Source organism: Novosphingobium sp. TCA1, from assembly GCF_009811895.1.
In the GTDB taxonomy this organism is placed as follows: domain Bacteria; phylum Pseudomonadota; class Alphaproteobacteria; order Sphingomonadales; family Sphingomonadaceae; genus Novosphingobium; species Novosphingobium panipatense_A.
Genome location: NZ_BLJH01000012.1, coordinates 115,082 through 163,212 on the forward strand (window position 1 = coordinate 115,082; position 48,131 = coordinate 163,212).

Annotated in this window: 42 protein-coding genes (1 of these 42 cut by a window edge); 26 read left to right on the forward strand and 16 right to left on the reverse strand. The window is 64.6% G+C overall.

Annotated features, from left to right (window positions below; all coding sequences use genetic code 11):
- Nucleotides 1-933: the 3' portion of a fatty acyl-AMP ligase gene (locus tag NTCA1_RS14990; protein ID WP_159831088.1), read on the forward strand. It extends 828 nt beyond the left edge of the window; the window shows 933 of its 1,761 coding nt (coding positions 829-1,761); the start codon falls outside the window, past its left edge; it ends in the stop codon at nt 931-933.
- Between the two features lie 77 nt (nt 934-1,010).
- On the opposite strand, the gene NTCA1_RS14995 is transcribed toward NTCA1_RS14990, so the two are convergent.
- From NTCA1_RS14995 to NTCA1_RS15015, 5 genes are all read right to left on the reverse strand, one after another.
- Nucleotides 1,011-2,288: an MFS transporter gene (locus NTCA1_RS14995; protein ID WP_159831089.1), complete on the reverse strand. Its 1,278-nt coding sequence runs from the start codon at nt 2,286-2,288 to the stop codon at nt 1,011-1,013.
- A gap of 74 nt (nt 2,289-2,362) precedes the next feature.
- A complete protein-coding gene (locus NTCA1_RS15000) occupies nt 2,363-2,824 on the reverse strand; it encodes a DUF2721 domain-containing protein (RefSeq protein ID WP_236549342.1) in 462 nt (153 codons plus the stop codon).
- 3 nt (nt 2,825-2,827) lie between these two features.
- Nucleotides 2,828-3,643, reverse strand: coding sequence for a class I mannose-6-phosphate isomerase (locus NTCA1_RS15005; protein WP_159831090.1), 816 nt, complete (start codon nt 3,641-3,643; stop codon nt 2,828-2,830).
- Nucleotides 3,644-3,653: 10 nt separating this feature from the next.
- Complete coding sequence (locus NTCA1_RS15010) at nt 3,654-4,703, reverse strand: mannose-1-phosphate guanylyltransferase (protein ID WP_159831127.1); 1,050 nt, start codon at nt 4,701-4,703, stop codon at nt 3,654-3,656.
- Between the two features lie 297 nt (nt 4,704-5,000).
- A complete protein-coding gene (locus NTCA1_RS15015; protein WP_159831091.1) occupies nt 5,001-5,741 on the reverse strand; it encodes a TonB family protein in 741 nt (246 codons plus the stop codon).
- A 15-nt stretch (nt 5,742-5,756) separates the two neighbouring features.
- On the opposite strand from NTCA1_RS15015, the gene NTCA1_RS15020 reads away from it, so the two are divergent.
- Entirely contained in the window at nt 5,757-6,614 is an 858-nt protein-coding gene (locus tag NTCA1_RS15020; RefSeq protein ID WP_236549343.1) for a dienelactone hydrolase family protein, read from the forward strand.
- 2 nt (nt 6,615-6,616) lie between these two features.
- Here NTCA1_RS15020 and NTCA1_RS15025 read toward each other — a convergent pair whose 3' ends face one another.
- A complete protein-coding gene (locus NTCA1_RS15025; RefSeq protein ID WP_159831092.1) occupies nt 6,617-7,669 on the reverse strand; it encodes a phosphotransferase in 1,053 nt (350 codons plus the stop codon).
- A gap of 135 nt (nt 7,670-7,804) precedes the next feature.
- Between NTCA1_RS15025 and NTCA1_RS15030 the strand changes: the two genes are divergently transcribed.
- The 4 genes from NTCA1_RS15030 to NTCA1_RS15045 all read left to right on the forward strand — a co-directional run bounded on the left by NTCA1_RS15030 (nt 7,805) and on the right by NTCA1_RS15045 (nt 11,889).
- Complete coding sequence (locus NTCA1_RS15030) at nt 7,805-9,013, forward strand: CaiB/BaiF CoA-transferase family protein (protein ID WP_159831093.1); 1,209 nt, start codon at nt 7,805-7,807, stop codon at nt 9,011-9,013.
- A 2-nt stretch (nt 9,014-9,015) separates the two neighbouring features.
- Nucleotides 9,016-9,414 (forward strand): Zn-ribbon domain-containing OB-fold protein, encoded by a 399-nt coding sequence (locus NTCA1_RS15035; RefSeq protein ID WP_159831094.1) that lies wholly within the window; start codon nt 9,016-9,018, stop codon nt 9,412-9,414.
- Entirely contained in the window at nt 9,411-10,607 is a 1,197-nt protein-coding gene (locus NTCA1_RS15040) for a thiolase family protein (RefSeq protein ID WP_159831095.1), read from the forward strand. The genes NTCA1_RS15035 and NTCA1_RS15040 overlap by 4 nt, the downstream gene beginning before the upstream one ends.
- Before the next feature lie 82 nt (nt 10,608-10,689).
- On the forward strand, nt 10,690-11,889 hold the full coding sequence (locus NTCA1_RS15045) for an amidohydrolase family protein (RefSeq protein WP_159831096.1): 1,200 nt from the start codon (nt 10,690-10,692) through the stop codon (nt 11,887-11,889).
- A gap of 40 nt (nt 11,890-11,929) precedes the next feature.
- On the opposite strand, the gene NTCA1_RS15050 is transcribed toward NTCA1_RS15045, so the two are convergent.
- From NTCA1_RS15050 to NTCA1_RS15065, 4 genes are all read right to left on the reverse strand, one after another.
- Complete coding sequence (locus tag NTCA1_RS15050; protein WP_159831097.1) at nt 11,930-13,003, reverse strand: phosphotransferase family protein; 1,074 nt, start codon at nt 13,001-13,003, stop codon at nt 11,930-11,932.
- A 142-nt stretch (nt 13,004-13,145) separates the two neighbouring features.
- Complete coding sequence (locus tag NTCA1_RS15055; protein WP_159831098.1) at nt 13,146-13,982, reverse strand: IclR family transcriptional regulator; 837 nt, start codon at nt 13,980-13,982, stop codon at nt 13,146-13,148.
- 135 nt (nt 13,983-14,117) lie between these two features.
- Nucleotides 14,118-15,674, reverse strand: coding sequence for a class I adenylate-forming enzyme family protein (locus tag NTCA1_RS15060; protein ID WP_159831099.1), 1,557 nt, complete (start codon nt 15,672-15,674; stop codon nt 14,118-14,120).
- A 121-nt stretch (nt 15,675-15,795) separates the two neighbouring features.
- Complete coding sequence (locus NTCA1_RS15065; RefSeq protein ID WP_159831100.1) at nt 15,796-17,184, reverse strand: short-chain fatty acyl-CoA regulator family protein; 1,389 nt, start codon at nt 17,182-17,184, stop codon at nt 15,796-15,798.
- A 148-nt stretch (nt 17,185-17,332) separates the two neighbouring features.
- Between NTCA1_RS15065 and NTCA1_RS15070 the strand changes: the two genes are divergently transcribed.
- The 4 genes from NTCA1_RS15070 (at nt 17,333) to NTCA1_RS15080 (ending at nt 22,614) form a co-directional block, all read left to right on the forward strand.
- A complete protein-coding gene (locus NTCA1_RS15070) occupies nt 17,333-18,925 on the forward strand; it encodes an isocitrate lyase (protein WP_159831101.1) in 1,593 nt (530 codons plus the stop codon).
- Nucleotides 18,926-19,014: 89 nt separating this feature from the next.
- Nucleotides 19,015-19,185, forward strand: a complete 171-nt coding sequence (locus NTCA1_RS28500) for a hypothetical protein (protein ID WP_165921310.1) — start codon at nt 19,015-19,017, stop codon at nt 19,183-19,185.
- A 287-nt stretch (nt 19,186-19,472) separates the two neighbouring features.
- Complete coding sequence (locus NTCA1_RS15075; protein ID WP_159831102.1) at nt 19,473-21,542, forward strand: bifunctional diguanylate cyclase/phosphodiesterase; 2,070 nt, start codon at nt 19,473-19,475, stop codon at nt 21,540-21,542.
- Between the two features lie 142 nt (nt 21,543-21,684).
- Entirely contained in the window at nt 21,685-22,614 is a 930-nt protein-coding gene (locus NTCA1_RS15080; protein WP_086494051.1) for a 1-phosphofructokinase family hexose kinase, read from the forward strand.
- 2 nt (nt 22,615-22,616) lie between these two features.
- On the opposite strand, the gene NTCA1_RS15085 is transcribed toward NTCA1_RS15080, so the two are convergent.
- Nucleotides 22,617-23,297, reverse strand: coding sequence for a TetR/AcrR family transcriptional regulator (locus tag NTCA1_RS15085; protein ID WP_236549344.1), 681 nt, complete (start codon nt 23,295-23,297; stop codon nt 22,617-22,619).
- A gap of 150 nt (nt 23,298-23,447) precedes the next feature.
- Here NTCA1_RS15085 and NTCA1_RS15090 point away from each other — a divergent pair, with 150 nt between their 5' ends.
- The 3 genes from NTCA1_RS15090 (at nt 23,448) to NTCA1_RS15100 (ending at nt 26,975) form a co-directional block, all read left to right on the forward strand.
- Nucleotides 23,448-23,774 (forward strand): 2Fe-2S iron-sulfur cluster-binding protein, encoded by a 327-nt coding sequence (locus NTCA1_RS15090; protein WP_086494049.1) that lies wholly within the window; start codon nt 23,448-23,450, stop codon nt 23,772-23,774.
- A gap of 15 nt (nt 23,775-23,789) precedes the next feature.
- The gene (locus NTCA1_RS15095; RefSeq protein WP_159831103.1) at nt 23,790-25,067 is read left to right on the forward strand and encodes a cytochrome P450; all 1,278 of its coding nucleotides are present in this window, start codon (nt 23,790-23,792) and stop codon (nt 25,065-25,067) included.
- 567 nt (nt 25,068-25,634) lie between these two features.
- A complete protein-coding gene (locus NTCA1_RS15100; RefSeq protein WP_236549345.1) occupies nt 25,635-26,975 on the forward strand; it encodes an MATE family efflux transporter in 1,341 nt (446 codons plus the stop codon).
- Here the strand turns inward: NTCA1_RS15100 and NTCA1_RS15105 are convergent.
- From NTCA1_RS15105 to NTCA1_RS15120, 4 genes are all read right to left on the reverse strand, one after another.
- On the reverse strand, nt 26,962-27,564 hold the full coding sequence (locus NTCA1_RS15105) for a DUF938 domain-containing protein (RefSeq protein ID WP_159831104.1): 603 nt from the start codon (nt 27,562-27,564) through the stop codon (nt 26,962-26,964). The genes NTCA1_RS15100 and NTCA1_RS15105 overlap by 14 nt on opposite strands.
- Nucleotides 27,565-27,707: 143 nt before the next feature.
- On the reverse strand, nt 27,708-29,258 hold the full coding sequence (locus NTCA1_RS15110) for a DHA2 family efflux MFS transporter permease subunit (RefSeq protein WP_133083715.1): 1,551 nt from the start codon (nt 29,256-29,258) through the stop codon (nt 27,708-27,710).
- Complete coding sequence (locus tag NTCA1_RS15115; protein WP_086494045.1) at nt 29,258-30,397, reverse strand: HlyD family efflux transporter periplasmic adaptor subunit; 1,140 nt, start codon at nt 30,395-30,397, stop codon at nt 29,258-29,260. Before NTCA1_RS15115 ends, NTCA1_RS15110 begins: the two co-directional genes overlap by 1 nt.
- Nucleotides 30,397-31,863, reverse strand: a complete 1,467-nt coding sequence (locus NTCA1_RS15120; protein WP_159831105.1) for an efflux transporter outer membrane subunit — start codon at nt 31,861-31,863, stop codon at nt 30,397-30,399. The genes NTCA1_RS15115 and NTCA1_RS15120 overlap by 1 nt, the downstream gene beginning before the upstream one ends.
- Nucleotides 31,864-31,941: 78 nt before the next feature.
- Here NTCA1_RS15120 and NTCA1_RS15125 point away from each other — a divergent pair, with 78 nt between their 5' ends.
- The 7 genes from NTCA1_RS15125 (at nt 31,942) to NTCA1_RS15155 (ending at nt 38,951) form a co-directional block, all read left to right on the forward strand.
- The gene (locus NTCA1_RS15125; protein WP_133083713.1) at nt 31,942-32,547 is read left to right on the forward strand and encodes a TetR/AcrR family transcriptional regulator; all 606 of its coding nucleotides are present in this window, start codon (nt 31,942-31,944) and stop codon (nt 32,545-32,547) included.
- A 50-nt stretch (nt 32,548-32,597) separates the two neighbouring features.
- The gene (locus NTCA1_RS15130) at nt 32,598-33,107 is read left to right on the forward strand and encodes an asparaginase domain-containing protein (protein WP_133083712.1); all 510 of its coding nucleotides are present in this window, start codon (nt 32,598-32,600) and stop codon (nt 33,105-33,107) included.
- A gap of 247 nt (nt 33,108-33,354) precedes the next feature.
- Entirely contained in the window at nt 33,355-34,827 is a 1,473-nt protein-coding gene (locus NTCA1_RS15135; protein WP_236549346.1) for a PAS domain S-box protein, read from the forward strand.
- Nucleotides 34,820-35,290, forward strand: a complete 471-nt coding sequence (locus NTCA1_RS15140; RefSeq protein WP_159831106.1) for a response regulator — start codon at nt 34,820-34,822, stop codon at nt 35,288-35,290. Before NTCA1_RS15135 ends, NTCA1_RS15140 begins: the two co-directional genes overlap by 8 nt.
- A 44-nt stretch (nt 35,291-35,334) precedes the next feature.
- Nucleotides 35,335-37,101 (forward strand): bifunctional diguanylate cyclase/phosphodiesterase, encoded by a 1,767-nt coding sequence (locus NTCA1_RS15145; RefSeq protein ID WP_159831107.1) that lies wholly within the window; start codon nt 35,335-35,337, stop codon nt 37,099-37,101.
- Between the two features lie 132 nt (nt 37,102-37,233).
- Nucleotides 37,234-37,749 (forward strand): nitroreductase/quinone reductase family protein, encoded by a 516-nt coding sequence (locus tag NTCA1_RS15150; RefSeq protein ID WP_159831108.1) that lies wholly within the window; start codon nt 37,234-37,236, stop codon nt 37,747-37,749.
- A gap of 35 nt (nt 37,750-37,784) precedes the next feature.
- Nucleotides 37,785-38,951 carry a MaoC family dehydratase N-terminal domain-containing protein gene (locus NTCA1_RS15155; protein WP_159831109.1) on the forward strand — a complete coding sequence of 389 codons (1,167 nt, stop codon included), beginning with the start codon at nt 37,785-37,787 and terminating at the stop codon, nt 38,949-38,951.
- 31 nt (nt 38,952-38,982) lie between these two features.
- Here the strand turns inward: NTCA1_RS15155 and NTCA1_RS15160 are convergent, their stop codons facing one another.
- Complete coding sequence (locus NTCA1_RS15160) at nt 38,983-39,627, reverse strand: PhzF family phenazine biosynthesis protein (RefSeq protein WP_236549347.1); 645 nt, start codon at nt 39,625-39,627, stop codon at nt 38,983-38,985.
- A gap of 62 nt (nt 39,628-39,689) precedes the next feature.
- On the opposite strand from NTCA1_RS15160, the gene NTCA1_RS15165 reads away from it, so the two are divergent.
- The 6 genes from NTCA1_RS15165 (at nt 39,690) to NTCA1_RS15190 (ending at nt 47,680) form a co-directional block, all read left to right on the forward strand.
- Entirely contained in the window at nt 39,690-40,475 is a 786-nt protein-coding gene (locus tag NTCA1_RS15165) for a sulfotransferase family 2 domain-containing protein (RefSeq protein WP_159831111.1), read from the forward strand.
- 215 nt (nt 40,476-40,690) lie between these two features.
- Entirely contained in the window at nt 40,691-41,461 is a 771-nt protein-coding gene (locus NTCA1_RS15170; protein ID WP_236549348.1) for an SDR family oxidoreductase, read from the forward strand.
- Nucleotides 41,462-41,560: 99 nt separating this feature from the next.
- On the forward strand, nt 41,561-42,811 hold the full coding sequence (locus tag NTCA1_RS15175) for a cyclopropane-fatty-acyl-phospholipid synthase family protein (protein ID WP_159831112.1): 1,251 nt from the start codon (nt 41,561-41,563) through the stop codon (nt 42,809-42,811).
- 89 nt (nt 42,812-42,900) lie between these two features.
- Nucleotides 42,901-44,121 (forward strand): argininosuccinate synthase, encoded by a 1,221-nt coding sequence (locus tag NTCA1_RS15180; protein ID WP_159831113.1) that lies wholly within the window; start codon nt 42,901-42,903, stop codon nt 44,119-44,121.
- 128 nt (nt 44,122-44,249) lie between these two features.
- On the forward strand, nt 44,250-44,801 hold the full coding sequence (locus tag NTCA1_RS15185; protein ID WP_236549349.1) for a septal ring lytic transglycosylase RlpA family protein: 552 nt from the start codon (nt 44,250-44,252) through the stop codon (nt 44,799-44,801).
- 1,409 nt (nt 44,802-46,210) lie between these two features.
- Nucleotides 46,211-47,680: a P-loop ATPase, Sll1717 family gene (locus tag NTCA1_RS15190; RefSeq protein ID WP_159831114.1), complete on the forward strand. Its 1,470-nt coding sequence runs from the start codon at nt 46,211-46,213 to the stop codon at nt 47,678-47,680.
- Nucleotides 47,681-48,131 lie beyond the last annotated feature (451 nt).

The following is a 48,131-nucleotide window of genomic DNA, read 5'->3' on the forward strand; positions in this document are numbered from 1 at the left end:
CGCAACGAAGGCACCTCGATCTCGTACTCGCCGACGTTCGGCTACGACATCTGCGCCCGCCGCATTTCCAGCCAGAGCCCGGTTTCCGACCGCTTCGACCTGTCGCGCTGGCGCCTTGCCGGCAACGGCGCCGACATGATCCGCCCGGACGTGATGCAGAGCTTCGTCAACGCCTTCGCCGATGCAGGCTTCAAGGCTACGGCCTTCCTGCCCAGCTACGGCCTTGCCGAAGCGACCCTGGCAGTCACCATCATGCCGCCGGGCGAAGGCATCCGCGTCGAACTGGTCGAGGAAGAGCGCCTCTCCGGCAGCCCGCGCGATCTCAGCCGCCCCGCCCGCTACCGCGCCATTGTCAATTGCGGCAAGCCCGTGCGCGACATGGAAGTGGTGATCCGCGGCGAGAACGGCGACAGCCTGACAGACCACCAGATCGGCAAGGTCTGGTGCCGCGGCACCAGCGTCATGCATTCCTATTTCCGCGATCCCGAAGCGACCGAGGCCTGCCTCGTCGATGGTTGGCTCGATACCGGCGACATGGGTTACATGGCCGACGGCTACCTGTTCATCGTCGGCCGCGCGAAGGACATGATCATCATCAACGGCAAGAACCACTGGCCCCAGGATATCGAATGGGCCGTGGAACAGCTGCCGGGCTTCAACCATGGCGACATCGCCGCCTTCTCCGTCGAGATGGACAATGGCGAGGAAGCGCCCGCCGTGCTGGTCCACTGCCGCGTCTCCGATCCGGTGAAGCGCGTGGAACTGCGCGACCTGATCCGCGACAAGGTCCGTTCGATCACCGGGATGAACTGCGTGGTCGAACTGGTGCCGCCCAAGAGCCTGCCGCGCACCAGCTCGGGCAAGCTCAGCCGCGCCAAGGCGAAGAAGCTCTACCTTTCGGGCGAGATCGAACCGTTCAAGCTCGCCGCCTGATCGGGGCTTTCGGATAAGGGGACGGGCCGGGAAGCAATGCGCTTTCCGGCCCGTTTTCTGTTCGGGAGCGGTGAGACTTACGCCCTGGCTTCGGATTGCTCGGGATAGCGCGGCAAGGTTACCAGCAACGCGCCGCTCACTATGCAGCCGACTACGCCTGCCCATAGGAACGGGCCATAATCGCCCGACGTGTCGTAGACCACGCCGGCAAGCCAAGGCCCCAGGCCCGAGGCGAAAGCCACCAGCGCCGACATGGCGCCATAGATCGCGCCGAAATGCCGCATTCCCGCATGAGCGGCCGTCAGAAAGGCGCAGATCTGCATCTTGGTTCCGGCCGCATAGCCGTTCACCAGCAGCCCGAAGATCAGCGCAGCGCTGGAATCGATCCACCAGATCAGTACGAGGAAAGTGACGGCGGTAATGCCCATCGTCACGCCCCCGATCCAGTTGGATCTGTAGCGATCCATCAACAGGCCTGTGACGAGCTTCCCGACGATTCCCGCGAGCCCTGACAGGCCTGTCAGCCAGGCAGCGCTGGCACGGCTAACCCCGGCTTCGGTCAGGATGGGAAAGAGGTGGATTCCCAGCCCCACCGTCAATCCCATGACGACGAAAGTGGAAGCGGCAAGCTGCCAGATCGCCCGGCTGCGCAGCGCTTCGCGCAGAGAAAGGCCGGGAAGTTGCAGCCCCTGGTCGGCAGCCTCGGCTTTCCCCGCTTTCAGTGCCGCGCGGCGGGCATTGTCATGGGCGTCGTAGAGGAAAAGCGTGCAGAGCAGCAGCGTAAGGCCGCCCCAGCCCAGGGCGAACCAGATGAAGGCGCCCCTCCAGCCGCTATGCTCGATCAGGAAATTGCCGAGCGGCGGCACTACGGCCTGGGCGACCGCCGTGCCTGCAACCGTCATGCCCAGCGCAAGCCCGCGCCCCTTGTCGAACATGCCCGCTACCGCCGTGGTCCAGACGGTCGATTTGATCGTGGTGAGCAGAATGCCGAAGATCACCCAGAGCACGATCCACTGGACCCTGGATCCACTGGCGAAGGCAAAGGCACTCATCGAGGCCATGACCATCACGATACCCGGCAAGGCGAGGCGTCGTGACCCCACCCGATCGATCAGGGCGCCGTAGAAAGGCGAGAGCAAGGCGGTCACCAAAGTCGCGATCGCGGGGCCTGCCGAAAGCAGAGACCGGTTCCAGCCGAACTCCTTGCGCAGCGGCTCGAAGAACAGCCCGGTTCCCGCCAGCAGTACCGAGAAGAACGAGAAGCCGACCGCAGAGGCCAGGACCAGCTTCCAGCCCCGCCGCCATTCCGCCCATGAACCGGCGGGTTTTTCACCCACCTCCTTAAGTGCTTCCATCGCTCTCTCCCTCGCGAGAGAGCCTAGGCGTTATCGCCGAAACGCCAAACGCTCCGGCGATACCGAACCGGCGATCAGATCGTGCGGTGCAGTTCCAGATAATCGCGCGGGATGCTCAGCGCTTCCTTGGCCACCTGCGTCTCGCGCAGGAATAGCACGAGTGCCACCAGCAGCAGAACGATCGAGGCGAGGAAGATCACCGCCGCGACGCCGTGCAGGTTCAGGCCGGCCAGCCCCTGAAGGAACAGCACGGCCACGGTCGTACCGATGCACAGGGCCGAGAGCACCATGAAGCGGATGGCCTTGGTGATGATGTTGATGCGCTTGTCGACCAGACGGATTTCCAGGACGACCATGTCGTGCTCCGGCCCTTCCGTATGGTTATGGCGCTGTTGCAATTCGCGCGCGCGATCGACCACGCGGCCGAGACGGCTCGACAGGATGTTCAGGATATTGCCGATGGCGACGAGCACGAAAACGGGCGTCAGGGCCAGTTGGATGGTCTGGACGATCATGGCGTCGGTTATTTCAGACACGCGTCAGTCTGCACAGGCGCGGGCAAGCAGACAGACGCCGTTTTCCGCAAATTCCACTTCGTCCAGCGACGTCGCCAGGCCGCAGCCGCCGGGCGCCACGGTTTCTCCGCCGATCGCTACCGTGCCCTCACGCGGGATGATCAGCAGCGCCTGCGGATAGCGCGCCGCGATATCCGGCGAAGGCACGCCTTCCACCTGGTCGAGCAGGAACAGCGGGCCATCCACCAGCACGGCATTGCCCTCTGCCGGCACGCGCTTGTGCCAGCGGGCAAGATCGTAGACTTCGCCCCTGGCAACGGCCATGCCCTCGTCGAGGTGGAGTTCGCGCGGGCGGCCGTAGTCGTAGAGCCGATAGGTGATGTCGCTGTTCTGCTGAACCTCGATCAAGCTGACGCCCACGCCGATGGCATGGACGGTATTGGCCGGGATGTAGAAGAAATCGCCGGGCACGACCTCGTGCCAGGTCATCAGCCCCTCGATCGAACCGTCGCGCGCGGCCTTGCGCATCTCTTCCTCGCCGATCGGAGCATCGAAACCGATGCCGAGCGTCGCGCCGGGTTCCGCCGCGACGATCAGCCAGCATTCTTCCTTGCCTTGACGTCCCAGGCCCTTGGCAGTGGTCTGGGCATCGCTGGGATGAACCTGCACAGAGAGCTTCTCGCTGGTGAAGATGTACTTCACCAACAGATCCGGCAGAGCGGCGGGCGGCTCGAACCAGATCTCTCCGATACGCTCGCCTTCCGGGGCCACGAACGGCGCGGGCAGCACATCCTTGCCCCAGGGCTTTTCGACCTGGCGGATCGGCAGTGCAGCAGTCATCGATCTATCCTTACTGGTTGACGGCCCCGGAGAGCTTTCCGACCTTTTGCACACCGTCAACGGTCGTGACCAGTACATCGTTTCCGTCAATGACGACAATCACGTTTTCAAGCCCGATAACCGAAACCCTCGGCCCATCGCTGTCCACCAGGACATTGCGGCAATCGACCATCTCGACCTCGCCGGTGCCACGCACCGAATTGCCCTGCCCATCCCGCGCGAGCGCATCGTGCAGGGCCTGCCAGTTGCCGATGTCCGACCATTCCATGTCGGCCGGAACCAGCGCCGCGCGGCGGGTGTTTTCCATGACCGCGTAGTCCACCGAATCGCTTTCGACTGCGGCAAATGCAGCGGCATCGGGGTGGAAACGGTGGCCCTGTTCGGATCCCTTCTCGACCGCCTCGCGCACTTTGGCAGCGATCTGCGGACGGTGGGCGGATAGCTCGGCCATGAAGTCACCGACACGGAAAGCGAAGATGCCTCCATTCCAGGCGTAACTACCTTCGGCAAGGAACGACTTCGCGCGATCGAGGTCCGGCTTCTCCACGAATTGCGCCGTGCGGAAGGCCTTTTCGTGCCCCTCGATCGGTTCACCGCGCTTCAAGTAGCCGAAACCGGTTTCGGGCGCGGTCGCCTCGATGCCGAAGGAAACCAGCCAGCCCTCCTTTGCCAGTTCCGCCGCGGCGCAGGCCGCTTGGGCGAAGACTTCCGGCCGCCCGATATGGTGATCGCTCGGGCAGACCAGCATGATCGCATCCTCGGGAAGGCGGCAGGCGGCCAGCGCGATGGCGGCAGCGGTATTGCGCGCGGCGGGCTCGACGATGATCGAAGCGCCCTCGACGCCGCTGAGCTGCGCCTCGACATGTTCGAGATGCTTGGTGCCGGTAACGACGATCGGGGCGGCGAAACCGCCTGAAATCGGACAGCGCGCTACGGTTGCCTCGAACAACGTCGAATCGCCGACCAACGGCAGGAACGGCTTGGGCATGGCCACGCGGCTGCGCGGCCAGAGACGGGTGCCGCTGCCACCACAGAGAATGACGGGTACGATTTCGGGCATGGCGCTCGCAACATGAAGGGAAAGGGAGTTTTCCGGCGCGCTATTAGCCGCGCCTTCCACCAATGCAACAGGATCGATCCATTCAGACTTCATCATTCACTCCTGCTAGGCCCGCTGCGGGGCCTGGCTGCAAGCACGCTGTCTAAACAGGGGACGGACATCGCTCCGGATAGTCTCGTCACATTACAGTGCTCTAGTAGCCTTTATTCTAGCGGCAACTTCACAAGGCGTCTTGGCGGAACGGGACCAAATGACGGATCCCTGCGCCGCCCGGAAAAAGTCATCGATTGAAGCCGCTCACGCACCACCCTTGAGGAACCACCTCTGCCGCCAGCCATATTCGGCCTCCACCGGATTACCGCCCGCATCCCGCGCCGGTCTGAAACGGAAACGCTCCGTCGCGAGACGACAGGTGATCCGGTCGGCCTCGGCATCGGGGCTTGGACGGACAACCCGGCAGCTTTTCACTTGCCCTTCGGTGCCGATCCGCAGGGCGATGACGACTTGCGATCCGAGCCGCAGATCCCGGCTTTCACGGGGATAGTCACGCGCCGAATTGATGTCGCCCGCGATCTTCACCGGTTTGGCGGCAATTCCTCCGCCGCCACCCGATCCCGATCCGCCCCGGCCCGAACCTGTGCCTTCTCCGGCACCGGATTGGCCCGTGCCAGTTCCTTCACTGCGGGCACCGGAAGCGTCGTCGGCGCCGCTACCGGCAATCGGCGGGGCCTGCGTTGAGGCCAACGGCACGGGCGCCTGCGGAGCGGGAACCGGACGCGGAGAGGCCCGCTTGCCCGGCGCTCCGGCCGCGCCTTCGGGTTCCGGCTCAGCGGGCCTTGCCGCAGGGGTGGATTCCGGCGTTGGTGGTGGATCGAGCGGAACGTCGAAACTCTGCGTCAGCGAACCAGCGATGTTCGCCGCAAATTCGGGCGTGAAGGCACGCACCAGGATGACCACAACGGCAATATGAAGCGCCGCAACCAGCAATATCACGCCCAGCCGCGTCCGCCGCGCCGGTTTAAGATCGGCTCTGCCCATCAAGAGTGGAATGCCATGGCCTCCACCGACCTGACAAGCCGCCCAGCCAGTTTACAGGTGCGCGCAGCGAAGACATTCTCCTTGGAGAACCATAATTCACAACTGCAAACTCGGGAGAGATGGGAAATGCCTTTTGGAGCGAACCTATTCGAAGCGGTGGATTGCGAACACGAAGGCGCCATGCTCCGGGGCCGGTTGCTGCGGCCCTCTCATCGCGATGTCCGTCACCAACAGGGCGGCAGTGTACTGATGTTTCCGGGCGCGACCGGCCCGTCGAAATCCTACGAGTTGGCGATGCGGGAACTGGCCGATGCGGGCTATCTTGTCCTTGACGCGAACATGTACGGCGAGGAGGTCGATCTCACCTCCGTATCGACCGCCGGCCAGGGATTCGCGGACCTCATGGCTGATCCGGTCCGGCTGCGCGGCCGCGCGATTGCATGGTTCGAGCGGCTGCGCGACATGGCGGAGGTAGATCCCGAGAGGATCGCGGCGATAGGCTACTGCTTCGGTGGGAAATGCGTGCTCGAACTGGCCCGCAGCGGGGCCGCCTTACAGATGGTGACCTCCTTCCACGGTCTGCTGACCACCCATGCGCCGGCCCTCCCCGGATCGATCCGTGCCCGCGTCGCCATCTGGACCGGCGGCGAGGATCCTTATGCACCGCGGAGTGATACGGAAGCCGTGCAAGCCGAACTCGACGCCGCCGGAGCCGATTACCAGTTGACCCTTTTCGCGAAGGCCCGCCACGCTTTCATGGACCCCGACCATGACGGCTTCGCCCCCGGCATCGTCTATGATCGCGTGGCCCATCGCATCGCCTGGGCGGCGACACGCGCGCTTCTTTCCGAGACAATAGACGCCACGCCGTGACCTCAAACCTCCAGCAGGCCGTGACTTTCGTGCCGCGCGGCTGCCTTGCCCAGCCTGCCGACAAACTCGACGATAATGGGCGGATCCACACGCCGCGTGATCGACCATAGATAGAAGCCGTAGATCACCGCTTCACGGTATTGTTTCCAGGCCTCCTCGTCTCCGGGCATCGCGAAGCCGCGTCCCTGCATCATGGCGAGATATTCCCGAAGCAGTCGCCGCTCCTCCCGTTCGGCGGTTTCTGGGGGCAGCACGGCGTTGACATGATAGGCCACGTCCAGCGCCCACCCGCCGCGCTGAAGCAATTGCCAGTCGATCAGTCCCATCCCCTGGTTCCAGCGGAAAACGTTTCCGGCGTGGGCATCGCCATGGACCAGAAACTGAGGACGCAGCCGGTCACGTTCGGCCAGAGCCCTGAGCCCCGCGATCAGCCTGGGAGCGCTGCGGATAGGAGCGGGCAAACCTTCGCCGCGCGGGCCATCCAGCATTTCCTGCAGGGCGTCCGCCGTGACGTAATTCATCTCCGCCAGTTGCGAGAGCCGGGGGCGGATCCAGTCGAACCGCGCCAGCGTGTCGCTTCGTGCATGGAGCCGTGCGATCTGTTCCAGGCTCGCCAGTGCATCGTCGGCCGTGAACGCGTCCAGCGCCGAGCAGAACGAGGCTCCCTGTGCGACGAGATCCCGCATCACCGTGACGGCCTGTTGCCTGGAACGATCGGTAACGGTGACGACGCACGCGGGCACGGTGCATTCCACGATCGGCGCCAGTTCGCCGTAGAAATCCGATTCCAGCACGCAGGTCGATCCGCCGCGTGCCGTGATTTCGTCCACATCGAGCAAGCCCTTCAGGCAGAAAGCCTCTCTTGCGCCGTCCTCGAAGGTAACGGCGAAGCGAACCTTGGTCGCCACCGTCCGTATCACCTCAACCGTTTCGACCGCTTCCACCCGGCGCCCGAGAACGATGCCCAGCCATGCGGGATCCAGTGCCTGCATCAGCGTTTGCGGCACGGTCGCTGCGGCAGTGCGCGGCCTTTCCCGTATGATGTTGTCCGACATTCCGCACTCTCCCAGCATATCACCTTGGCTTGCCTAATTCTCCATTTCGTTACATTATTCGCAATAGAGAATTTCAATCGTCAAAATCCAGTCCGAAACATCGGATCGTCGGGCAAGAAAGGGAGAACGGCTCGAATGGGCACGCCACTCGAAGGCATAAAGGTCGTGGAAGTGGCCATGTGGGCTTTCGTCCCAGCCTGCGGCGGGATGCTTGCGGATCTCGGCGCGGACGTCATCAAGATCGAGCCGCCCAGCGGAGACCCGCTTCGGGGCTTGCACATCGGCCATCTCGGGCAAGGCGCCTTCGACTATTCCTGGGAGAGCTATAACCGCGGCAAGCGTTCGGTCACGCTTGACCTCAAGCAACCGGCGGGACGCGCGGTACTGGACCGGCTACTCGCCGAAGCGGACGTATTTCTCACCAACCTGCTGCCGCCCGCGCGTCGCGCCATGCGCATAGATGCCGAGACGCTGCGCCATGATTTCCCGCGCCTGATCTACGCCAGCGGCAGCGCGCTCGGCCCCAACGGGCCGGAAAGCGACAAGGGCGGCTACGACGCGATCACGTTCTGGGCACGCGGCGGCATCGCGTCCGCATTGACCGAGGAAGGCGCTCTTCATCCCGTCGCGCCGCCCGGGCCCGCCTTTGGCGACACTCTGTCCGGCGCCATGCTGGCGGGCGGCATATGCGCCGCCATCGCCCGACGCGCGCTGACCGGCGAGGCGGGCGAAGTCGACGTCTCCCTGCTCGCTACCGCCATGTGGTCTCAGCAACGGCTTATCTGTCAGGCCGCCGCCGACGGGGTGCGCAAATATCCCCGCCCGAAGGTCGATCGGCCGAACAATGTGCTGGTCGCCAATTACCGCACTTCCGACGGACGTTTCATCGCCCTCTGCATGCTTCAGGCCGACCGTTACTGGGCCCCTTTCTGCCGGGCGGCGGGCCGCCCCGACCTTGCCGGCGACCCGCGATTTGCGGACGAAGCCGCGCGCCGAGAGCATCTTGCCGTCTGCCATCAGGCAGTTTCCGCGCTTTTTGCATCCAAGCCGCTGGCCGAATGGAAAGAGATACTCGCCCGGCAGGACGGCCAGTGGGACGTCGTGCAGGATGTCGGCGAAATCGCGCAGGATGTGCAAGTCCGCGCGAACGGCTATCTCAAGCAAGTTCCCGCAGGCAATGGCGCCAGCCTGCCCATGGTCTCCGTGCCCATCCTGTTCGACGGCGCGGCACTGCCTTCCACGCGATCGCCCGAACTCGGCGCGGACAGCGACGCCGTGCTTTCCGAACTAGGCTATAGCGAGGACGAAGTGATCGATCTCAAGGTCCAGGGCATCGTGTTCTGAGCATGATCCGCAAGCTTCCCCGGTTGGAGCCGGACACCGCCTTCTTCTGGACTTCCGGCGCCGATGGGCGGCTGCGCATCCAGCGCTGCGCCGATTGCGGCACTTGGCAGCACCCTCCCTTGCCCCGCTGCGCCCAGTGCCATGGCGAGGCGGTCGGCCCTGAACCGGTCTCCGGCAAGGGCCGTATCGCCAGCTATACGGTGAACCATGAGGCATGGCTGCCGGGTCTGGCAGTGCCCTACATCCTGGCCATGGTCGAACTGGCCGAGCAGGCGCAGCTCTACGTCTTTACCACGCTCGTCGCCACCGAAGCGGAAGCACGGACAGGCTTGCCGGTGCGCGTCTCATTCGAAAGGCACGAAGACATCTGGCTCCCCCTGTTCCGGCCCGAAACGCCATGACCCCGCTGCCCGAAAAGCTGCCCGAAAAGCTCGTCTGCGTGACCGGCGCGGCGCAGTCCGAGGTCGCCCGCCCCTCGCCGCGCAGCGCGCTGCAACTGACCGCCGACGCCTGCCTCGCGGCGATCGCGGACGCCGGACTGGACGTCTCGGAGATCGACGGGATCGCGACTTACCCCGGAAAGTCATCGGAAGGCGGCGGCATCGCCCCCGTCAGTCCATCCGAAGCCGCAGCCATGCTGGGGCTGAACCCGCGCTGGATACTGGCCTCTTCCGAAGGCTTCAGCCACATGGCCCCGATATTCAATGCCGTCACCGCCATTGCCTGCGGCCTGGCGCGCCATGTAGTGGTGTTCCGAACGGTCGCACAGGCAAGTGCCCGCAGACAGGCCCGCGCCTCCACGCTCATGGCCGGCGGGGGCGATCGGGTAGACGGCAACAATGCCTGGACCGTACCGTTCGGGGCGCTCTCGCCGGTCAATACCTTCGCGCTCTATGCCCAGGCCTATTGCGACCGTTACCGCGCCACCGCCGAGCAACTGGGCGCCTTGGCCGTCAGCAGCCGCGCCCATGCCGCCCGCAATCCTGCAGCGATCTATCGCGATCCGATCACGCTGGACGACTACCTTGCCGCCCGCACGATCTCTTCTCCCCTGCGTCTCTACGATTGCGATGTCCACGTCGACGGCGCCACCGCGCTGGTGCTTTCCCATCGCGATGCCTCGCGGGATCTGCGCAGGCCGCCGATCCACCTGGAAGCCATGGGCATGGCCGTCGGCGGCCTCTGGACCGGGCAGCACGAGGGCGACTTCACGAGCTTGCCCGGTGCCGCCCGCGCTGGCGAGATGCTCTGGTCTCGCACCGACCTGACGCCCGGACAGATCGATTGCGCGCAGATCTATGACGGTTTCTCGATCTTCGTCTGGCTCTGGCTGGAAGCCCTGCGTCTGGTCGAGCCGGGCGAAGCCTGCCGGTTCACCGAGGGCGGCCATCGTATCGGCCTGACCGGCGAACTGCCGCTGAACACCGGCGGGGGCCAGCTTTCGGCAGGGAGACTGCACGGTTACGGGCATATCCATGAGGCCTGCATCCAGCTCTGGGGGCTTGGCGGTGACAGGCAGGTAGCGGGCGCCCGCACCGCGATCGTTTCCAACGGCGGCTACGGATATGGCGCGATGCTCTTGCGGCGGGAGTGAAGCACGATACCGGCGCTTGACTCGAATATTCTATATATCGATAATGAATTCGAAATAACGAATACACGAGAGGAGTCGAAAGATGAGCGAAGCCGATCCGGCCGTTCGTGCAAATGCGGCCTCTGCCTGGACTTACGGCCCGATTTTCGATGCGGACGCGCATATCGATCCGCCACACGACATGTGGAAGGATTACCTCCCCGCCCGTCTCCGAGACCGCGCCCCTTTCATCGAGCATGCCGAGGACGGCGATTACATCTGCTTCGAAGGCAATCGCCGCCCCTTCATGATGATCAACAATCAGGCGGGGCGCGAAGGCCGGAACTTCAAGATGAAGGGGCGTCTGGCGGACCAGCGCAAGGTATGGGAACCGGCAACGCGCCTTGCCGATATGGATGCGGACGGCATGGACGCCGCCCTGCTGTTCGGCGGCGGTCCATTGGGCTCGTTCGACAACGAACTCTACATCGCCAGCTATGAAGCCTATCAGAACTGGGTGCTGGATTTCTGCTCGGCCGCGCCGGAGCGGCTCTATCCGGTGGGCTATGTGCCGATGCGCGACGTGGACGAAACCGTCGAACATGTCCGGCGTCTGGCCGGAAAGGGCTTTCGCGCCATCAACCTGCCGGCCTTCCCGCAGAATGCCGAGGCCTGGAATACGAGTTCCGGTGTGGCCGCGCTCAAGCCGGGGCAAGTCTCCGCACTGACCGGCGATGCCAAGGGCGCGCTGCAATATTACCAGCCGGAGTTCAACCGGCTCTGGGCCGCGCTCTGCGACCACGATCTCGTCGTCACTTTCCACCTCGGCGCCCGCGTCCCGCGCTTCGGGGAAAAGCAGTTCTTCCTGCCTGACATGCCGATGAGCAAACTGGCCATGGCCGAGCCGCTGGGCATCCTGATCTACAACGGCGTCTTCGACCGCTTCCCTGCCTTGCGCGTCGGCTCGATGGAAAGCGGCGTGGGCTGGTTCGCCTGGTATGCGGAATACAACGACCGGACCTGGGAAAAGCAGCGCTACTGGACCGAGTCCACCCTGCAGAATCCACCAAGCTGGTACATGGACCGCAACGTCTTCGGCTCTTTCATTCAGGACCGCGCGGGGATCCTGAACCGCGATCTGCCCGGCAGCCGCAACATCATGTGGTCATCGGACTATCCGCATTCGGAAACCACCTTCCCGCGTTCCCGCGAGATCATCCTGCGCGACTTCGCCGGTGTTCCCGAAGCCGATGTCAGGGCCATCATCCACGACAATTGCCGCCGGATGCTGGGATTATCGTAAAGCCTGCAATAGCCCGATCGGGATTTCCCGATCGGGCCCTTCACGCGACCTTCAGTCGCCGCGCCATGGACGCCGCGTCCATCATCCGCGTACCCCGCAAGTGGCCGAGGCGGATGCCGGTGCAGGTCATCTTGAAATTCGCGAAATCCTCGTACCATTCCAGGTCGGCGGCGGATTTGCCCGTCAGTTCTTCCCAAAGCGCCACGGTTTCCTCACGGCTGCCCATCCCCTCGAGCGGTGCGCCATAAGTGGAATCCGGCCCGTGCATGGTCCCGGCCAATACGCAGAACCACGCTAGATCATGCAGGGCACCGCCCAGTGAGGGCTGCTCCCAGTCCATCACCGCGACCACGTCGAAGTCTTCGTCGAACATCATGTTGCCGATCCGGGCATCCCCCCAGACGAGACCTTCCGGCCGGTTCCGGGGCCAGAGGCCTTGCAACCGCTCCAGCGCGGCCGTCAGCACCGGCAGCGGTTCCACTTCCTGCAACCAACCGGCGAACCGGCAGTACTTGGCCCATTCCTGCTCCAGCCCCCGCTCACCGTTCGGACCGGCCAGAAATTCGAGCTTCTCCAACGGCGCACCCTGCACCGCGGCCAATTGCCGAACGGCATTGCGCCACAGCAGATTGCGCTGATCGGGGGCGGCATCCTTGAGCCACCCTTCCCGGGCATAAGGCGGGATCGATACCGGAACGCGGCCCCATTTGCGCTCCATGACGAAGAATGGATTGCCGAGCACGCCCGGGTCTTCCTCGAACCAGAGCGGGCGGGCCACGCGCACTGCGTCAGGCTTTGCCTTGCCATGTGGCTGACCGATATCCGCCAGAACCTTCATGACGCGGTACTGCTGCTCGAACAGATCGTCGGGAAAGACCGTGAAGCCGCGGGGCTTGATGCGGACCACGCAGCCCAGCTGCCGCGCCGTGCCCGCCTCGCGCCAATGCGCCTCGAACAGGATCGTCTCGTGGCTCTGACCGGCCCCGCGCGGATAAGTGAGATCCCGGATTTCCACCGCTTCGGCCTGCGGCAGACGCGTCTTGAACCAGCCCCCCAGAATGCCAGCCAATTCGCCGAGGTCGCGGGTTTCCGGCGCGACAATCACGTCAGACATGCGGCTCTCCCATTGCCATTTTTCCAAATAGCGAATTTTTATTCGCCTATTTGATAAGTCGCAGAGAGCCTCGCGGTCAAGCCTCGCATAACGAAGCCGACACGAATATCCGTGCGGACGAAAGATCTCCGGGAGTAGCGGCTCAGGCCGTCTCAGGGTCGCCGATCAGGAAGCGGGAAATACGAGTGCAGGCCTCGGCAAGCGCCTTGCCGGCCGTGCGGATTTCGGCGCCTGTCGTCGCGCCGTTGAAGCCCGCCAGTACCAGCGAAATCGAAACCCGGTCACGCGCATCGTAGATCGGCGCCATGATGGCCATGAGCGGATAGACGCCGTCGTCATCCAGATCGGTGCGCGGCACCACGGGCGGATCCTCCAGGCCGGAAGGAGAAATGGCCTCGCCGGCGACGCTCTCCGGCCGCCGCGTCAGGGCGATGAAGCCGTTTTTGCGCACGAAAGCCATGCCCGCATAGAGCTGTTCAAGCTGTTCGGCGCTGGGCGAAGGATTGATCCGCACTTGCGCGGCATCGGCCTCTCTGGGCGAACGCGCGAAGAAGGACGTGGCCTGGACCCAGCGCAGCGGCATGCGTGTGCCCAGCGGCACGGGATAGCCGACATGGCTGGCGGAAGCCGCGCGCTCACGCAGGTGAATGGTGTCACCCTCGAGAAAATAGGCACCGCAAACCAGATCGAAATCGTCCGCCAGCTTGCGCATTTCCGGCTGCGCCACCTGAAGCGGCGAAAAATGTTCCGCCGCCGTGCGCCCGATCGCCGCCAGTGCCGGACCGAGCACGTAAGTCTTGTCGCTGGTACGATAGAGATAGCCGACATCGACGAGGCCGGTCAGCAGCGCATGACACGTCGCGCGGCTGAGCTTGAGCGCGCGCACCAGATCTGTCAGCGCGAAAGACTGTCGCGGATGGTCGGCAATGAAATTGAGAATGGCGGCCATGCGGGCGACGCCGGGAGAGGAACGCGACATGGAGGCTTTCGCTATTTCGAATTGCCTGTCGGGTTATGGGGCGTTGAGAGCTTCGTCAATGGTGCGCTGAGACAGGGAGTGGCCTGCCGGGCTTGAAACACCCTGCCCAAAGCCCGGTTTCGAACGCCGGAAACGCTAATCGCTGACGACCTGTCGCGCTTCCAGCCGCTCCGAAACGATCCGCGCGATTTCGCGTCGGGCAACCTTGTTGGAATGCAGCAGCGGCACCTCGTCGCGGGCAAGTTCCACCCAGGCGCGCGGCACCTTGTAGGACGAGAGACCGGCCTTCATCCGCGCCTCGATGGCAGGCAGATCGAGCACAATACCGTCCCGTGCAACCAGCGCCGCCACCAGCAAGGCACCCCGCTCGCGATCCGGCAGGCCCACGACATAGGCGCTGTGGACCCCGTCCAATGCCTGCAATTCCATCTCGACCTCGGCGGGCGAGACGTTCGAGCCAGACACTTTGATCATGTCCCCGCCCCGGCCGACGAAATGGATGCGGCGGCCATCCGCGCGATCTTCGACAAGGCAGAGGTCGCCGGTGCGCAAATAGCCATCCGGCGTGTAATGCTCGACACGGTCGATCTTGTGGAGCGCCGGGGCGACGGCGGGGCCGCGCACCTGCATTTCACCCACTTCACCGTTGCCGACCGGGCGGCCGTCCTGATCGGCGATGCGGACCTCGTAACCCGGAGCGAAGTGGTCCATCGGCGCGCAGACTGGGCGACCGGGGACGCGAAACTCGTCGCCCCATCCGTAAGGGCCCAATGTCTCGCTCATGCCAAGACCCCACCAGGGCTGCGGGCCCTTGATGCGTTCGAGGTCTTCCTCGGCCAGTACCGATCCCATGGCGAAGCGGCTGTTGCTCAGCGTTCGTTCGGAGCAAACCGTAACCGCGCCCTGCTCCCAATCCGGCAGCAGCGAGAGCATCAGCCCGCCCACCCAGAACATCGGCAATTGCGCGGGGCGCTCTTCGCCCTGTTTCACGCCCAGGATCTGGGCCAACCAGTGGCTGCGCGCCAGAACCGCGCCGTGGAGATGGCGCACACCCTTGGGCAGCGCCATCGAACCGGAAGTGTAGATCTCGATCATCTGGTCGGTCGGATGAACCTCGGACTCGACCTCGCGCAGCACCTCTTCGCCCACATCGACATCAGTAAGCCACGCCGTCGACGCGACGGCGGCGGGCAAGTCCGCTCCGCTGGAGATGATCCAACGCAAGTACGGCACACGCGGCAGGCGCAGCGCGCCGCAAGTCTGGGCGGCAAGTTCGGGCAGCGCCTCGATGAGCCGGGTCACAAGATCCTTGCCCAGCATGGTCCGCTGAACGATCAGCCCCTGCACGTCGCTCTGACGCAGCACACGGACCAGTTCATTGGCGCGGATCATCGTGCTGATCGGCACCGCGACCGCGCCGATGCGGGCAATGGCGGCCAAGACCATGGCAAAGCCCGGACCGTTGCCGAAGATGAACCCGACCCGCGCGCCCTTGCCCACACCGCGCGCCAGCAGTCCGCGCGCAATTTCTGCGGATTGGCGGTCAAGATCGGTGAAACTGGCGCTTTCGCTGCCGGTTTCGGTCTCCAGCGTGATCGCCACGGCATCGCCGTAAGCAGCGGCGGCAGAGCGGATCAGTTCGGGAAAGGTCCGGGCCGCGCCCGGCGTGCTTTCGCTTCTCAATGCACTCATCCTCTCGCCCGCTCCAGGACGCGATCCTGCGTCGCGACGGCTGCTATCGCAAGCATTTGCACCGCGCCATCGCCACGGCGGAATCGTCACATTAGAGAATTAATATTCGGAATAGGGAATATCAGCTTTCGGAGAAGGTATAGGGCTGCGCCGCGCGGCGATAGTCGTCGGCCAGCACGTCGCGGCCGATCGGCGGCACCGAGCGGGCTGCGCAATCCGCGCGCTGGCAGAGGCGGCAGGTCACGCCGATGGGCGTTGCCTTGGCCTCAGCTTCACCGCCATAGACCAGCTTTCCCGCCTCTTCCGCCGCGCAGGCGAGCGCCACGGCGCGGGTGACTTTCATCCGCCCATGCCGCCCCTCGCCCGAGGTGACGGTGCGCGCGATCGAGAAGAAGCGCTGACCGTCCGGCAGTTCCAGCCACTGGGTCCGCACTTCGCCCGGCCAGCGGAACACCTGATGTACCGACCACAAGGGACAGCCGCCGCCATGCGCCGCAAAGGGGAAGCCCGCGCCGTCCAGCCGCTTCGAGACGTTTCCGGCCTCATCCACGCGCAGGAAGAAGAACGGCACCCGCTCCTCCTCCGGACGGTGCAACGTGGTGAGCCGGTGCGCGACTTGCTCGAAACTGGTGCCGAACAACCCGCAAAGCGCCTCTATATCGTAGCGCCGCGCCTCCGCCGCGCGGGCGAACTTGGCATAGGGCATCAGGATCGCCGCCGCCGCGTAACCCGCCAGCGCCCGGCGCACGAGCGTTGCCGTGGTGGTCTGCACAAAGGCGGCAGCGCGCACGACCGCCACGATGTCGCCGCGCATCGCGGTATGGGCGATGTGAGTGGCGATCTGGAAGGCCCGGCTTGAAGGGCCGAGCGTATCGTCGATCAGCAGCTGCTGGTTGTGCCTGTCGAACCGCCGCAGGGAATCGACCATGACGTCGGGCGGCAAGAAGCGCACGCGCACGCCCTTGGCGGCCAGCCATGCGGTGGCGCCGCCGGCCTGCTCGATTTCGCCGGCAAGTTCCTCCGCCCGCACATCGATAGCGTGGAAGTAGTTGCGCGATTGGCCAAGGAACCGCTGCGCCTCACGCACCGGCTCGTTCTCTTCCGCCGCCGGGCCGGAAGCGCGCTGCTCGGCCAGAGCCTGACTCTCGCGGGTGTAAGCGCCGTGAAGCCGCAACAGCGCTTCCGAAATGCCCGGAAAGCTCATCGCCAGGTCGGCAATTTCCAGAGAGGGCAAGTCGATATCGGCGAACAGCGGATCGCGCAGCACATCCCCCACGCGGCGGGCATAGTCCTCGCCATCGTCCCCGGCGATATCGGCAATGTCCAGCCGGTAGGTCCGCGCAAGGCGCAGCAACATGTCCGCCGTGACCGGGCGCTGGTTGCGTTCCAGCAGCGCGACGTAGCTGGGCGAGATCTCAAGATCGTCCGCCATCGCCTGCTGCGTCAGGCCCAGTTCGCGGCGCAGGCGGCGCAGCCTTGGGCCAAGGTATAGAGGTCGTGATTCCGCCATGGCTCAGCAGTTTGTCATGGCTGCACATCTTTACAAGGAATATCTGTAAAGTTTGACAACCGGACTTCGCGAGCCGTTCCGCGCCGCAAAAATGGGGCCTAACTCAAGGTCATCGCCCAAACACATTTTTCGACGGGGACTTTTGGCAGTGACCTACCAGAGCAAGATCACCGAAGCCGGTCAGACCATCGGCACCGAGCCCAATTGGAACGGCATCGAGCCGGAATCGGTCGCGCGCATGCGCCTGCAGAACCGCTTCCGCACCGGCCTCGACATCGCCCGCCATACCGCGCGCATCATGCGTGAGGACATGGCAGCCTATGATCGCGACCCTGCCAACTACACCCAGTCGCTGGGCTGCTGGCACGGTTTCATCGGCCAGCAGAAGATGATCTCCATCAAGAAGCATTTCGGCACGACCAAGGGCCGCTACCTCTACCTCTCGGGCTGGATGGTCGCAGCGCTGCGCAGCGAGTTCGGCCCCCTGCCCGACCAGTCGATGCATGAGAAGACTTCGGTTCCCGCGCTGGTGGAAGAACTCTACACCTTCCTGCGTCAGGCCGATGCCCGCGAACTGGGCATGATGTTCCGCGATCTGGACAAGGCGCGAGAGGCCGGTGACGAAGTCGAGGCCAAGCGCTTTGAACACGCCATCGACAATCACGAGACGCACGTGGTGCCGATCGTCGCCGATATCGACGCGGGCTTCGGCAATGCCGAGGCGACCTACCTGCTCGCGAAGAAGTTCATCGAGGCCGGCGCCTGCTGCATCCAGATCGAGAACCAGGTCTCTGACGAGAAGCAGTGCGGCCATCAGGACGGCAAGGTCACCGTTCCGCATGAGGACTTCATCGCGAAGATCCGCGCGGTCCGCTACGCCTTCATGGAACTGGGCGTGGACGAGGGCCTGATCGTGGCGCGCACCGACTCGCTGGGCGCGGGGCTAACCAAGCAGATCGCCTTCACCCGCGAGCCGGGCGACATCGGCGACCGCTACAACAGCTTCCTCGACTGCGACGAGATCGCGGCGGGCGAGGTTGGCCACGGTGAGGTTCTCATCACCCGCGACGGCAAGCTGATGCGGCCGAAGCGGCTGCCCTCGAACCTCTACCAGTTCCGCAGTGGAACCGGCGAGGATCGCTGCGTGCTCGATTGCATCCATGCGCTGGAGAACGGCGCGGACCTGCTGTGGATCGAAACCGAAAAGCCGCACATCGGCCAGATCGGCGGAATGGTCAGCCGCATCCGCGAAGTGATCCCGAACGCCAAGCTGGTCTACAACAACTCGCCCAGCTTCAACTGGACGCTGAACTTCCGCCAGCAAGTTTTCGATGCGTGGGAAGCGGAAGGCCGCGACACCGGCGCCTATGACCGAGCCAAGCTGATGAGCGTGGACTACGACGGCACTGAACTGGGTAACGAGGCCGACGAGCGCATCCGCACCTTCCAGAAGGACGCGGCGCGCGAGGCGGGGATCTTCCACCACCTCATCACCCTGCCGACCTACCACACCGCCGCCTTGTCGACCGACAATCTGGCCAAGGAATACTTCGGAGAGGCGGGCATGCTCGGCTACGTCAAGGGCGTACAGCGTCAGGAAATCCGCCAGGGCATCGCCTGCGTGAAGCACCAGAACATGGCCGGATCGGACATCGGCGACGACCACAAGGAATACTTCGCCGGCGAGGCCGCCCTGAAGGCGGGCGGCACGCACAACACGATGAACCAATTCGCTGCCTGAGGCAGCAGGGGAACCAGTTCGCAGCATAGCCGATTTTCGAAGGTCACCGGGGACCGCCCCGGGGCCGCCAAGCAAGGAAAGGAAGGTAGATGACCACCATGACCGCCGAACCGGCCCGCGCCCGCGCGGTGCTTTCGAACCAGGACTTCAAGCTGCTGCAGGAAGCCGTCCTCTATTACATGCGTGCGCATGAGGACGATCCGGTCAGCTCGACATACTCGAACCTCTACCACAGGCTCGGCAGCGCCACGCGCCGCTAATCTGGAACACCCGGATCGGCGGCACCGATAAAGCCGCCGACCGGAACACCGGCCTTCGAAAGCCGGACAACCTTTCAGGCGTTTTCCTGGGGAGGAAAACCAGGCCCGTCGCGCTCCGGTGCGGCGGGCATTTTCCCGTCTGTTAACCCTTGCGCGCCGTGCCCAGCCAAATCCGCAAGAAGCGCCCCTGATCGACTGGGTGAAAAAATTAACGTATTGTGTCATACTCTTATACCAGAACAAGGGATCGCCAATTGGTTCTGGAAACGTCGGAAGAGTAAGAAGGCTTGGAAGGTTCAGCGCCGGAATCGCTCGATACTGCGCTCGCGGCTGCGTCGCGCGCGGAAAGACGGCTGCGCGAAGCGATCGATGCACTGCCGCAGGGCGTCGTGTTCCTCGACGACGAAGGCCGCTACATCCTCTGGAACCGCAAGTACGAGGAAATCTACTGCCGCTCCGCCGACCTGCTGGAGCCCGGCGCGCGGCTGGCCGACACCTTGCGCGTAGGCGTCGAGCGGGGCGACTATCCCGAGGCCGCGGGCCGCGAGGAAGCGTGGCTGGCCGACCGGCTTCGGCTGATGCAGGAACCGGCTTCCCGTCACGAACAGCGCCTTTCCAACGGCCGCTGCATCCTTATCGAGGAAACCCGTACCGAGGACGGCGGATCGATCGGGCTGCGGGTGGACATCACCGATCTCAAGCAGAAGGAAGAGAGCTTCCGGCTGCTCTTCGAACAGAACCCTCTGGCGATGTTCGTCCACGATCCCGTGACCGGCCTCATCCTCAATGCCAATGCCTCGGCCTGCCGCCTGTTCGGCTATGACCCGCAGGAAATGGAAGGCCTGCACGCCCGCCGCCTGTTCGGCCCCGAGGCCTGGAGCGCCGCCGCCCGCATGCTGGGATCCGCGAAGCCCGCCTGCATTTCCAACTGGCGAATGCTCCGCCGCGACGGCGAGCTGGTGGAAGCGCATATCTCCACGCAAGTCTCGACCCTGGACGACCGGCAGGTCACGATCGCCTCGATCTTCGACATTACCGAGCGCCGCCGGATCGAACGGCGCATGGAGCACATGGCCCGGCACGACGACCTGACCGGGCTGGCCAATCGCTCCCATTGCCGCGACATGCTGCGCGAGATGCTGGAAGAAGTATCTCCGAACGATACCGTTACGCTGGCGCTGATCGACCTCGATCACTTCAAGACGGTGAACGACACCTACGGCCACCATTTCGGCGATGCCCTGCTGACCGACGCCGCGCGACGCATGCGCGAGCTGATCCCGCCCAGCGCCCTGCTCTGCCGCATCGGCGGCGACGAATTCGCCATCATCTTCCGCAAGTCCAGCCTCACCCAGGCCGAACTTGTCAGCAAGGCGATCATCGCCACGCTTTCCGAACCCTTCCATGTCCACGGCAACACGCTGCATATCGGCGCCACGGTGGGCATGGCGGCCGCGCCTTTCGACAGCAGCGACCACGAAACGCTGATGCGGTTCGCCGATCTTGCGCTCTACGCCGCCAAGGCCGACCAGCGCGGCACCTGCCGCAGCTTCGAGCCTGCGATGGACGAAGCGGCACAGGCCAAGAGCCGTCTGGAAAAGGACTTGCGCAAGGCCGTCCGCGACGGCGAACTGGAAGTCCACTACCAGCCCCTGCTGAACCTCGAGACGGGCGCGGTGGAATGCTGCGAGGCGCTGCTGCGCTGGAACCACCAGGAACGCGGGCAGGTCTCCCCCGAGATCTTCGTGCCCATCGCCGAGGAACTCGGCCTGATCGACAAGCTCGGCCGGTTCGTCCTGCAAACCGCCTGCCGGGAAGCGGTGAACTGGCCGGAGGAGGTACGCGTCTCGGTCAACGTCTCCCCCGTCCAGTTCCGCAACGGCAACCTGCTCAGCACGGTGATCAACGCCCTGTCCAGTTCCGGCCTTTGCGCCGAACGCCTGGAGCTGGAGATTACCGAGGCCGTGCTGATGGAACGCGGCCCGCGTCCCGCCGCGATCATCCGCAACTTGCGGGCATTCGGCATCGGCATCTCGCTCGACGACTTCGGCACCGGCTATTCCTCGCTCAGCTACCTGCTCAACTACCCCTTCACGAAGATCAAGATCGACAAGTCCTTCATCATCAACCTGCACGAGGCCGCCACCTCACGCGCAGTGATCCGCGCCGTGATCGGCCTGGGCCGCAGCCTGGGCCTGATCGTCGCGGCAGAGGGGGTGGAGAGCGAGGTGGAACGCGAATATCTCCGCTCGGAAGGCTGCACGCAGGGACAGGGCTACCTGTTCGGCAGGCCGCAGCCTGCGGCAATGCTGCGGTTTCCCGAAACGTCTCCTCCCAGCAGCCAGGACGTGGCCTGAGCGACACTCCCCAGTCCTCTCCCAGCCCTCTTCACACCGCCAAGCGCCGAAAAAACCGTCCGAATGTTTTGCGCCCGCAAGCGTTAGCGGGCATGAAGGCGGTCCTGCGGCCTCAGGGCCGGCCAATTGGGGAACCGCCCGGATGAAGAGCATCGCCACCCTGACGATGAACCCTACGATCGACGTGTCCTACGATGTCGGCAAAGTCCAGCACACCCACAAGATGCGCACGGACAACGAGCACTACGCACCGGGCGGCGGCGGGATCAACGTGGCGCGCGTCTTCGTGCGGCTTGGCGGCAATGCGCGCTCCTTCTATCTATCCGGCGGCGCGACCGGCCCCGCGCTCGACGGGTTGATCGACCTCCACCAGTTGGTCCGCACGCGCATTCCCATTACCGGCCCCACCCGCATCGCCGCCGACATTCTCGAACACGACACCGGCAAGGAATACCGCTTCACGCCTGCCGGGCCGCATGTCAGCGAAGCCGAATGGCAGGACTGCTTGGACCATCTGGCCGAGGCTGACTGCGACATCCTCGTCATGAGCGGCTCGCTGCCGCCCGGCGTGCCCGACGATTACTACGCCCGCGTCTCGCGCCTCATGCGGGAACGCGGGATCGAGGTGGTCCTCGACAGTTCGGGAAAAGCGCTGGCCGCGGGAATCGCGGAAGGCGGGCTGCTGCTCATCAAGCCCAGCCACGGCGAACTCCAGAACTATGCCGGGCGCAAGCTCGAAGACGTCGAGGCGATCGGCAAGGCGGCGATGGAGATCGTCGAGGCCGGCAAGGCGCGCCTCGTCGCCGTCACCATGGGCCACGAGGGCGCGGTCCTGGCACGCGCCGAAGGGCCGTGCTTCCTGCCCGCGCTCAAGATCGACGCGGCTTCCGCAGTGGGCGCCGGGGACAGCTTCGTGGCGGCGATGGTTCATGCGCTGTGCCGGGGCGACAGCGAACTGGAAGCCTTCCGGCGCGGCATGGCCGCAGGCTCTGCCGCCGTGCTGCGCGCCGGAACCGATCTCGCCCGCCCGGCCGATATCGAGCGCCTGCTGGAACGCATCCAGCCGCTCTAAATTCAGGCCACGATAGCCCGTCTGCAAAAGTCCCAGATCGCGGCGGCCAGCACTTCACGCTCGGCCAGATCGGGACCGCCCCCTTCTTCCTGAAGCAGGAGGGTGTGAACGGTTGTGGAGACGAGGTTGTAGATCAGCCGCGCCTGCAGATGCGGTTCCGCCGGACGGAACTCACCCGTCTCGATCCCCGCCCCCAGGTGCTCGGCCATGAGGTCCAGCAAGGGCTGGAGCGCGGCCTGAAGCTCGGCCGGTCGGGACTGGGCCAGGCGCAAGTGCTCCCGGCTCAACGCCGCGCTGCGCAAGTGCGCCCCGCTCCGCCCCCCGTCGAGTCCCGGTCCAAGCTGGCCCACCACGATGCTGGACACGATCAGATGAAGCGCCTCCGTGGGGCTGGCGATACGGCGCGTCATCTCACCGAACTGCATGGCCGCAGAGCGGAGCGAGGAATCGAAGACGGCCAGGACAAGGTCGTCCTTGCCCTGGAAACGTTCGTAGAATGCGCGGCGGGCCAGGCCGGTCCGCGCCAGGACGGCCCGGATCGTCAGGCCCTCCAATCCCGCCTCGTCGAGCAGGTCGTAGGCCGCATCGATGAGCAGACGGGTGCGGTCCTGCTCGCCGCCCTCGAAAACGGACATCGTTGCGGGCTGGTCGGCATGGGCGGGGGTCGGACGCGATAGGGCCATTCGCGCAGGACTAGGCGCTGTTTCGATCCCGGTCCAGTGCCCTCCCCGTGACGCCGCCTCGTCGATTGACTTGCCGAGGGAACCCACGCTAGACAACATGAGAACAGCGTTCTCAGAAACGCGTCACCAGTTGAAGGACAGGAGAGTTCGATGCCCAAGGTCACTTATGTCGATCACGAGGGCCGCCGGGCCGACGTGGAAGTGGAAGTCGGCGACAACGTGATGCACGGCGCGGTCTACAACGGCGTGGAAGGCATTACCGGGGAATGCGGCGGAGGCCTCTCCTGCGCCACCTGCCATTGCTACATCGATGCCGACTGGATGGACACCGTGGGCGGTCCGTCCTCCCAGGCCGAGGCAGAACTGCTGGAATCCGCAGCCGCCGAGATCAGGGACAGCAGCCGCCTGTGCTGCCAGATCGAGATGACCCAGGCACTGGACGGCCTTGTCGTCCACATGCCCGAACATCAGTTCTGAGCGGAGGGAACGACCATGCCGATAGACGCCGCAAACCCCGTCCCGCCCAGCTTTCCCCGCCATGTCGGCATGGATCAGGTGCCGGATCATGTGCCGGCCGAGCTGATCCGCCAGTCCGGCCTGACCATCGGCCCGGAATTCCTTGCCGGTCCGCACGACTTCATGGCCGCGATGCATCACAGGCAACCGCCGATCTATTACGACGTGAGCCCGATGGGAAACATGTGGCATCTCACCAAGCATGAGGATGCGCTGTTCGGCCTGCGCCACCCGGATATCTTTTCGAACGAGGGCGCCACGCCTTTCCCGCGTGATCCGAACGACTATTTCTACTTCATTCCGATCGAGATCGATCCGCCGCATCATCGCAAGTATCGCAATATCGTCGACCCGGTGTTCAGCCCCAAGGGCGTGCTGAAGCTGGAGGAACTGATCCGCAGGCGCTCCAACGATCTGATCGACGCGATAGAGGCGAAAGTGGCCGCAGGGGGCACTTGCGAGTTCACCGAGGACTTCGGCCGCCCTCTGCCCGTCTCGGTCTTTCTCGACATCATGGGCCTGCCCCAGGCGATGCGCGACACTTTCGTGGAATGGGCGATGGAGCTGCTCCATTCCAACGACCGCGCGATCATGGGCCAGGCCATGGCCAAGATCACCGCCTATCTCAAGGAAGCCATCGCGGAGAAAAAGGCGCACCCCGACGAAGGCGTGGTCAGCCTGATCGCCCATGCGGAGCCGGACGGGGTTCCGCTCTCCGACAAGGAGATCTTCGGCTTCGTCTGCTTTCTGTTCATCGGCGGGCTCGACACCGTCTTCGCCACGCTCAACAACATCTGGCTTTGGCTGGCACAGAACCCGGAAAAGCGGCAGGAGATCATCGACCGGCCGCAGGACATCGATCGCATCGTCGAGGAACTCCTGCGTCGCTGGTCCGTGACTTTCTCCGGCCGCGTGCTCGATCGGGACCATGAGATGCGCGGCGTGACGATGAAAAAGGGCGACCGTGTCACGTTCGTCCTGCCCGCCTGCAACTTCGACCCCGAAGTCTTTCCCGATCCGCTGACAGTGGACTTCGACCGCCCACGCAAGACCATCCTCGCCTTCACGGTGGGCGTGCATAGCTGCATGGGCGGTCACTTGGCCCGACTGGAAGTGAAGATCGCGCTTCAGGAATGGCTGAAGCGCATCCCCCGGTTCGAACTTCAGCCCGGCACACATATCGAATACCGGCCGGGCGGGGTGATCGGGCCGGAAGCAGTGCCGCTGGTCTGGCAGGCGAAAGAAGCCTCCTGAGAGTCTGTTTGAAAATTCGCCGCAGGCGAATTTGGCGGCACCGGCCCACGCCCCCACCCTACCACCCAACGGTAGTATCCTGCGGGTGGTAGGGTGGGGGCGTGGGCCGGTGCCGCACAAAAATGCCCTCTTGGGCAATTTTCAAACGGGCTCTAAGAATTCATCGCCGCCGATAATTCGGCCTCCGCGTCTGCAATTCCGCTTTGAGATCGCGAGAAATTGTTGCAGAGTGCTTGGTGAAAGGCCGCTAGCGGCTTTACCGGCGTTGGGAGAGAGCGCGCCGGGTAGGAAGTTTACTTTCTGTCCGGCGCGCCGAATCTTCGCAGATGCAGCATCTTCTACATAAACGGTTTTAGCGCGCTTGTCCTCCTCAAGGAGGGCAGGCAGCGCGCCGTTTGCTGCACTCGGCCATGTTTATTTCGCACATGCAGCAACTGCGAATCCGCCTCTTCGCAGGAGACCGGACGCATCGAATCGCTGCACCGATTCGCCTCCCCCCATCGGGCCGATTGCCCGCCGCGGACACCGGATGCTAGGGACGGCGCTCCACTCCAGCGCGGACCCGACTTGACCGACAGCCCTGCCCCTTCCCGTTCCAGCCAGGCGCGCCTGCTCTGGTCCATCGCCCTGCCGGCCATGCTCACCAACGTGGCCACGGCGCTGTTCGGCCTGGCCGACATGTGGGCGATCGGCCGCCTCGGCGACGCCCCCGCGCAAGGGGCGGTGGAGCTTGGCGCCAAGTACATGATGGGCCTGCTCAACGTCTTCAACTTCCTGCGCACCAGCACCGTCGCGCTGACCGCGCAGGGCAGCGGACGCGGCGACCGGGGCGCGCAGGCCGAGACGCTGGCGCGGGCCAGCGCCGTGGCCATGGGCATCGGCGCGATCCTGCTCTGCCTGATGCCGATGGCGATCCCCCTTGGGCTTGACCTGCTCGAAGCCGAAGGGGCGCTGCGCGAGAATGCCGGGCACTACATCGCCATCCGCTACTGGGCCGCCCCGCTTTGGCTGGGGAACTGCGTGCTGGTAGGCTGGCTGATCGGACAGCGGCTCGTCCGCCATGTGCTGGTGGTCGAGATCGCCGCCAATGCGGTTCACATCGCGCTCGACCTGTTTCTCGTGCTCGTGGTGGAATGGGGCGTGACCGGCGTGGCGACGGCGACGTTCTGCTCCGAACTGTTCAAGTTCGCCGTGCTTGCCGCCCTGGTCCTGCGCCGCCCCGAAGCGCGCGACGCCTTTGCCGCCGCCCGGCAGCGCGCCACCTGGCGCCGCGCCGAACTGGCCCGCCTCTTCGCGCTCAACCGCGACCTGTTCCTGCGCACGCTCCTGCTCACCGCCGCCCTGCTGGCCTTCGCGCGGACGGGCGCGCAGGCCGGGCCGGTGACGCTGGCGGCGAACGGCATCCTCTTCCAGCTCTTCATGCTGGCGACGCTTTTGCTCGACGGTTTCGAAAGCGCCGCGCAAGTGCTCTGCGGCGAAGCTGTGGGCGCGCGCCGCCGCGAGCACTTCCGCATGACCGTCCGCTCGGCCCTGTTCTGGGGCGGCGTGATGGGGCTCGCCCTGACGCTCGCCTATGCCCTGGCTGGCCGCCGCCTCGCCGCCGCCTTCAACACCGACCCTCAGGTCATCGCCGCCACCGCGACTTATGCACCCTGGCTGACCATGCTGCCGCTGCTCGGCGTATCGGCCTATGTCCTCGACGGCGTGTTCGTCGGCGCCGGATGGACGCGGGCGATGATGGCGACGATGCTGGCGGCAATGGCCGCCTATGCCCTGCTGCTCTGGCTGCTCCACCCCATGGGCAACCACGGGCTCTGGGCTGCCTTCACGCTGTTCTTCGTGGTCCGCGCGGCGGGGCAGATGATCGTACTACCCGGTCTGGAGCGGCGCAGCTTCAGCGCTTCGTGAACACCACGCAGAGGTTGTTGGCAGGCATCGCCGTCACCTGTTCGAGATCGAGGCCCTGCGCCGCGGCCGCTTGCACGACATCCTCCAGCAGCCGCAGTCCCCAGTCGGGATTGCGGCGCCTGAGATCCTCGTCGAAAGCCGCATTGCTTGGCGCGATGACATGGTCGCTGCGGCGATAGGGGCCGTAGAGCACGAGCGGCGCACCGGCGGGCAGCAGGCGCCCTGCCCCCGCCATCAGTCCGAGCGTCGAGGCCCATGGGCTGATGTGGATCATGTTGATGCAGACCACGGCCTCGGCACTTTCGACGGGCCAGCTCTCTTCGGCGGCATCGAGGCGCAGCGGCGCCAGCAGGTTCGGCGTTCCTTCCGCCTCGCGCCATGCCGCGATCGAGGCCAGCGCCTCCTCGTCGGGGTCGCTCGGCTGCCATTGCAGGTCGGGCAGTGCCCGCGCGAAGTGGACGGCATGTTCGCCGGTGCCCGAGGCGATCTCCAGCACGAGGCCCGCAGGCGGCAGGACCTCGCGCAGGACGGCCAGGATCGGATCGCGATTGCGGGCGGCGGCAGGTGCCTGGCGGCGGGCGTCGGTCATGCGGCAGGACTAGGCCGCAAACGTGCAAACCGCAAAGGCCTGATACGCGAAAGCCGCCGACGCTGGAGGAGGGGATAGCGTCGGCGGCTCGCTTGGTCTTCAGGCGGGACGTTCGGGAACTCCTGGGCAGGAACTCCTGGGGATCAGTGCCCGCCCGAAGCCGGCTTCGCGCCGCGCGGGGGACGCGGGGCGATCCAGATAGTGCATGCCGCCACGAACAGCAGCACGGCACAGAGCGCGAAGACATGGACCGTGCCCAGCGCCGTGCCCTGCCCCGCGACCAGGTTGGCCAGGGTCTGGCGTGCCTGCTCGGCGGAGAAACCGGCGTTCTGGAGCTGGGTCATGGTCTGCTGCGCATTGTTCATCGACGCGGCCATGTCCGCCCCGTTGGCGCGGCTCATGTCGTCCCAGGTCGTCGTCACCAGCGCGGTGGCGATGGCGCTGGCAAGGGTACGGCCGAAGTTGGCGATACCCGCCGCGCCCGCCGTCTCCTCGGGGCGGACCGAAGCCAGGCTGATCGTGGTGAGCGGCACCATGAACAGCGAGACGCCCACGCCCTGCACCAGCTGCGGCCAGGCCACCGTCCAGAACGGCACGTCGGTCGACCAGCTGGTGCGGAAGATCGCGCAGATGGCGATCCACGAAATGCCAAGGAACACCAGCAGGCGCGGGTCGAAGCGCTGCATCAGCTTGGGCACGAAAGGCGATGTCACCACCGCCAGCACACCGGCAAAGGCCATCGCTTCGCCCGCGCTCGTCGCAGTGTAGCCCATCGAGGTCTGGAGCCACTGCGGGATGATCACGACGGACGAGAAGTAGGTGCCGAAGGCGATGGTCAGCGAGAACGTCGCCGCCGAGAAGCCGCGGTGGCGGAACACCTTGAGGTCCACCACCGGATGGTCCTCGGTCAGTTCCCATATGACGAAGGCGATGAAGAAGATCACCGCGATCACCGCCAGCGCGACGATGAAGGGCGAACCGAACCAGTCATGCTCGCGGCCGAGGTCGAGCATCATCTGGAACGCGGCGACCCAGGTGATCAGCAGGCCCAGCCCGACGACGTCGATCGGCAGCTTGCGGGTCGGCGTTTCCACCCCGCGCAGCATCACCAGCGTTCCGAAGAAGACCAGCGCCACGATCGGCACGTTGATGAAGAAGATCCACTCCCACGACCAGTTGTCGGAGATATAGCCGCCGACGATCGGCCCCGCGATCGGCGCGGTCACCACCGTCATTGCCCACATCGCCATGGCGCGGGGATGCATGTGCTTGGGGAAGATCCGCAGCAGCAGGGTCTGGGTCAGCGGCATCAGCGGGCCGCCGCAGAAGCCCTGTCCCAGGCGGAACAGCACCAGCAGCGGGAAGGTATGAGCGATGCCGCAGAGCGCGGAGAACACCCCGAACCCGATCAGCGAGAGCAGGAACACGCGCAGGCTGCCGAAGCGCCCCGCGAGCCAGCCGGTAAGCGGCACGCAGATCGCCTCGGCCACGGCGTAGGACGTGATCGCCCAGGTGCCGTTGGACACCGAGACGCCCAGGCCGCCCGAGATATGCGGGATCGAGACGTTGGCGATCGTCAGGTCGAGCACGACCACGAAGTTGGCCATCGCCAGCAGGAAGCCGGCGATGAGCAACTTGGCGCCCGAGAACGTGGTGTCGCCTTCAGTTCCCGGCGCAGTGGCTGCGCCTGCCATCAGTCGGCGTCCGTCAGTTCGATCTCGGCATCCATCGACAGGCCAATTCGCAGCGGGTGTTCCTGAAGTTCCTTAGGATCAAGCTCGATGCGAACCGGCAGGCGCTGCACCACCTTGATCCAGTTGCCGGTCGCGTTCTGCGCCGGGATCAGCGAGAAAGCCGCACCCGTACCGCCCGCAAAGCCGATCACCTTGCCGTGATAAACCACGTCGCCGCCGTAGAAGTCCGACTTGATCGTCGCCTTCTGGCCGGGACGGACCTTGCCGAGCTGCGTTTCCTTGAAGTTGGCATCGACATAGAGATGGCCCACCGGAACCACCGTCATCGCCACGCCGCCCGCCTGGACCTTTTGGCCGACCTGGATCGCGCGCTTGGCGATCACGCCGTCGATCGGCGCGCGCACCACGGTGCGTTCGAGATCGAGCTTCGCCTGATCGAGCTTGGCCTGGGCCTGGCGGATTTCCGGCGCCGTGGTGTCCGTGGTGCCCTTGGTGAGCGCAACGGCAGCGTCTTCCTGGCGCCGCGCGCTGACGGCGGCGGCCTGCATCTGGGCCAGCATGGCGCGCGCCTCGCCCGCGGTGGCCTGCGCTGCGGCAAGCTGCTGGCGGGCGGTGGTCAGTTCGTCACCCGAAACCGCGCCGCTGCCGACGAGGGCCTGACGGCGGGCGAAATCGGTCTTCGCCTTGGTGAGCGTCGCTTCCGCCGAGGCCATGCTGGCCTTGGCCGAGTTGATCTGCGCATCGCTGGCATCCGCAGACGCGCCGAGCGCGCGGTTCTGCGCCAGCGACTGGCCATAGCGACGCTGCGCGGCGGCAAGTTCGGCTTCCGCCTGCGCCAGCGCGATGCGCTGGTCCGAATCCTCGATGCGGAACAGCAGCTGGCCCTTGCGGACGGGCTGGGTGTCGGTGACGAGCACTTCGACGACCCGGCCCGAAGTCAGCGGGGTCACTTGCGCATTGTCGCCGCCGACATAGGCATTGTCGGTCGAGACCGAGCGGCTGCCGATGAAGGCGTCATAGGCGAAGTAGAGCACCCCCACCACGGCCACGCCGATGGCGAGCCCGACGAGAAGCGGCTTGCGCTTGTTCTTGTTGAGCACGCTCCCGGAGCCTTGCTCGTTGGTCTGTTCGTCACGCATTACTCGGGAGCCTTCTTGCTTGAATTGTCTTCGTAACCGCCGCCCAGCGCGCGCTTGAGCGCGACTTCGCTGGCGAGGGTTCGGAAATGGGCATCGACGGCGGCCTGGCGCGCATCGAGCGCGGTGGTTTCGGCACTGAGCGCGTCGAGGTAATTGCCGAGGCCGCCCTTGTAGCGCTTCATGGCGATGTCATAGGCGCGCGACGACTTGGCCTGCGCGTCCGACGTGGCCTGTTCCTGCTCGGCCGCCGCATTGCGGGTCGCCAGCGCATCGGCAACGTCCTGGAGCGCGCCGATCACGGCGGCGTTGTAGTCCGCCACTGCCAGATCGTAGGCGCCGCGCACTTTGGTATATTCGCCCTTGAGACGGCCGCCCTGGAAGATCGGCAGGCTGATCGCCCCGCCCGCATTGCCGTAAGTGGAACCGTCCTTGAACAGGTTCGAAAGGCCCAGGGACTGGAGGCCGAACAGTCCGCTGATCGAGATGTCCGGCAGGAACGCCGCCTTCGCGGCATCGATCCGCTTGCCCGCGCCTTCCGCGCGCAGGCGTGCCGCGACGATATCGGGACGGCGACCGACGAGGCCGATACCGGCATCGGCCGGAACCGGCGTCACCGGCAGGCTGGCGATGGACGTGGGCGCGATCGAAAGGCCGCGATCCGGCCCTGCGCCCAGCAGCGCGGCCAGGGCGTGGCGGCGCAGCAGGATCTCTTCGCTATTGGCCGAAAGCTGCGCACGCGCCGAGGCGGCCAGCGATTCCGACTGGCGCAGCGGCAATTCGCTGTCGAGCCCCTGCTGGTTGCGCTGGTCGCTGAGCGTGACCATCGCCTCGCGCGCCTTCACCGCTTCCTTCAGCGCCTCGCCGCGCGCCACCAGGCGGGCCAGGTCGAAGTAGGAGGAGACCACGTTCGAGGAGATCATCAGCTCGGCCTGGCGGGCATCGGCCTCGGCAGCCTTCTGCTCGGATGTCGCAGCGGCCAGCATCTTGCGATACTTGCCCCAGAGGTCGAGATCGAAATTGCCCGAAAGCGCGAGATCGCCGGTGCTTTTCCAGCCCTTGGGAACGAATTCCGCCGGAATGCCGTTGTTGTAGCTCTGCTTGGTGCCGCCCGCGGAACCCTGCCCGTTGATCGTCGGCAGGGTCGATGCGCCGGCCACTTGCGCGGCGCCGCGCGCCTGCAGGATGCGGGCCTGGGCCTGCGCCACGTCGGGCGAACCGGCCAGCGCCTCGGCCACGAGCCCGTCGAGCTGCGGATCGCCGTAAGCGGTCCACCACTGCTGCTGCGGCCAGGCGGCATCGGTCGTGGAAGCGAGCGAGCCCGATGACAGAGACTGGGCGCTGTCCAGGGTTGCGGGAGCCCGCATCTGCGGCTTCGGCCCGAGGTCGGGCACCGCGCAGGCGGACAGCGAAAGGCCTGCGGCCAGCAGGGAGGCTGCCGCGACTCGGGGGATAGTGATCGTACTCATCAGTACAGTTTTTATCGGAGTCCGGCTTGCGCCTGTCAACGGAAAAGTGTACTAGCCAGTACCACTATGACAAACTGTATGGGCAAGAGAGAACTCAACAAGGCGAAGAAGCGCGCCGCGATCGTGGAGGTCGCAACCAAGTCCTTCTTCGAACGCGGCTATGCCGCCACCACCATGTCTTCCATCGCGGACGAACTCGGCGGCTCGAAGGCGACGCTCTGGGCGCATTTCGCCTCGAAGGAGGAACTCTTCGCGGCAGTGGTGGACAACAAGGTGGACAGCTTCGCGCAGGACGTGAACGAAGTGCTGGTCGGGCAGACTTTCTCGTTCCCCGCGCTGCGGCGCGCATGCCTGCGCTTCCTGGAATGCCTGCTGCGCGAGAACTCGGTGCAGCTGTTCCGCCTGGTCGTGAGCGAGGGCGAGCGCTTCCCCGAGATCAATGAGATGTTCTACGAACGCGGCCCGTGGCGTTTCCGGCGCTGCGTGACCGAATTCTACGCCACGGAATTCACACAGGCCGAAGCCGAAAGGCTGACGCAAGTGACGGTGGCGGCGATGGTCGGCTATCGCTCCGACATTCTCATGCAGCCGAAACGCCCCACCCTGAAGGAGCGCGAGGCTTTCGTGGACAATCTGATCGGCCTGATCGACTGGCCGCGCCGCCCCTGCCCGCAAGCGGCGTGAGGATTGAGGAAGAGCTTGACCCGAAGCGGCCGGAATAGGAAACGGCGGCCATGGACAAGCCTTCCCCGCCAGCTTTGGCCCCGATCCTCGTCGTCACCACCGGCGGCACTTTCGACAAGCAGTATTTCGACGCTCTCAGCGAATACCAGATCGCCGAGAGCGTGATCGAGAAACTGCTCAAGGTCGCGCGCGTCGCCCATCCGGTGCGCGTGGTGGAACTCATGCGCAAGGACAGCCTGGAACTGACGGATGAGGATCGCGCGGCGATCCGCGCCATCGTCGCCTCGGCGCCGGAAGCCCATGTGGTCATCACCCACGGCACCGATACGATGACCGACACGGCCAAGGTCCTCGCGGACGTGTCCGGCAAGACCACGGTGCTGACCGGCGCCCTCGCCCCGGCCCGCTTCGCCGAAAGCGACGCCACCTTCAACCTGGGCATGGCCTTCGCCTGCTGCCAGTCCGCGCCCGAGGGCGTGTGGATCACGATGAACGGCTCGGTGTTCAACGGCCTCAAGGTGCGCAAGGACCGCGAGGCGGGCAAGTTCGTCAGCATCTGAGGATAAGGGGGGCGGGCTGAGGATAAGGGGGCCTGCCCCACCTCCGCCCGGCCCGGCGCCCCCGTCCTTCCCAAAACTAAGGGCAAAACCGGAAAGCCTCTTTCGTCACCTGCAAACGGCCTGTCCCTAGACCATCACGCGGAAGGCCGATCGCCGCGTCGCTCATGAATGCGCACGACCTCCCGGTCGCACGGTAGATGCCGCCCCCGTTTCGGGGCCATCGTTGGCATTCTCGGGGGAACGGTTCGTGACGGTAGCGCTTCAGAATCAAGCCGATGTCCATCTGGCGCTGACCCATGCGCCGATCGGCGCGATGATCATCGACCGGGCGGGCGTGATTTCCTGGGCCAACCAGCCGCTGGCGGCGCTGCTGGGCGAACCCGACCCTGCCGCCCTGCGCCTTACCCTGGCTTTCGTCTGGCTGCCGCAGGACGAGGCGGAAATCCTCCAGCAGATGCTGGACCTGTTCTTCGCCGCCCCGGTGGAGGCCAGCCCGGCCTGGTCGCGCGTGGTCACGATCAAGGCGCTGGAGGGCATCGAACAGACGGTCGAACTGACACTGACCTCCGCGCCCGGAGACTTCGACAAGCGGGCGATCCTGTGGTTCCAGAGCCTGACCCGCCAGACCATTGCCGAGCGGCGCTTCACCCAGATCTTCGAGAACCTGCCGCTCGGCGCGCTCGTGGTCGACAGCCGCCAGCGCGTGGTCCAGGTCAATTCCGCGCTCGCCGCCGAGTTCGGCTACCCCCGCGAGGAACTGGTCGGCCAGCCGCTGGAGATGCTGCTGCCCCCGCGCTACCGCGCGCCGCATGGCGAGCACGTCGCGGGCTACATCGCCGCGCCCAGTTCGCGGATGATGGGTTCGGGGCGCGACCTCACCGGCCTGCACCGCTCCGGGCAGGAAATCCCCGTAGAGATCGCGCTGACCCGGCTGGAAAACGGCGCGCAGCCGATGTTCATGGCGATCGTCAGCGACATTTCCTCGCGCAAGCGCGGCGAGACCGCGCTCCAGCAGACCAATGCGCAGCTTGAGGAATTCACCTATGTCGCCAGCCACGACTTGCGCTCGCCGCTGCGGGGCATAGCCGACCTCGTCACCTGGATCCGCGAGGATCTGGCCGGAACCGCGCTGCCGGAAGACGTCGAGCACAATTTCGAGCGCATCGCCCTGCGCATCGACCGCGCCGAGCAGATGATCGACGACCTGCTGAGCTATGCCCGCGCGGGCGTGCAGGACCGGCACCGGGAGACGATCTCCCCCGCCGATCTCGTGGACGAGGCGCTCGGCCTTGCCCTCGTGCCCCAGGGCTTCACGGTCGAGATCGACCTCCAGGGCGGCGACATCGTCGCACCGCGCGCGCCGCTTGCCACCTCGCTGCGCAACCTGATCGGCAATGCCGTGAAGCATCATGGCGGCAATGAGAATGGAAGCGGGACGGGCCACATCCGCATCGCCATGCGCGAGGAAGGCCGCTTCTCGGTCTTCACCGTCGACGACGACGGCCAGGGCATCGCCCCCGGCAACGAGGAGCGGATATTCAAGCTGTTCCACCGGGCCTCCCCCGGCACCAGCGGCGACGGCGTTGGCCTCGCCTTCACCCGGCGCATGATCAATGCCCATGGCGGCATGGTGACGGTCAGGTCCCCCGGATCGCTCGGCGGCGCCTCCTTCGAAATCCACTGGCCCCGGATCCTGCTGAAGGAAAACGAGGATGACTGAGCCGGACGGGAAGACCACGCCCCCCATGCCTCCGTTGGACTGCACGGTGCTGGTGGTCGACGATGACGACGTCGCGCTGGAAGGCGTGCTGCGCAGCTTCCGGCGTCACGAGGTGCCCTGCCGCGCCGAAACCGCAGGGGACGGCCGCGAGGCGCTGGAGATCCTGCGCGGGCACCACCCCCGCAAGCACGTCTCGACGCCGGTGATCGTCCTGCTGGATCTCAACATGCCGAACATGGACGGTTTCCAGTTCCTGGAGGAACTGCGCGCCGATGCCGAGCTGAAGCGCACGGTCGTGTTCATCCTCAGCACCAGTTCGCGCGATCAGGACCGCTCGCGCGCCTACGACGAGCAGGTCGCCGGATACATGGTGAAATCGGCGGTAGGCCCGCAGTTCGCCCGGCTCGCCCAGTTCATCACCAAGTACGCCACCACGCAGAACCTGCCCGCACCCGCGCATTGAACAGCATCCCCTGTCGGGGCCACATTTCGGAGGGATCCAGAACGATGGACTACAATTACAACGGCAAGACCGAAATCCACGCCCTCGTCGTGGACGACGACGATGTAGACCGGGAACGCCTGATCCGCATGCTCCAGCGCGGCCCCCGCACCATCAATGTGATCGAGGCCTGCTCCCAGGCGGAAGCGCTGCAGATCATCCGTCACGCCGAGCCTTCTCTGGACATCGTCTTCCTCGACTTCGGACTGTCCGACGGCGACGGGCGGGATCTGGTGCCGACGATCCGCGCCGAAGTGGATCAGGACTGCCCCATCGTGGCCGTCACCGGCAATGCGGACGAACAGATCGCGGCGGATTCGATCAAGGCCGGCATGACCGAATACCTCACCAAGCGCGCTCTCTCTCCCGAACGCGTGGCCGCCTCGGTCGAGGAAGGCATCGCCTGGCGCAAGTACCGGCAGGACCTGCGCCGTACCGAGGAGGAACTGACCCATCGCAGCCTGCACGACCCGCTGACCGACCTGCCCAATCGCACCCTGCTGTTCGACCGCCTGGGGCAGGCCTGCGCCCGGGCACGCCGCAACGGCAGCTCTTTCGCGGTGATGATGATCGACCTCGATCGCTTCAAGGAAATCAACGACAGCTTCGGCCATGCGGCGGGCGATGTCGTGCTCACCACCATCGGCCGCCGCCTGCGCGGCCATTTGCGCGAGGTCGATACGGTAGCGCGCCTCGGCGGTGACGAGTTCGCGCTGCTGCTGCAGGACGTGCCGGACTATGAAACCGCCACCGGGCTCGCGGGAAAGCTGGCGCGGGTGATCGAGCAGCCGATCGTCCACGAGAACCGCATCCTGCACGTCGGCGCCTCCATCGGCATCGCCATGTGCCCGCAGCGCGGCTATGCGCCGACCGGCCTGCTCTCCGCCGCCGACGATGCCATGTATGCCGCCAAGCGCGGGCTCGACAAGCTGGTGACCAGCCGGGAGAGCCTGCCCGCCGCCCCGGCCTTCGATCCCAAGGACATGCTGGAGGAAATCGACCAGGCCATTTCCCACGATGCGCTGGAATGGCACTGGCAGCCCAAGGTGGACCTGCGCGACGGACGCGTGCTCGGCTTCGAGGCGCTGGTGCGCTGGCGCCATCCGCGCAGCGGCAATATCCCCGCAGACCAGCTCATCCGCACCGTCGAGCAATCTCCCTTGCTGGAGACCTTCACTAACCAGTGCCTCGATACGGTGCTCGCGCAGTTCGCGCGGATCCAGGACAAGGTGGACGGCGCCTCCATCGCCATCAACGTCTCCGCCCGGATGCTCGAACGCCCGACTTTCGTGGACAGCGTGGTGGAACTGATCGAATGCCACCGCATCGCGCCCGAACGCGTGACGCTGGAACTGACCGAGACCGCGCTGATCACCAACCCTTCCCAGGCCAAGCGGGTGATCGAGCGCCTGCACGAACACCGCATCCCGCTTTCGATCGACGATTTCGGCGCCGGTTTCACCTCGTTCGGCTACTTGCGCGAATTCGCGATCAGCGAGATCAAGATCGACCGTTCGTTCATCTCCCGCTTTACCGAAAACCGCTTCGACCAGTCGCTGGTCAACAGCCTCGTGGTGCTCTGCGAAAGCCTGGGCATTCCGCTGGTGGCCGAAGGCGTGGAAACGCCGGAAACGCAGGAACTGCTGGTATCGCTCGGCTGCAACGCCGGGCAAGGCTACGGGATCTGCAAGCCGATGCCTTACGACGACGTGCTCGACTGGATGGACAACTGGCGGGGTCAGGCGCCGATGATCCGGCAGGTCAACGCCTGAGCCGCTCGCCCGTTCTTGTCACCGGGGCGCGAACTACGCCCCGGTGATACCTGCCGGCTCCCCGGCCATCATCGCTGGACCCCGACGGCGTCATTCGCGATCCTTCGCCCATAGTTTGGAGAGGAACGCGTCATGAGCGACGAAACGGCAGCGGCGATCAGTGCCGTGCGGCGCGATTGGGTTACGGAGCACCGCGACATGTACCTTGGCTCCGGCGGAGCCCAGGGGCACATCATGGACATTACCCCCGTCGGCGGGCGCAAGTTCGCGACGCACTGCCTGGTCAAATATACCGGTCGCAAGAGCGGCAAGACCTTCATCACGCCGCTCTGCTACGCCGATATCGGCGGCGAAGTGGTGATCTGCGGTTCGAAGGGCGGCGCGGATAACCATCCCCAATGGTATCTCAACCTCGTGGACCGGCCCGAGGTGGAATTCCAGATCGCCACCCAGGCTTTCAGGGGCACCTGGCGCGAACCGGAAGGCGCGGAACGGCAAAAAGTCTGGGACTTCTTCGTCGATTGCCACCCCTTCTACGCGACATACCAGACCTCGACGGAACGCGTGCTGCCGCTGGTCCTGATGACCGCCGAGGAACCGATCCCGGTGTTCCGGGCCGAAGACGCCACCGGCATCCGCACCACCTGACTTTCCCGGACACATTCTCAGGACCTTGCACCAAGATGAGCACCGCCACGATCGACTTCACCGATATCGACCAGTACCTCGGCAAGCCCATGGACTTCTCGCCCATGCGCGAACCCGTTGCCAACAACGACATCCGGCGCTGGGTCCATGCCATGCATTACGCCAACCTGTTGCACTTCGACCCGGCCACTTTCCAGAACAGCCGCTGGGGCCGCCTCGTCGCGCCGCAGAGCTTCGCCATCGCCACCGATGACGGCCACGGCGCCGCTCCGGCCTGCGTCGGCTGCATCCCGAATTCGCACCTGCTGTTCGGCGGCGACGAATGGTGGTTCTACGGCCCCCGCATCGAGGCGGGTGACGTGGTGACCAACACCCGCATCCCCTTCGACTACAAGATCAAGGATACCGGCTTCGGCCCCACCTGCTTCCAGCGGGGCGACAACAACTATTCCAACCAGAAGGGCGAAAATATCGCCAGGCAGCGCTCCACGGCGATCCGCTATCTCGCCCACGCCGGCGGCGATTCCGTGAAGGCCGAGGAGTTCGACGAACCGGAAAGGTCGGACGAGGCGATCGCGGCACTGGAAGACCGCAAGTTCGCCTGGGTGAAGATGCTGCACGACCTTGGCCACAAGGAACGCTGGTGGGACGACGTCGCCGTGGGCGATCAGCTTCCCGAGCGCGTTTTCGGCCCGCACTCCATCGCCAGCTTCGCCACCGAATGGCGCGCCTATATCGTCAATACCTGGGGCACGATGGACTTGCGCAAGAACGACCTCGAAGCCCTGGGCTTCACGAGGGAGATGGCCGGGTACGAGAACGATCCCGACATGATGCTGGTGAACCCGGCCCTCACCGACGGCGCCTATTACGGGCCGTCGCGCGGGCATCTGTTCCCGAAATATGCGCGCCGGATCGGCATGCCGCGCGGCTATGGCTACGGGGCCTCGATGGGATCATGGGTCACCGATTTCCTTTCGGGCTGGGCCGGCGAGCACGGCATGGCCGTTCATTCCGTCGCCAACTATCGCGGCCCGGCCCTGACCGGCGACGTGACCATCCAGACCGCCGAAGTGACCGAGAAGTCGGTGGACGAGGAAGGCCGCCACCTCGTTCACGTCAAGCACCTCATGACCAACCAGAACGGCAAGACCATGTGTACCGGCACCGCAGAAATCGCGCTGCCGAAACGGTCGCAATAAGGGCACGGCTCAATGCTAGGATGGCCGGGACTCAGAACGGTCCCGGCACCGTCCCACCCGCAGATACTGTCGCGACCTTGCCCGCCACCCAGACCGAACGGTCCGCTTCGCGGCGGCAATGGACCAGGCCGTCCGCGCCGACCTTGCGCCCCTGTGCGGCGATGTAGGCCGTTTCGGCCTGTCCGCTGGCGAAGAGATATTGCGCCACGGCGGCGTTGAGGCTGCCGGTCACCGGATCCTCGCAGAGGCGGCCTCCGGCATCGGCAAAGAACCCGCGCAGTTCCCACGCGGCCCCATCGCCTTCCGCGCGGCGGCCCAGCAGGGCCACATCGGTATGGAGCGGCGCCCGCGCCGCTGGCTCCGCCGCCAGCACGGCCTCTGATGACGTCATGTGCAGGACTTTCCAGCCCGGCCCGTTCGCCGCATGGATCCCCGCGATCACGTCCTCCGGCCTGACGCCGCAGAGCCGGATCGTCTCGGCCAGATCGGCGGCATCGAGCGGCCCCGAACGTGCGAGTTCGGGCGCGCGGAAGGCCAGCATCCCTTCCTCGCGGCGCACTTCGACAAGGCCGATGCCGCATTCCTGCACGATCGCCCCCGCCGCCTTGGGCACGCCGCCCAGCGGTTTATCGACGCTGAACCACGACGCGCCGACCGCACGGACGGCGCGTCGCATACCCGCCACGACTGAAATATTTCGAAATAGCCGGGCGACCATAAGCCCCTAAGCCCCGCCGCATGGCACCCGAGTTAGAAGCGACTACCGGCACCACCGGCGTCAACCGCATCGTCGCCTCGGCCTTCGGCGTAAGGCTCGTCAGCGACATTCCCGAACGACTTTGCCGATACGGCATCAGCCCCTGGCTGGACGGCAAGCGCCGCCGCCGCATCGACCGGATCCGCGCCAGCCGCCTCCTGTTCATCCACGTCCCCAAGAACGCCGGAACCTCGATCTGCGACCGCCTCTATGGCGCGCAGATGAAGCACTGCTCGGTCCGCTACTATGCCAAAGTCGCGCCCGACCTGCTCGACCTGCCGAGCTTTGCCCTCGTTCGCGATCCGGTGGAGCGGTTTCTCTCCGCCTTTCGCTACGCCCGCACCGGCGGCACCCGCCACCGCACAATCTCCCGCCCCTTCCGCGAACGCTACGCGGGCTTCGACGGAATTTCCGACGCGATCGACCATCTGGCACAGGCGCGATCGCCTTTCGACGTCGATCATATCTTCCGCCCGCAGAGCTGGTATCTGCTCGATGCAAACGGGCGTGCCGCCGTCGACCGGCTGATCCCCTACGAGCAGATCGGCGAGATCGGCCGCCGCACGGGAAGGTCCGAACTCGACACCCTGCCGGAGTTCAACCGCAGCCGCGATAGCGCCGAACGCCCCAGCCCTGCCCAGCTCGATTTCCTCTGCCGCTTCTATGAGGCGGACTTCGCACTGCGCTTCCAGGCGATCACCGGGATCACCGCAGCCCTGCGCCCCGTTCCCGGCAGAACCGCAGCGGTGCCAATGCCCGCAGGATAAGGCAGGCTTGCTGCAAGAGCGAAGAATGGTGAAGGAACTGCTTTCCTACACCCCCGGTATGTGCTCCTATGCCGCCCGATGATCGCCTGCCTGCCCTTCCCGTCTCGCCGCCTGTCCATGTTCGGAGCCGGGATCGCGGATCGGGCGTTTTTTCCCTCAGAACAGTGTAAACCGTGTCAAGCGGCCACGCCGAGGGCTGCGTCGGGGGCCAAACCATGACCACTCGGCCCATGACCGCCCGGCCTGCCATGCTGGTGACCGGCGGCGCCAAGCGGATCGGCGCGGCGATCGCCCGCCGGTTCGGCAGCGCGGGATGGCATGTCGTCATCCACTACGGCCATTCCCGCCAGCAGGCCCTGGCTCTCGCGGAAGAACTGCCCTCGGCGGAAATCGTCGGCTGCGAACTCGACGACTGGGAGGCCGGACCCGCGATGGTGGCGGATCTCGCCGCCCGGCTCACCGACTGGCGGGTGCTGGTGAATTGCGCGGGGATGTTCGATCTCGACACCGCGCAATCGCTCGATCCCGCCACTTTCGAGAAGGCCATGCGGGTCAATGCCGGAACGCCGGCCCGGCTCGCGCAGGCCTTCCTGGCCCATGCACAGGCCCGTGGCGGCCGCCGGGTCATTCACGTCACCGACCAGAAGCTGCTCAATCCGAACCCGGATTTCTTCTCCTACACGATGAGCAAGCACGCCCTTGCCGCGACGATCCCCATGCTGTCGATGGCGCGTCCGCATCGGGATGACCGCATCTACGGCCTTGCCCCCGGTGCGATCCTCGCGAGCCATGACCAGACGGAGGCGGAAACCGAAGTCTCTCACCGCATGAACCTGCTCCAGCGCAAGACCACGCCCGAAGACGTGGCCTCCGCCGCGCTGTTCCTTTCGCAAGGCTGGGTGGAAAGCGGCGAAACCCTCTATGTCGATTCCGGCCAGCATCTCCTCTCTCAGCCCCGCGACGTGCTGTTCCTCGCACGTCAGTGAATTCTTGAAAGCACGAGTCAAAGTCATTTCGTTTTCGCTTGCGGTGATCGCAGGCGAAATTCTCTTGCACCGGGCCGAAGCGCCCTTCACAAATGGTTGATGGCAATGGGAATTCTCGATCGCTTCCTTCAGCGCGGCATCCGTCAGGGCGTGTTGGAGGTTGTCCGCCCGGATGGCAGCGTGAAACGCTTCGGCACCCCCACGGCGGGCTTCCCCGAAGTGCGCATCCGCTTCACCGACAAGGCCGGTGAACGGCGCATCCTCACCGACCCCCGGCTCGGCGCGGCGGAAGCCTTCATGGACGGCCAGCTCGTCATCGAACAGGGCGACATCATGGAGATGGTCGAACTGATCCGCGCCAACGCCAAGTGGGACAAGGGCGGCGAGCTTCACGAACAGACCCCGCTCAAGAAGCTGAAGGGCAAGGTCGTCACGCTCGTGGACGGCATCAACAAGGCGGCAAGCGCCAAGAAGAACATCGCCCATCACTACGATATCGGCAACGAACTCTACAACTTGTTCCTCGATATCGAGCACATGCAGTATTCCTGCGCCTATTGGCCAGATCCGGCCACCATGACGCTGGAACAGGCCCAGACCGCCAAGCTCGCGCATATCGCCGCCAAGCTGGCCCTCGAACCGGGCCAGCGCGTGCTCGACATCGGCTGCGGCTGGGGCGGCATGGCGATCTATCTGGCCAAGCATGCCGGTGTCGCCGTGCTCGGCATCACCCTCAGCGAAGAACAACTCGCCCTGGCCCGCGAACGGGCCGAAGCGGCAGGCGTTGCCGACAAGGTCACGTTCGAACTCGTCGATTATCGCGATCTCGCCGCACGCGGCGCCAAGTTCGACCGGATCGTCTCGGTGGGCATGTTCGAACATGTCGGCCAGGCGCAGTTCGGCCAGTTCTTCAAGGCGGCAGGCAACCTGCTGACCGACGACGGCGTGATGCTGCTGCACACGATCGGCCGGATGGGCGGCCCCGGCTCGACCGACGCCTTCACGCGCAAGTACATCTTCCCCGGCGGCTACATCCCCGCCCTCAGCGAGACCGTGGCGGCCAGCGAGAAATTCCGCCTGATCGCCGCCGATGTCGAGAACCTGCGCCTCCATTACGCCCTCACCTTGCGCGAATGGTACAAGCGCTGCGTCGCCAACCGGGAAGCGATCGTGCGCCTGATGGACGAGCGGTTCTACCGCATGTGGATCTTCTACCTGGCCGGCGCGACCGCCGCCTTCGAAAGCGGCAGCATGTGCAACTACCAGATCCAGTACACCCGCAGCCGCCATGCCCTGCCCATCACCCGCGACTACATGGCAGTGGCCGAGGCCGCGCTGCTGGGCGAATAACCCCGCAGCTTTCCTTCATTGCGCAAGGGGGCGCGTGCTGATAGGCGCGCGTCCCGAATCCAATGCCCATTCCTGCGGAGCCTGCGTCCATGTCCGACAGCATCAAGAAGGTCGTCCTCGCCTACTCCGGCGGCCTCGACACCAGCGTCATCCTCAAGTGGCTTCAGGTCACCTACAACTGCGAAGTCGTGACCTTCACCGCCGACCTCGGCCAGGGTGAGGAACTCGAACCCGCCCGCGCCAAGGCCAAGCTGATGGGCCTGCCGGACGAGAACATCTATATCGACGACCTGCGCGAGGAATTCGTGCGCGACTTCGTCTTCCCGATGATGCGTGCCAACGCCCGCTACGAAGGCGACTACCTGCTCGGCACCTCGATCGCCCGCCCGCTGATCTCCAAGCGCCTGATCGAGATCGCGCACGAGACCGGCGCCGACGCGGTTGCCCACGGCGCCACCGGCAAGGGCAACGACCAGGTCCGCTTCGAACTCTCGGCCTACGCCCTCGATCCCAACATCAAGGTCATCGCCCCCTGGCGCGAGTGGGACCTGACCAGCCGCACCGCCCTGATCGCCTGGGCAGAGCAGCACCAGATCCCCGTCCCCAAGGATAAGCGCGGCGAAAGCCCCTTCTCGACCGACGCCAACCTCCTCCACACCTCGTCCGAAGGCAAGGTTCTGGAAGATCCGTGGGAAGAGACCCCCGACTACGTCTACTCGCGCACCGTCAACCCGGAAGACGCGCCGGACGCGCCGGAATACATCACCATCGACTTCGAAAAGGGTGACGGCGTCGCGCTCAACGGCGTGGCCATGAGCCCCGCGTCGCTGCTCACCGCGCTCAACGAGCTGGGCCGCAAGCACGGCATCGGCCGCCTCGACCTGGTCGAGAACCGCTTCGTCGGCATGAAGTCGCGCGGCATGTACGAGACGCCGGGCGGCGAGATCTACGCCCGCGCCCATCGCGGCATCGAGCAGATCACGCTCGACCGCGGCGCCGCGCACCTCAAGGACGAGCTGATGCCGAAGTATGCGGAGCTCATCTACAACGGCTTCTGGTTCGCCCCCGAGCGCGAGATGCTCCAGGCCGCGATCGACCACTCGCAGCTTCGCGTGAACGGCACCGTTCGCCTCAAGCTCTACAAGGGCAATGCCTCGGTCGTCGGCCGCAAGTCGCCGGACTCGCTCTACTCCGAACGCCACGTCACGTTCGAGGACGATGCCGGTGCCTACGACCAGAAGGACGCCGCCGGTTTCATCAAGCTGAACGCCCTGCGACTCCGCCTGCTCGCCCAACGCGACGCCAAGTAAGCGGGTCGGATTCGGCCCTCCGAATCCTTTCAATGCGTTAACGACATAGGGCGGCCCGTTGCCAAAGTGCGACGGGCCGCTTTTGCATGGGTCCCCTTGGCGACGAACTGCCTGTAGGACTCCTCGCCATGACGGGGAAGCACAACCAACCGCATAAAGCCCAGCGCCTTGCGCGCATCGGCTTTGCTCTTGCCACCGCTGCCATGCTGGTAGCGCCTGCCTCCTCGGCTGTTGCCGAGTCGAAGCTGGCGCCCGCAAAGGCAACCGAGGCCACTGCACCGGCCCCCGCCGCCGTCATCGCAACAACCGCAAGCCCCGCTCCCGTCGCCGCCATTCCGCAGGCGCTTGAGCAGGAAGCCCAGGAATTCGAGGCCATCAAGGGCGGCACCGCTAGCTTCTACGGCCGCGAACTGCGCGGCAACCGCACCGCCAGCGGCGAGCGCTTCAACCCGGACGACCTCACCGCCGCCCATCCCTCGCTGCCCTTCGGCACCATGCTGCGCGTCACCAACCCGCGCAACGGGGACTCGGTGATGGTCCGCGTCAACGACCGCGGCCCGTTCCATTCCAACCGCGTGATCGACCTCTCCGAGGCCGCCGCGAAGGAAATCGGCATCGCCCGCATGGGCTCCGGCAAAGTCGAACTCGCCGTTCTTTCGGACGGCACCAGCGACGAATAACCTACGAAGTTCTCTGAAAAAAGAGAAGGCCGACCCGGTAACGGAGGGGGTGGGGAAGCACCGCGCCGACCTTCACTCATGATAACCGCGCAGGCCCCATCGGGTTCCCGGCCCTGTTCGACTTGACACGCTTTACACGGTCCTGAACCGAAAAAGCCGTCCCCCGAACAGCCTGCCAGCGACTTGAACTCCATCGGCGGCAAATCCTCGCTCTCGTCCGCGCCCCCGGCTCCGGCCTCCGCCGCCAGCACCGCATCGACCACCCCTTCCGCGCGGTCGCACCAGCCATCCCAGTCCCGCGCCGAGGCCTCGCGCCAGAAGGTGACGTAAGGCACCGGCTCGTCCTCCGGCCCCGCCTCGCCCCGCGCGACGGCCCTGCTCCACGCCCGGTCCGCCTCGTCCTGCAACAAGGCCCCCGCCTTCTCGGCATAGACCCCGCGCGCCGGAGGCAGCACCGCCGCCTCCCGCCCCGGCAGCGAGAGCAACTCGTCCGGCCCCTCCCCCGCCACGCAGGCGAGCACCTCGTCGAACCGCTCCGCCAGGTCGCCGACGCGCTCCCCCGGAGCCCCCGTGCCCGCCTCCACCGCCCGGTCGAGCCGCGCCAGATGCGCCAGCAGCAACCGCGCGTCATAGCGCCGCCGCACCGCCACCTGCTCGCCGTGATAGAAGACCGGCTCCTCCACCCCGTCCAGAGCCCGCGTCGCCAGCACTTCCTCGACATGCCGCCGCGCCAGCACCAGCGCCGCCTCCCACGCCTTCGCAAAAGTCCTGTCCCGCCGCCGCAACAAGTAGGCCGACTGCCGCGACATCCCCACCACCGCCGCCGCCGCCCGCACGTCGCCCCTGCCGGAGAGATGATGCAGAAACCGAACCCTCCGCGCGGGCGTCCACCCCCATTCCTCCCCCACCGGGGGAGGGGGACCATCCAAGGGATGGTGGAGGGGCACGCGCGCGTCACCCGAGCCCTAAGAAGAACAGCAGGAAAACAAGATGCGAGGGCCATCGCCCTCGCGCTCCCCGACCTTTTCCCCCGCGCCCCGCCGCACCGGAGCGCCCTCCCCGAGAGCCGCCTCACGCCCCCCGCGCAAAATGGACTCCCCCGGCAACCCGATATCCCGAGACGCCGGAATCCACCCCCGCCCGGCAGCGGTGGGATAGGAAGAGTTCGAATGGTCGGACATGGTTCACCCCCGGAGATTGGAGCCAAAGCCCCGACGCCTGTGCGTCGGGGTGAACCGGATCATTTATCGCATGTTGGGGGATGTAGGAAAGTGAGACAGCTTCAAGCGAAAAATGACAGAGCTTGTTTGCAAAATCGCTAGAGTTGACTCGGCTTCGATCACGTATGAGATTGAATCAAAAGCATCCTACCAGCGGTTTTCCCCGCAAACGTAAACCGAGACCTTAAAATGACCATTCAACTAGACCTTTCAGACGAAACCCTATTCGGTAACGATGCGGGTGAAGACGAAAGTCCGGAAATTCTCGCCTCTTATTTTATAGACCAAGAAAATTTCACTAGGTTTCTAAAACCTACTGTCAAACTATCAATCGCAAGAGCAAAGAAAGGAATGGGCAAGTCAGCCCTCATTTCCAAATTTGCTTATGATCGAGCCCAGGACGGTGAAGAAATCATCGTTAAATTAGTTGGATCACAATTAATTGGTGATTCAATTCCAATATTTTCGACTTTTTTGGAGGCCCAATCCTATTGGGTTCGTCAGATTTGCTCACGCATAAATGCTGCTCTTGGGGCGAAAATTGGTTTTGCCTTCAGCGACACGACCATGGCTCTCGTAGAATCCGCCGAGATTACGGGACTTCGCGAGAGATCCCTTGCCGGAGCATTATTAAGCAGAATTAAATCGAAAAACATTCCTATAGAAATAACCTCAACAAAGGAACCAGATCCAGCCACTCTTCTCTCACGAGCGATGGAAAAATTCTCCGATAAAACGGTATGGCTTCTCGTTGATGATATAGATTCTACATTTAAAAACGATGACCGAAATCGTGTATCCGTATCCGCCTTCTTTTCGGCACTCAGATACATATCAAACAACATGGCCGGAGTAGTCACCAGAAGTTCTGTTCGATCCGACGTGTGGGCAAATATTCGTGAAATAGAAGACCTTGATAAATCCGAACAATATATGACCGATATTGTATGGACAAGATTACAACTCCAGCACATGCTTTCGAAAAAGATTTGGGCATGGATTAATCGCAATAAGCCTTTTTCAATCGAGGCAAAGCTAGACCCTGTAAATGATAATGATCAAGTTCTTGAGTTAGCATTTGCAAGACGAATTAAATGGGGCACAAACATGACTCCCCCCTTTCAGCCCGTTAACATTTTATCGGCCGGACGACCGCGCTGGATGGCACAACTCTGCCGAATGGCCGGAGAGCACGCGCACAGCCGGAAATCAAAAATACAAGCCACAGATATAAATAAAGTAATGACTGATTTCGCACGCTATCGTCTGAATGACTTAATTAAAGAACATAAACATCAATTCGAAAAACTAGAACAACTTGTTCGAATATTTGCAAATTCCCCCTCGAGATATAAAGCAAAAGAATTAAACAAAAAGATACTGGACGATTTTGTGCTTAGGGTTGGCATTCCCAACATCCCAAAAATAAATGAAGAGGAGTATAAATCCCCTTTGCAATTAGCAGACATGCTTTTCCAGACGGGATTTATAGTGGCTAGGTATGGCGAAAGCGATAGAGCCAATCTAGTTGAATTTAGAACATATACTGATGAGCCAGAACTTTTAAAATATGGAATGCCTAGATCCGAAGAACTGAACTTTGAAATATATCCATCCTATCGAGTTGCCTCGCAGCCATCGCGAAGAAGGGTCGTGTAAATTCAAATTTTTATAAATAAATTAGTTTTGGGAGCGCGAGAGCGATAGCCCTCGCATTTTCTCCCTTTTCTTCTTCGCGCCTCCGCGCGAGCCCTCTTTCTGGCCGAGCGTTCTCCCAGCTTTCGATGGGATAGCAAAGGGACGCCGGTTCGTTGTGACAATTTGAGGGAGGTCTTTGCGGCATGGCCTTTCCTCCTTACGCTCGTCGCCCCCGCGAAGGCGGGAGTCCCGCTTTTTTTGCGGTTTGTGCTGAGGGGGCGGTTTTGCGCGGCTTCTCTGCGTCTCCGCGTCTCTGCGTGCTTTACAAGGAAGCGGGGTCCCCGCCTTCGCGGGGGCGACGGGGTGTGGCGGGAGGGCGCGGGTGAGAAAAACCGGGGCTGCCCGCCGCACCGTAAGCGGTAAAAATCCTCCACGTTGCGGTTGAACCGCCGCGGCAGGTTTGGCGATGTAA

Coding starts and splice junctions, on each gene's coding strand:
- NTCA1_RS14995 (WP_159831089.1), bottom strand. CDS start 2,288: ATGGAAGCACTTAAGGAGGTGGGTGAAAAACCCGCCGGTTCATGGGCG.
- NTCA1_RS15005 (WP_159831090.1), bottom strand. CDS start 3,643: ATGACTGCTGCACTGCCGATCCGCCAGGTCGAAAAGCCCTGGGGCAAG.
- NTCA1_RS15010 (WP_159831127.1), bottom strand. CDS start 4,703: ATGCCCGAAATCGTACCCGTCATTCTCTGTGGTGGCAGCGGCACCCGT.
- NTCA1_RS15015 (WP_159831091.1), bottom strand. CDS start 5,741: ATGGGCAGAGCCGATCTTAAACCGGCGCGGCGGACGCGGCTGGGCGTG.
- NTCA1_RS15020 (WP_236549343.1), top strand. CDS start 5,757: ATGGCCTCCACCGACCTGACAAGCCGCCCAGCCAGTTTACAGGTGCGC.
- NTCA1_RS15025 (WP_159831092.1), bottom strand. CDS start 7,669: ATGTCGGACAACATCATACGGGAAAGGCCGCGCACTGCCGCAGCGACC.
- NTCA1_RS15030 (WP_159831093.1), top strand. CDS start 7,805: ATGGGCACGCCACTCGAAGGCATAAAGGTCGTGGAAGTGGCCATGTGG.
- NTCA1_RS15035 (WP_159831094.1), top strand. CDS start 9,016: ATGATCCGCAAGCTTCCCCGGTTGGAGCCGGACACCGCCTTCTTCTGG.
- NTCA1_RS15040 (WP_159831095.1), top strand. CDS start 9,411: ATGACCCCGCTGCCCGAAAAGCTGCCCGAAAAGCTCGTCTGCGTGACC.
- NTCA1_RS15045 (WP_159831096.1), top strand. CDS start 10,690: ATGAGCGAAGCCGATCCGGCCGTTCGTGCAAATGCGGCCTCTGCCTGG.
- NTCA1_RS15050 (WP_159831097.1), bottom strand. CDS start 13,003: ATGTCTGACGTGATTGTCGCGCCGGAAACCCGCGACCTCGGCGAATTG.
- NTCA1_RS15055 (WP_159831098.1), bottom strand. CDS start 13,982: ATGTCGCGTTCCTCTCCCGGCGTCGCCCGCATGGCCGCCATTCTCAAT.
- NTCA1_RS15060 (WP_159831099.1), bottom strand. CDS start 15,674: ATGAGTGCATTGAGAAGCGAAAGCACGCCGGGCGCGGCCCGGACCTTT.
- NTCA1_RS15065 (WP_159831100.1), bottom strand. CDS start 17,184: ATGGCGGAATCACGACCTCTATACCTTGGCCCAAGGCTGCGCCGCCTG.
- NTCA1_RS28500 (WP_165921310.1), top strand. CDS start 19,015: ATGACCACCATGACCGCCGAACCGGCCCGCGCCCGCGCGGTGCTTTCG.
- NTCA1_RS15080 (WP_086494051.1), top strand. CDS start 21,685: ATGAAGAGCATCGCCACCCTGACGATGAACCCTACGATCGACGTGTCC.
- NTCA1_RS15085 (WP_236549344.1), bottom strand. CDS start 23,297: ATGGCCCTATCGCGTCCGACCCCCGCCCATGCCGACCAGCCCGCAACG.
- NTCA1_RS15090 (WP_086494049.1), top strand. CDS start 23,448: ATGCCCAAGGTCACTTATGTCGATCACGAGGGCCGCCGGGCCGACGTG.
- NTCA1_RS15095 (WP_159831103.1), top strand. CDS start 23,790: ATGCCGATAGACGCCGCAAACCCCGTCCCGCCCAGCTTTCCCCGCCAT.
- NTCA1_RS15105 (WP_159831104.1), bottom strand. CDS start 27,564: ATGACCGACGCCCGCCGCCAGGCACCTGCCGCCGCCCGCAATCGCGAT.
- NTCA1_RS15110 (WP_133083715.1), bottom strand. CDS start 29,258: ATGGCAGGCGCAGCCACTGCGCCGGGAACTGAAGGCGACACCACGTTC.
- NTCA1_RS15115 (WP_086494045.1), bottom strand. CDS start 30,397: ATGCGTGACGAACAGACCAACGAGCAAGGCTCCGGGAGCGTGCTCAAC.
- NTCA1_RS15120 (WP_159831105.1), bottom strand. CDS start 31,863: ATGAGTACGATCACTATCCCCCGAGTCGCGGCAGCCTCCCTGCTGGCC.
- NTCA1_RS15125 (WP_133083713.1), top strand. CDS start 31,942: ATGGGCAAGAGAGAACTCAACAAGGCGAAGAAGCGCGCCGCGATCGTG.
- NTCA1_RS15130 (WP_133083712.1), top strand. CDS start 32,598: ATGGACAAGCCTTCCCCGCCAGCTTTGGCCCCGATCCTCGTCGTCACC.
- NTCA1_RS15140 (WP_159831106.1), top strand. CDS start 34,820: ATGACTGAGCCGGACGGGAAGACCACGCCCCCCATGCCTCCGTTGGAC.
- NTCA1_RS15145 (WP_159831107.1), top strand. CDS start 35,335: ATGGACTACAATTACAACGGCAAGACCGAAATCCACGCCCTCGTCGTG.
- NTCA1_RS15150 (WP_159831108.1), top strand. CDS start 37,234: ATGAGCGACGAAACGGCAGCGGCGATCAGTGCCGTGCGGCGCGATTGG.
- NTCA1_RS15155 (WP_159831109.1), top strand. CDS start 37,785: ATGAGCACCGCCACGATCGACTTCACCGATATCGACCAGTACCTCGGC.
- NTCA1_RS15160 (WP_236549347.1), bottom strand. CDS start 39,627: ATGCGACGCGCCGTCCGTGCGGTCGGCGCGTCGTGGTTCAGCGTCGAT.
- NTCA1_RS15165 (WP_159831111.1), top strand. CDS start 39,690: ATGGCACCCGAGTTAGAAGCGACTACCGGCACCACCGGCGTCAACCGC.
- NTCA1_RS15170 (WP_236549348.1), top strand. CDS start 40,691: ATGACCACTCGGCCCATGACCGCCCGGCCTGCCATGCTGGTGACCGGC.
- NTCA1_RS15175 (WP_159831112.1), top strand. CDS start 41,561: ATGGCAATGGGAATTCTCGATCGCTTCCTTCAGCGCGGCATCCGTCAG.
- NTCA1_RS15180 (WP_159831113.1), top strand. CDS start 42,901: ATGTCCGACAGCATCAAGAAGGTCGTCCTCGCCTACTCCGGCGGCCTC.
- NTCA1_RS15185 (WP_236549349.1), top strand. CDS start 44,250: ATGACGGGGAAGCACAACCAACCGCATAAAGCCCAGCGCCTTGCGCGC.
- NTCA1_RS15190 (WP_159831114.1), top strand. CDS start 46,211: ATGACCATTCAACTAGACCTTTCAGACGAAACCCTATTCGGTAACGAT.